The organism is Cognatilysobacter segetis, assembly GCF_004359965.1.
GTDB lineage: Bacteria > Pseudomonadota > Gammaproteobacteria > Xanthomonadales > Xanthomonadaceae > Cognatilysobacter > Cognatilysobacter segetis.
The window spans coordinates 1-46,387 of sequence record NZ_SMRQ01000013.1 but is presented as its reverse complement, the minus strand read 5'-3'; the positions used below and the strand labels follow the sequence as shown (position 1 = coordinate 46,387).

Sequence of the window (46,387 nt, the reverse complement as noted above, 5' to 3'; positions counted from 1 at the left end):
GCACCCGCGTTTCGAGAAGACGCCGATCATCTTCGTCACCGCGGTCAACGTGTCCGACATGGACCGCCTGCGCGGCTACAAGCTGGGCGCGGTCGACTACGTCATGGTGCCGGTGATCCCGGAGATCATGCGCAGCAAGGTCAGCGTGCTGGTCGAGCTGTACCGCAAGCGGCGCGAGCTGCAGAGCGCGAACGAGCGGCTCGCACGCGCCAACGAGGACCTGCGCGTCGAGAAGGCGCGCGAACTCGAGGTGCTCAACGACTCGCTGCGCGCCGCCAACATCGCACTCGCGCAACGCAACATCGAGCTGCAGGCGCAGATCGCCGAGCGCGAACGCGTGCAGGCGCACCTGCTCGAGCACGATCGTCGCAAGGACCAGTTCCTCGCCACGCTCGCCCACGAGCTGCGCAATCCGCTCGCCTCGCTGGCCAACGCGGTCAACGTCATGAAGCTCGGCGGCGGCGCGGGGCCCGGTCTGCAGGAGGCGATGGACCGGCAGCTCGCGCTGCTGGTGCGGCTGATCGACGACCTGCTCGACGTCGCGCGCATCAGCCAGGACAAGCTGGTGCTGCGCCCGGCGACCACCACGCTCGAAGCGGTGCTGCGATCCGCGGTCGAGAGCATCTCGCCGATGCTGCGCGCCACCGGGCATTCGCTCGAAATGCACGTGCCGCCGGTCGAGGTGCCGCTGGACGCCGACCCCGAGCGCCTGTCGCAGGTGTTCGCGAACCTGATCAGCAACGCCGCGAAGTACTCGGATGCGTCGCAGCCGGTGCGCGTGAGCACCGAGCGCGACGGCGACCACGTGCTGGTGCACGTCGACGACGGCGGCATTGGCCTGGCGCCCGACCAGATCGACGGCATCTTCGAGCCGTTCGCGCAGGTGGACACCTCGATCGAGCGCGCGCGCGGCGGCCTCGGCATCGGCCTGACGCTGGTGCGACGGCTGGTCGAGATGCACGGCGGCAACGTGGCCGCGGCCAGCCCCGGCCTGGGCCAAGGCAGCCGCTTCACGGTGCGGCTGCCGATGCGCACGACGCCCGCGGTGCCCGAGCCGTTGCCCGCGCCAGTGCCGGCCGCGTCGCCGCGTCGCGTGCTGGTGATCGACGACAACTGCGATTCGGCCGATACGCTGGCGATGATGCTGGAGATGCTCGGCCACGAGGCGCAGCGCATCTACGACCCGCACGCCGCCGAGGCGGCGGTGCTCGGCTTCGCGCCGGACGTCGTGTTCCTCGACATCGGCATGCCGGGCATCAGCGGGTACGACGTCGCGCGCCAGCTGCGCGCCTCGCCGCTGGGCCCGACGCTGACGCTGGTCGCGGTGACCGGCTGGGGCCAGCCCGAGGACCGCCGCCGCACCGCGGAAGCGGGCTTCGACCACCACCTGGTGAAGCCGCCGGAAATCGAGGCGATCTGCCGCATCCTCGGCGCGCTGCCGTGCGGCACGGGGGTGGCGTGAGCGAACGTCCCCTGTTCGAGCGGCTGGTGCACGACCTGAAGGGACCGCTGTCGCCGCTGCAGACCGCGGCCTACCTGCTGCGCCGGCCCGAGTTGCCGGAGGAACGCCGGGTCGAGCTGGCCGAGACCATCGAGCGCCAGTCCCGTCGCATGGCCGGCATGATCGAGGAGCTCGGCGACTGGGTGCGCGCGCAGGAAGGCCGCCTCGTGCATCGGCTGCGACCGGTCGAAGTGCAGATGCTGCTCGACCTGGCGGTCGGTGGCGTGCCGGGCTGCGCGACCGAACCGCAGCTCGCCCCCGAGCTCGACGGCGCGCACGTGGAAGGCGACGAGGCGCGGCTCGTCCAGGCGCTCGGCAGCCTGCTCGCGTTCGCGCAGTCGCGCGCCGGCACGGCGGCGCCCGGGCTGCATGCCTGGCGCGACGGCGCGCAGGTGCTGATCGAGGTCAGCGACGGCGGCGAATCGCCCGACAACGCCGCCGCGCTGCTGGTCGATCCGCTGCCCGAACCCTTTGACCTCGGCCTCGGCCTGCGGCTCGTCGTCGCCGGCGCGATCGCGCGCGCCCACGGCGGCATGCTCGACGCGCACGCACTCGCCCCGGGCCTCGCGTTCCGGCTGGCGCTGCCGCTGGCCGCATGAGGCATGCGATCGCGCTGCTCGTCGCGTCGCTCGCCTCGGGCTGCGCCATGACGGCGCCGCGCGACACTACCTCGCCCGAGGCCGTCGTGCAGCGCCAGCTCGACGCCTACACCCGCCACGATCTCGACGCCTTCATGGCGACCTACCGCGAGGACGCGAAGGTCTGGCGCATGCCGGCGACCGCGCCGGCGCTGGACGGCGCCGAGGCGATCTGCGCGTTCTATCGCGATGCGCGCTTCAACGTGCCGGCGCTGCATGCCGAACTCGTCGCGCGTACCGTCGTCGGCGGCAAGGTGGCCGACCACGAGCGCGTGACCGGGCTCAGGCCCACGGCGACCGAGGCGCTCGCCGTCTACGAGGTCGTCGACGGTCGCATCGCCAACGTCTGGCTCTACGCGCCGTAGACCGGCGCGGCGGGAGGTCTGCACTACCATGGTGCAATGACCCCCGCCGGCCCCGACCTCGACCCGCTCGCGACGCCGCTCGCGTGGGCCACCGTCGACGCCCGGATCGCCGGTTGCAACCTCGCGTTCGCGCGCTGGCTGGGTGTCGGCCAGCGCCGCCTGCTGGGCCTGCCGCTGCGTGCGCTGGCGCCCGACGGCGGGTTGGACGCCGCGCTCGACCGCGCCGCCGAGCCCGGCGACGCGCCGCTGCGCCTGCGTCGCCTCGGCCTGCGTTTCGCCGACGGCGCGGACCGCTTCGCCGATGCCTGGCTTACGCGCACCGACGAGGGCTGGCTGCTCGAAGCGCATCCGGTCGACGAATTCCCCGACGACGATCCCTCGCGCCTGCCATCGGCGCTGAGCGCCGCGCTGCGCGGGCTCGCCCACGAGCTGCGCAATCCGCTGGCCGGCATCAAGGGCGCTGCGCAGCTGCTCGGCCGCCGGCTCGATCCGCAGGATGCCGACGGCCACGCGCTCACCGCGCTGATCGACGAGGAAACCGCGCGCCTGACCGCGCTGCTCGACCGCCTGCTCAGTCCCGCGCCCGCCGCGCCGCATGCGCCGCTGAATGTGCACGGCGTGCTCGAGCGCGTGCTGCGGCTGGCCGAGTCGGACGCCGGCTGGGCGGTGCGGCTGGTGCGAGATTACGACCCCAGCCTGCCCGAGGTGGAGGGCGACGCCGACCGCCTCACCCAGGCGGCATGGAACCTCGTGCGCAACGCGATCGAGGCGGGCGCCTCGCAGGTCACGCTGCGCACGCGCGCCGAGCATGCGGCCCGCATCGGTGACGCCGTGCATCCGCTCGCGCTGCGGCTGGAGATCGCCGACGACGGCCGCGGCGTGCCGGCGGATCTCGCCGAACGCCTGTTCCTGCCGCTGGTGAGCGGGCGTGCCGAAGGCACCGGGCTGGGCCTCGCGCTGGCGCAGCAGGTCGCGCGCGAGCACCGCGGCGCGCTGAGCTACCGCTCACGCCCCGGGCATACCGTGTTCACGTTGCTGTTGCCGCTCGCGGAGCCCGTCGATGCCTGAGCCGCTGATCTGGATCGTCGACGACGAAGCCGCGATCCGCTTCGTGCTCTCTACCGCGCTGCGCGACGCCGGCTGGCGGGTGGAGGCCTTCGACGGCGCCGCCGCCGCGCTCGCCGCGTTCGATGCCGCCGCCGCATCGCCCGACCTGCTGTTCACCGACGTGCGCATGCCCGGTGACGACGGCCTCGTGCTGCTCGAGCGCCTGAAGCAGCGCCGCCCCGAGCTGCCGGTCGTGGTGATGAGCGCGTACACCGACGTGGCCAGCACGGCCGGCGCGTTCCGCGCGGGCGCGCACGACTTCCTCTCCAAGCCGTTCGATCTCGACGACGCGGTCGCGCTCGCCGCGCGCGTGCTCGGGCCGTCCGTGCCAGCGGCCGCGCAGCCCGACGAGCTGCCCGCGTCCAACGAAGCGCTCCTGGGCGCGTCGCCCGCCATGCGCGAGCTGTTCCGCGCGATCGGCCGCCTCGCGCAGGCGCCGCTGTCGGTGCTGGTCACCGGCGAGACGGGGACCGGCAAGGAACTCGTGGCGCGCGCGCTGCATCGCGAGTCGCCGCGCGCGGACAGGCCGTTCGTCGCGCTCAACACCGCGGCGATTCCCGCCGAGCTGCTCGAATCGGAACTGTTCGGGCACGAGGCCGGCGCGTTCACCGGTGCGACGCGGCGAAGCATCGGTCGCTTCGAGCAGGCGCACGGCGGCACGCTGTTCCTCGACGAGATCGGCGACATGCCGGCCGCGCTGCAGACGCGATTGCTGCGCGTGCTGGCGCAGGGCGAGTTCTTCCGCGTCGGCGGCCGCGAACTGATCCGCGTCGACGTGCGCGTGATCGCGGCCACGCACCAGGACCTCGAGGCGCGCGTCGCGAGCGGGCAGTTCCGCGCCGACCTCCTGCATCGCCTCGACGTCGTGCGCCTGCGCCTGCCGCCGCTGCGCGAACGGCGCGACGACATCCCGATGCTCGCCGCGCACTTCCTCGGGCAGGCCGGGCAGCGGCTGGACGCGCGCGCCAAGCACCTCGATCGCGATGCGCTGGCGCGGCTGCGTGCGCACGACTGGCCCGGCAACGTGCGCGAACTCGAGAACGTGTGCTGGCGCCTCGCCGCGCTGGCGCCCGCCGAACGCGTGACGCGCGCCGATGTCGACGCCGCGCTCGGCACGCCAGCGCCGTCCGCGCCCGCCGACTGGGAAGCCGCGCTCGCCGACTGGGCGCGCGACGCGCTCGATCGCGGCGACGCGCACCTACATGATGCGGCGCGCGATCGGCTCGATCGCGTGCTGCTCGACGTCGCGCTCGCGCGCACGCACGGTCGCCGTGGCGAGGCCGCCACGCTGCTCGGCCTCGGCCGCAATACCGTCACGCGCAAGCTCGGCCCGGGCCGGGCCACGCGCGACGACGGCTGAGCTTCACCGCCCCCGAATGCCTCCGTTCCAGACTGTCCGATTCCACGCAGGAGCCCCGCCATGAAGACCCTGATCGCCCTGACGTCCACCGCCGTGCTGCTCGCCGGCTGCGCGGCCCCCGCGCCGCGTGCCGACATGCCGGCCGCGTCCACCGTGTCGCCCGGCGTCGCGATGCCCGCCGTCGGCGCGGCGACGATCGCGCTCGCGCCCGCCTCGGGCTCGCTGGTCAGCGGTCGCCTGTCGGCGATGGCGATGGGCGGTGGCGTGCACATCACCGGCGATGTCGGCGGCCTCGCACCCAACAGCACGCACGGCCTGCACGTGCATGAGAAGGGCGACTGCAGCGCGGCCGACGCCGCCAGCGCGGGCCCGCATTTCAATCCGACGGGACGCGCGCACGGCGGCCCGGATTCACCCGCGCACCATGCCGGCGACCTGCCCAACATCACCGCCGGCGGCGATGGCGTCGCGCACGTGAACCTGCACGTCATGGGCCTGACGCTCGGCGGCGCGGCGTCGAGCAACATCCTGGGTCGCGCGCTCGTCGTGCACGCGCAGGGCGACGACTACGCCTCGCAGCCCGCCGGCAACTCCGGTGCGCGCATCGCCTGCGGCGTCGTGCGCGCGGGGCAGTGACGATGACGATGCCGTTGCGCGTGCGCGACGCGCATCCCGCCGACGCGCCGCTGCTCGCGCGCTGGGCGCGCACGATGGCACGCGAGACCGAGCACCTCGAACTCGATGCCGACACGGTGCTCGCGGGCGTCACGCGCGCGATCGGGGATGCGGCCAAGGCGCGCTATTTCGTCGCCGCGCGTGAGGTGCCGCTGGCCGGGGACGAGGTCATCGCCGAGCCGGTCGGCATGCTGATGGTCACGCGCGAATGGAGCGACTGGCGCTGCGGCCACTGGTGGTGGATCCAGAGCGTCTACGTCGCGCCGGCGCATCGCCGCGGCGGCGTGTTCCGCGCGCTGTACGCGCATGTGCACGCGCTCGCCACCGCGCAGGACGACGTGCTCGGCCTGCGCCTGTACGTCGAGCGCGACAACGCCGATGCGATCGCCACCTACGCCTCGCTGGGCATGCGCGACGCGGGCTATCGCATCTTCGAGGCCCCGGTGCGCGACGCGGGCTGACACCCGCGTCGTCCCGGACACGGCTCGTTCCACGCGCGCCTGCCGCTGCGGCGCGCGCTCATTCCGCCCCTGGATCGCGACGCCGAAGAGCCCTGCGCGCCGCGGCTGCGCTGGCTGAATACGGCTTCCCGTGCGGCCCGCACCGCCGCTTTCGCGCAGTGCGCGGCCGCTTGCACGGCGGGGCTGTGGAGGCCGTCACAGCTCGCCCGCGCCTCAACACCCGTTCATGTGAAAGCGGTGTGACGCCCGTAACCTCTACCGGCGACATGCGCGGCCGATAGACGTTTCGGGCCGCGACGAAACGGTCGCATCCAACCCCCTTCCGACGTGCCGGCAGGCGCGCGGACCGATTCGATCAGGAGTTTCGTGTCATGCAAGTCATGGGCGCCACGCTGCGCAAGATCACGCTCAAGGACGGGATGACCGCCCTGCTTTTCAGCCTCGCGCTGACGGCCGGCCTGGCGCTCGCGTTCAAGTCCAGCGGCAAGGACATGTGGCAGGCCACCGACGCGCTGATGCCGGTGTTCATCGGCGGCCTCGCGCAGGCCGCGGGTATCAGCCCGGTGCGCAGCCCCGGCCTGCTCGCGCTCGTCGCCATCGGCGCCGGCGTGGTGATGCTCGTCACCAAGCTCGCGCTCGGCCTGCTCTGAGCCGCGCGTGATCGACGACGGCCGCCCGAGGGCGGCCGTTCGCGTTGCGGCGCACGACGCCGCCACGCCTGCGCGGTGTCATCGCCTCCTCACCGGCCCTTGCCGTCGCGCCCCGCACGGTGGCGCGTCCCCGCAGGAGTGCCGCCGTGGCCCGACGCCCCACCAGTGCCGAACAACTCGCCCAACTGATCGAAGGCATCGACATCGCGATGCTCACCACCGTCGGGCCCGACGGCTGGCTGGTCAGCCGTCCGCTGTCGACGCAGGCCGCCGATTTCGACGGCGAGCGCATCTGGTTCTTCACCGAAGCCGACAGCCCCAAGATCGGCGAGATCCGCCGGCGCAAGAAGGTCAACGTCGCCTACGCGTCGAAGGACGCGAATACGTACGTATCGGTCGCCGGCGAAGCGCGCGTCAACCGCGACCGCGCGAAGATCGAGGCGCTCTGGAACGATGCGCTCAAGGCGTTCTTCCCGAAGGGCGTGGACGATCCGAACCTGGTGCTGCTCGAGGTCGAGGTGCGCAGCGCGGAGTACTGGAGCGGGCCGCGCACCGGCATCGGCAAGCTGCTCGCCTTCGTCGCCGCGCGCGTCACGAAGAAGGAAGAGCTGATGGGCGAGAACCGCATCCTGGACATGAAGCCGGGCGCCAAGAAGACGCTCAGGCCACCGTCCGACAAATCCGGCGGCGGGCGTTCGAAGGCGACCGTGAAGAAGGCCGCGGCCGCGGTGCTCACGCGCAAGCGCGGCGCCGGTCGCGCATCCACCGTGCACTGAAGGCTGCATCCGGACGGCGTCCCCCGCCGTAGCGACTGGGGATGGCCCGGCCGCGTCCGCAGGGCGCGCGTCGCATTCCAGTCGTGTGCGCCGGGCCGTTCCACCCATCCAACCGGAGCGAACGCCATGAAAGCACTGAACCTGATCACGCTGGTCCTCGTCATCGTCGGCGGCCTCAACTGGGGCCTGGTTGGCGCGTTCGACTTCAACCTCGTGGCCGCGCTATTCGGCGAAGGCTCGGCGCTGTCGCGCGTCGTCTACGTGCTGGTCGGCCTGTCGGCGCTGTGGCAGCTGGTGCCGCTGTTCCGCGGCGCGCAGGTGGGCGAAACGCGCGCGCAGGCGATGCGCTGATCGCTTGATCGCACGCGGCCGCGACGTGGCCGTCGCGGCCGCGCTTCAGGCGAGTGCGGCGAGGCAGTCGGCGTCGCGCTCGCAGTGCACGAAGTTCACCATCACGCCGTGCGCCTGCAGCACGGCGGCGAGCTGGCGCTGGCGCGCCTCGAAATGCGCATGCTGGCGATACGCGCGTTCGCGGCTGGCTTCCGAGGCGCAGTCCGTCTCCGGCGCATAGCGCTGCTGCCAGGCCTGCGTGGAGAACAGCGCGATGCGCGCTTCACCGTCGACGTAGCGGATCAGCGGCTCGGGCGGCGCGTCGAGCCAGGCTTCGGCGTCGGGCGCCAGCAGCGCGGTTTCGATCAGCGGCCACAGCGGCGCGAGGCCCGCGTGCTCGTACTGCAGCGAGGTCATCGCGGCGAGGTCGTGCACCGTGAGGTAGCGCGCGTGCTCGACCTTCAGGCCGAACATCGATTGCGCGGCGAGCGCGGTCGCCGCGCCGGCCATGCCACGCTCAAGGAGTTCGTGCTCGAACAGCTCGCCGACCGGCGCGACCTTCGACGGATCGCCGCCGAGCACGAACGGGACGAGCCGCAACGGGCCGCCCGCGAAATCCGGCGAGGGCGTGAGGTCGCCCGGCAGCTGTCCGTCGTGCGCGCCGAACGCGATCACCCGCGCGCGGCCCGCGCCCGGCGCGCGTGCGGCCAGCGCGTCGAGCTCGCGATGCAGCGGCCACCCCGAACGCAGCAGTTCGACCGGGTCGTAATGCGCCCCCACCGTCACCAGCTCGAGGTCCGCCGCGCCCGGCGCGAAGGTGGCGAGATCGCTCGCGATCAGCGTCGCGAGTTCGCCGGCCTGCGCCTGCGTCAGGCGATCGTCGCGCGCGGGCGCATCGCCGGCGAGTTCGAGCGCGAGCGCGCCCAGCACGTGGATCGCGGCGGCGGTGTCATGGGATTCGGTCATCAGTACGCTGGCGTTTGGTGGCGCTACACTCGCCGCATCATACCCACGGCGCCTGCGCGGGCCGTGTCGTCGAACCTTTGCGAGGTCGTCCATGCGCCAGTTCCGTCCCGTCGCCGTGCTCGGTGGCGTCCGCATCCCGTTCTGCCGCCAGAACACCGCCTACAGCGATGTCGGCAACCTCGGCCTGTCGGTGCGCACGCTGGGCGCGCTGGTCGAGAAGTACGGCCTGCAGGGCCGGCAGCTCGGCGAAGTCGCGATGGGCGCGGTGATCAAGCACTCGTCGGACTGGAACCTCGGGCGCGAGGCCGCGCTGTCGTCGGGCCTGTCGCCGCGCACGCCGGGCATCACGCTGCAGCGCGCCTGCGGTACGTCGCTCGATACCGTGGTGCACATCGCCAACAAGATCGCGCTGGGGCAGATCGACGCCGGCATCGGCGGCGGCTCGGACACCACCTCCGACGTGCCGATCGTCTACGGCAGCAAGCTGCGCCGGCGCCTGCTCAAGGCCAATGCGGCGAAGACCACCGGCGACAAGCTGCGCGCGTTCGCCGGCTTCTCGCCGGCCGAACTCAAGCCCGACTTCCCGGGCGTCGCCGAGCCGCGCACGGGCAAGTCGATGGGCCAGCACTGCGAGGACATGGCGAAGGAATGGGGCATTCCGCGCGAGGCGCAGGACGCGCTCGCCGTCGCCTCGCACCACAAGCTCGCGGCCGCCTACGAACGCGGCTTCTTCGACGATCTCGTGGTGCCGTTCCGCGGCGTGTCGCGGGACAACATCCTGCGGCCCGACACCTCGATCGCGAAGCTCGCCACGCTCAAGCCCGCCTTCGACCGCAGCAGCGGGCGCGGCACGCTCACCGCCGGCAATTCGACGCCGCTGACCGATGGCGCGGCGGCCTGCCTGCTCGCGTCGAACGACTGGGCGCAGGCCAGCGGCATCGAGCCGCTGTGCTGGATCCGCGACGCGCAGGTCGCGGCGGTGGATTTCGTCGCCGGCGAAGGCCTGCTCATGGCGCCGACGGTGGCGGTGGCCGAGATGCTCGCGCGCAACAACCTCGCGCTGCAGGACTTCGACTTCTACGAGATCCACGAGGCCTTCGCCGCGCAGGTGCTGTGCACGTTGCGCGCGTGGGAGAGCGAGGCCTACTGCCGCGAGCGGCTCGGCCTGCAGCAGGCGATGGGGTCGATCGATCCGGCGAAGATGAATCCGAATGGCAGCTCGCTCGCGACCGGCCATCCGTTCGCGGCGACCGGCGCGCGCATCGTCGCCACCGCGGCGAAGGAACTCGCGCTGCGCGGCGGTGGCCGTTGCCTGATCTCGATCTGCACCGCCGGCGGCATGGGCGTGGTGGCGATCCTCGAGCGCTGAGCGGGCGCGCTTGAACGAACGCCCGCGCCGTCCGAAGACGGCGCGGGCGCCCTCCCTCTACGCGAATTACTGCAGGCGGGTCGGCGCGCGCGGGTCCGGTGCGGGGCCGCGGGGGGCGAAGCGCGCACCGGACGGCAGTTCCACGAGGCCGTCGCCGCGCTCGCTGCGCAGCGCATTGGCATAGGCGATGCGCGCGCGTGCCTCGTCGCCCTGCGCGGCATAGCCCTGGCCGAGCAGCTCCCAGGCCTCGGCGCCCGCGCCGCGATCGATTGCCTCGTGCAGCGAGGCTTCCGCACCCATCCAGTCGCCGTGCGCGTACTGCAGGCGCGCGCGGCTGGCGAGCAGGCCGGGGCTGCGCGGATGCAGCGTCAGCCAGCGCTCGACGCGCGAGGCACGCTCGTCGAGGCGACCGATCGAAAGCCGGCCGTAGAGCCCGGCGAGCGAATCGTCCCACTGCGTGTCGAGCGACTGCTCGATCGCCTTCGCGGCCGCGTCGTCCCAGTGCAGGTCGGCGGCGCGTTCCGCGTAGGCGGCGACGATCGCGGGCTCATGGCGCAGCGCCGCGGGCAGTGCGTCCCACTGCGCGGCCAGCGCATTGCCGTCGGCCGCGTTGAGCAGCGCGCCGCGCGCCCAGCGCGATTCCAGGCGCGGCAGTTCCGACGCGGGGACCGCGTCGGCCTTGCGCAGCGCGCCGAGCATCCCGTAGGCCTCGTCGTGGCGACCGGCCTCGGCCAGCGCCTGCGCACGCAGCGCGAGACCGCGCGGCGGCAGCGGCTGCGCGTTCGGCGCATCGAGCGCGGCCAGTGCGTCGCCCGCGCGGCCGTGGGCCAGCGCGAGCTCGGCCAGCCCGATCGCGCGCAGCGTCGGGTGCGTGCCGGCCAGCCCATCCAGATGCTGCTGCGCCACCGCGGGCTCGCCGCGCGCGGCCGCCGCACGCGCGGCGTGGATGCGCGCGATCGCCAGCGTGTCGGGATCGTCGGTCGCGGCCAGGACGCGCTCGGCGCGGTCGAAGCGCCCGATGTGCATGTCCTCCAGCGCCGAGGCCAGCCGCGCGCGTTCGGCGCGGTCGCGGCGTCGCCGCAGTGCATGCGCGGGCGCGGTGACGAGGCGCGTGAGCAACCACAGGCCGGCGAAGATCGCGAGGCCCGCCGCGATCGCGCGCGGGATGGTGGTGGTGGTGTCGGTGCCGCCGTAACGCACCAGCACGAGGCCGGGTTCGGGCAGCAGCACCTGCGCGGCCAGCGCGACGGCCAGCACCACGACGGTCCAGAGCAGCAGACTGCGGATCAGGGACATGGGAGCCTCGCGGCAAGCGGCGATGGACCGAGTGTCCGCAGCCGACCGTGAGACGCCGTGAAAAGCCGCTTCAGCCCACCGGGCGGTTCAGCGCCGCGACAAGTTGCGCCGGCCGCGGCCCGTCGGCCCGCACGACGTCGGAGAAGCCGAGCCGGCGCGCGTGATCGGCCAGGCGCTCGCTCGCGGCGAGCACCCGCGCGCCGCGCAGTCGCGCGAGATCGGCGGGCTCGAGTTGCGACACGGCGAGGTCGAGCGCCTCGCCGCTGGAGAGCGCGATCGCGAGCCGGCCGGCGCCGCCGCGCAGCGCCCGCAGGCCGGCGCGCGGCAGCCCGCAGGGCTCGCGTGCGTACACGTCGGCCCGCAGCACGCGCGCCCCGCGCGACTGCAGCGCCGGCGCGAGGCGATCGCGACCGCCGGGTGCGGTGACGAGGCCGATGCGCTTTCCGTCGATCGAATCGAACACCGGCAGCGCGAGCGCGCCCTCGCTGTCCATGCGCGCGGGGCGCAGGACGCCGTCGACGCCCGCGCGCTTGAGCGCACGCGCGGTGCCGTCGCCGATCGCCACCGTGGTGCCGCGCGGGGCGAGCGGCATCGATGCGTTCGCCGCGGCCACCGCATTCGGGCTGGTGAACACCACGATGTCCGCATCGAGCGCATCGCGCAGCGCGTCGCGCGTGTCGGCGTCGTCGCGGTGCACGATTCGAAGCGGCGACAGTGCGATGACGCCGTGACCGGCACGCCGCGCGACGTCGCGCAGCCGCTGGTGCTGGCCGCGCGGCCGCAGCGAGATCACGTACCATCGCGGGCCGTTCGACAGGAGGTCGTGCATGGCGCGCAGCTTCGCATACCGGCCGGTGCATCCATGACGCACGACGACGCACTCGCGCACCTCGATGCGCACTACCCGAGCATGCCGCCGGTGCGCGCGCTGCAGCTGGCCATCGAATCGTTCGACGGCGAACGTCTGCGGCTGTCCGCGCCACTCGCCGCCAACGTCAACGACAAGGGCTGCGCGTTCGGCGGCTCGCTCGCCTCGCTGATGACGCTGGCCTGCTGGGGCCGCGTCTGGCTCGAGCTCGATGCCGCGGGTCTCGACTGCGACATCTACGTCGCCGACAGCCGCATCCGTTATCTCGCGCCGCTGTACGACGACCTGCACGCGCAAGCCGCGCCGGCGCCGGACGCGCGCTGGGACGAGTTCGTCGCGGCGATCCGCGCCAAGGGCCGCGGGCGCATCGAGATGGCCGCGCGCATCGACCTGCCCGACGGCCGCCCGGCGACCACGTTCGACGCCCGCTTCGCCGCGATCCTCCGGCCGGCCGGCTGAACGGCCGGCCCGCCGCCGCGCGGATCGGGACGCCGTCCGCTCGATCGCGGCCCCGGCTGGCCCTACGATCGGCCCACCTAGGGGAGATCGCCATGCGCCGCCTGCTGCTCAGCCTGTTGCTGCTGCTGTCCACGTCCGTCGCCTTCGCCGGCGCCCCGCAGCGTGCGCTGCCCGTCGCGCAGGACACCTGGGCCGCGGCGATCCGCTGGGGCGACTTCGAGGGCGCGGTGAACCTGCTCGACCCCGCGCTGCGCGCCAAGCAGGCGCCGACGTCGATCGAGGCGGCGCGCTACCAGCAGGTGCAGATCTCGTCCTACCGCGACCGCGGCGAGAGCGTGGACTTCAAGGCCGGCCAGGCCGTGCGCGACGTCGAGATCGGCGTGATCAACCGCAACACGCTCGCCGAGCGCACCGTGCGCTACCGCGAGACCTGGCGCTGGGACGCCCGGGCGCGGACCTGGTGGATCACCAGCGGCCTGCCGGACCTCTGGCCCAAGGACTGAGCCGCGCCGTCGATTCGCCGCGTGCGACAATCCGCGCCCCGTTCCATCGGCCGTCGTCCGTGACCTTCCAGGAAGTGATCGATTTCGCGGGCCGCCACGCGATGCTCGCCCTCGCGTTCGCCGGCCTGACCCTCGCGCTGATCTACACCGAGATCGCGCGGCTGTTCCGCCCGTACACCGCGCTCTCGCCCGCGCAGCTGACCGCGCTGGTGAACCGCGAGGACGCGGTGGTCGTCGACCTGTCGGCCAGCGGCGACTTCGAGAAGGGCCACATCGCCGGCAGCCGCAACGTGCAGGCCAGCGCGCTCGGCCCGGAGCACAAGCTGCTCGCCGTGGCGAAGGAGCGCCCGGTGGTGGTCGTCTGCCGCAGCGGGCAGGCCTCGGCCGACGCCGCCGCCAAGCTGAAGAAGGCCGGCTTCACCCGCGTGCACTGGCTCGACGGCGGCATCGCCGCCTGGCAGCAGGCCGGGTTGCCGCTGGTGAAGGGTCGCGGCTGAGCCCGCGGCCCGGCCGACCGCGCCGGGCCGGCGTGCCATAATTCCGCCCCTTTCGCATCGACACACGCGCCGGAGCGCCCCCATGACCGAAGAGATCCAGAACGACGCCGCGTTCGGCGCCACCGACGAGTCCGCGACCGGTCCGTCCTTCACCGTCGAGAAGATCTACGTCAAGGACGTCTCCTTCGAGGTCCCGAACGCGCCGGCCGTGTTCAACGAGCAGACGCAGCCGCAGCTGCAGATGAACCTCAGCCAGCAGGTCACGCGCCTCAACGACGCGGCCTTCGAGGTCGTGCTCGGCGTCACCCTGACCTGCACCGCCGACGACAAGCCGCTCTACCTGGCCGAAGTGAAGCAGGCCGGCGTGTTCGGCCTGGCCGGCTTCGACGCGCAGACGCTCGACGCCATGCTCGGCACGCACTGCCCGAACGTGCTGTACCCGTACGCGCGCCAGCTGATCTCCGACCTGATCCAGGCCGGCGGCTTCCCGCCGTTCCTGCTGCAGCCGCTGAGCTTCGAGGCGCTGTATGCCGAAGGCCTGCGCCAGCGCATGACACAGGGCCAGCCGGGCCTGGAGTCGTCCGAGGCGGCCGGCAACGCCTGATCCGCGATGGCGGAGACGGTTGAAATCCCGCGCGCGCCCCGGCGCGTCGCGGTCCTCGGCGCGGGCTCGTGGGGCACCGCGCTCGCCGCACTGATCGTCCGCAACGGCGACGACGCGGTGCTCTGGGGCCGCGATGCCGCGGTGGCCGCGGCGATCGACTCGACGCACGAGAACCCGCGCTACCTGCCCGGCGTCGCGCTGCCCGAAGGGCTGCGCGCGACCACCGACCTCGCGACCGCGATGGCCGGCGCCGACCTGGTGCTCGTGGTGGTGCCCTCGCATGCCTTCGCCGAAACGCTGCGGGCGCTCGCGCCGTTGCGCCCGGCGTCGGCGGGCGTGGCCTGGGCGACGAAGGGCTTCGAGCCCGGCAGCGGGCGCTTCCTGCACGAGGTCGCGGCCGAGGTGCTGGGCCCGGCGGTGCCGCTCGCGGTGGTCACCGGCCCGTCGTTCGCCAAGGAGGTCGCGCAGGGCCTGCCGACCGCGCTGACCGTGCATTCGGAGGACGCCGCGTTCGCGCAGGCGGTCGCCGAGGCGTTGCACGGCCCTGCCTTCCGCGCCTACACCGGCGACGACATGCTCGGCGCGGAGCTGGGCGGCGCGATGAAGAACGTGCTCGCGGTGGCCACCGGCGTCGCGGACGGCATGCAGCTCGGGCTCAACGCGCGCGCGGGGCTGATCACGCGCGGGCTCAACGAGATGCTGCGCCTCAACCAGGCGCTCGGCGGCAAGGCCGAGACGCTGATGGGGCTGGCCGGCCTCGGCGACCTGGTGCTGACCTGCACCGGCGACCTGTCCCGCAACCGGCGGCTGGGCCTCGCGCTCGGGCGCGGGCAGAGCATCGAAGCCGCGGTGCGCGAGATCGGGCAGGTGGTCGAGTCGGTGCAGACCGCCGACGAGGTCATGCGCCAGGCCGAGCGCGCCGGAATCGAGCTGCCGATCTCGAGCGCGGTGCGATCGGTGCTGCACGGCCAGCTCACCCCGGCGGACGGCCTGCGCCAGCTCCTCGCGCGCGAGCAGAAGCCCGAGTACCCGACGGGCCTGTTCGAGTAGCGGCGGATGCATGCCGCCGTCCCGACGCGGCGATGCCACGAAAAAAAGCCCGGCTCAGGCCGGGCTTTTCCGTATCGGTCACGTGCCGCAAAAAACAGGGCCCGACCGAAGCCGGGCCCCGCACTCACGATCCCAGGGGAGGGAGATCGATCGTGATCAGAACGAGATGCGCGGGCCGACGAACACCTGCGTGTCGCCGTCGGCGAACTTCACTTCGCCGTTGATGCCCCAGGTCGGGTTGAACTTCACCTGCGCGCCGACCTTGCCGTAGAAGTCGCCGTCGAAGTCCTGGTAGTCCTCGTAGCCCGCCAGCGCGTAGCCCTCGAGCATCGGGGTCATCGCGCCGCGCACGCCGGCCTCGACGCTGTAGCCGTTGCCGTCCACGCCCTGGCCGGCGTCGAACTTCTCGTAGGCCACGCGGGTGACCAGGTCGACCTTCGGGGTCAGCTCGCGGTTGTAGCCCACGCCCAGGCGCCACTGGTCGAGGCTCAGGTCCGTGTCGGTGATGTCGACCTTCGAGTAGCCGCCGAACACGTGGAAGTTCGGCGCGATCGCGCCCGAACCGTTGAGCGCCCAGCCGTCGGCATCGTTGTTGGTGCCGGTGTGGCCGGCGTCGACGCGCGTGTAGCCGCCTTCGACGTAGTTGTACGACACGCCCTCGGCCGCGGAGGCGGCGAACGGCAGGGCGGCGAGCAGGGTGAGGGCGAGCAGGGTGCGCTTCATGACGTGCCTCTAGTTATTGGAATGTTCGGTATCTGCGCCGGCCGCTCGGCGGCCGGAGGGCGAAGTATCCGGAACCGGGCCGAACGGTTCCTTAATCCTGAACCGTTGGGTTTAGGAACTTTCGTCCTCGATGTGCATCTTCGCCCGGCTGCACGGTCGGCTCACGCGCGAAGGGATTGGATCGTCGGTTCCCATCCGGAGATCGTCATGGCCCGTGTCCTCGTCCTGTACTACTCGTCCTACGGCCACATCGAGCGCATGGCCGAAGCCGTCGGCGACGGCGCGCGCGAGGCCGGCGCCCAGGTCGACATCCGGCGCGTGCCTGAGCTGGTACCCGAGGAAGTCGCGGGCAAGTCGCACTACAAGCTCGACCAGCCGGCGCCGATCGCCCAGGTGGACGAGTTGCCACAGTACGACGCGATCATCGTCGGCTGCGGCACGCGCTTCGGCCGCATGGCCTCGCAGATGGCCAATTTCCTCGACCAGTGCGGCGGACTGTGGGCGCGCGACGCGCTCAACGGCAAGGTCGGCGGCGCGTTCACCTCCACCGCCACGCAGCACGGCGGGCAGGAGACGACGCTGTTCTCGATGCTGACCAACCTGCTGCACTTCGGCATGGTCTGCGTGGGCCTGCCCTACAGCTTTGCGGGCCAGACTACGCTGGACGAGATCACCGGCGGATCGCCCTACGGCGCCACCACCATCGCCGGCGGCGACGGCTCGCGGCAGCCGTCGCAGAACGAACTCGACGGCGCGCGCTTCCAGGGCCGCGAGATCGCGCAGCTGGCGGCGAAGATCTTCGGCTGAGGCCGAGGCCGGCGCGACGCTCAGTCGCGCCGGTCGAGCGCGTGCAGCGCGAGCAGCGCCGCGAGGATCGGCAGGTTCTTCAGCACCGGCCCGAACGGATGCAGCCACAGCGGTGCGAGCGCGATGCTGATGATCGCGGTGTAGCCGACGATCAGCACGATCGCCGCGGCATACGCGGCGCGGCGCACGCGCGGCAGCAGCATCGCGAGGCCCAGCGCGAGGTCGAGCGTCGCACCCGTGTACAACGCGGCGTCCGCCGCCCGGCCGTACAGCCCGACCGCGGCGAGCAGGACGCGGCTGTCCGACACCGGATACAGCCCGAAGGACACCAGCGCGGTGACGACGAACACCAGCGCGAGGGACGCACGCAGCAGCGGCAGCGCCCAGCGCAGCTGCGCATCGCGACGCGCCATCGCGCGCAGCGGCGGCGGCACGAAGTCGCGCGCGGCGCGCGGCGTCCGGCCGAGCACGCGGGTGAGGCCATCGGCGGGCGCGCAGTTGCCGCGTTCGAGCATCGCGATGGTCTCGGGTTCGACCAGCGAGCCCGGCACGTGCTGCATCGCGCGCGCCGACAACCGCACCAGCGGCATCGGCACCGGGATCACGCGCAGCGGCCCGAGGCCGAGCGATCGGCGCAGCGTGTCCAGGTACGCGCGAAGCGTCATGCACTCGGGGCCGACCGCCTCGATCAGCCGCGGTGGCGACGCCGACTCGAGCGCCTGCACGATCGCGCCGATGACGTCGTCCAGATGCACCGGTGCGACGCGCTGCACGCCGCCGCCCGGCAGCGCGGCCACCGGCAACGTCGCGAGCATCAGGAACATGCCCGCGCTCGCGCCCTGCGGCGCGAACACCACCGACGGCTGCACGACGGTGGCCCGCAGCGGCAACGCGAGCAGGTGCCGGTCCGCCGCGCGCTTGGACAGGTGGTAGCGGCTCGCCGCGGCCTCGTCGGCGCCCAGTGCCGAGACCTGCACGACGCGCGGCACGCCGGCCTCGACGCAGGCATCGAACAGCGCGCGCGGTGTCGCGTCGTGCAGCGCGTCGAACGGCTGCGCGCGGCTTTCGCGCAGGATGCCGACGGCGTTCACGACCGCATCGACGCCAGCCAACCGCGATCGCCACGCGGCCGCATCGGTATCGCGCGCGAAATCCACCGCGACCGGCTCGAGCCCCGGCCATCGACGCTTCGCCGCGGCCACGTCACGCACGGCCGGCACCGGCACGTGGCCGCGCGCGAGCAGCGCGTCGACCACCGCGCCGCCGATGAAGCCCGTCGCCCCCGTCACCAGAATCCGCATGGCCCGCCTCCTGCCGGTGGTTACGTCGCGCCGTCGGGCGCGGATGCGCTCAGGCGCCGCCGGCGTAGCCCTGCTGGCGCCAGGCCTCGAACACCGTCACCGCGACCGCGTTCGACAGGTTGAGCGAGCGTACGCCCGGCCGCATCGGCAGGCGCAGCCGCTGCGCCTCGGGAAGCGCATCGAGCACGTCCGCCGGCAGCCCGCGCGTCTCCGGCCCGAACAGGAACGCATCGCCCTCGCGGTAGCGCGGCGTGTCGAAACGCGCCGTGCCGCGCGTGCTGAAGGCGAACACGCGCAGCGCATCGCCGTGCACGCCGCACAGGTGCGACAGCGCGGCGTCGAGATCCGCATGCACCTTCACGGTCGCGTACTCGTGGTAGTCCAGGCCGGCGCGTTTGAGCTGCCTGTCGTCCATGTCGAAGCCCAGCGGCTCGACCAGGTGCAGCCGCGCGCCGGTGTTGGCGCACAGGCGGATGGCGTTGCCGGTGTTGGGCGGGATCTCGGGCTGGTAGAGGACGACGTCGAACATGCGGCGATTATCGCCGCAGTGCGCGTGTCACCACGGCAGCGGCTTGCCCTGCCAGTCGAAGAAGCTGCCGGACCGCGCGAGGTCGAGGCCGTCGATCACGCGCAGCAGGCCGGCGACCGAATCGGCCGGCGCGACCGGCGCCTGCGCGCCGCCCATCTCGGTCTGCACCCAGCCCGGATGCAGCGAGACCACGGCGATGCGGCGATCTGCCAGCGCCGCGGCGAGCAGCCGCGTGACCATGTTCAGCGCGGCCTTGCTGATGCAGTAGGTCGGCGTGCCGAAGCGCGTGGTGTTGGCGATCGAGCCGAGCTGCGAGGTCATGTTGGCGATCTTCGCGCCGTCGGCCAGCAGCGGCGCCACGGCCTGCGCGAGCAGGAATGGCCCCATCGCATTGGTGCGGAAGCTGTCTTCAAGGTTCGCGGCGGGCACGTGGCCGAAGCGCTCGCCCGAATGCAGGATGCCGGCGTTGTTGACCAGCAGGTGCAGGCGTTCGTCGCCCAGCACCAGCGGCAGCTCGCGCGCGATCTCCACTTCGGCCTTCGGGTCCATCACGTCCAGCGGGAAGACGTGCAGCCGGCCGGGGTGTTCGGCCACGAGGCGGTTGAGGTCGTGGGCCTGCGCGGGGTGGCGCGCGGTCGCGACCACGTGGTCGCCGCGCGCCAGCAGCTGGCGGACGTACTCCAGGCCGATGCCGCGGTTGGCGCCGGTGACGAGGACATTGCGACGGGGCATGGGCGGTCTCCGCTGCGTGAAGCCTTCAGTCTAGGCCCCGCCCCCGGGCCGCCGCGCGAAGGCGCGCGGGACTTGTGGCCTAGAGGCGCGCCGGCCGCGCTCGGCTAGGATCGGCCGTTGGCCGGCAGGGAGCCGGCCCTTACCCAGGGGAGCCACCGCATGCATCCGAACCACGCCATCCGACGCCCGCGCGTCGCCGTTCTCGCCCTCGCGCTGGCTGCCGCCGCCGGCTTTGCCGTGCCCGCGCTCGCCGCGCCTGCGGCCCGGCCCGCCGCGGTCGACATCGCCTACGAGCAGTTCACCCTGCCCAACGGCCTGCGCGTGCTGGTGCACACCGACCGCAAGGCGCCGATCGTCGCGGTGAACCTCTGGTACCACGTCGGCAGCAAGAACGAGCCCGCGGGTCGCAGCGGCTTCGCGCACCTGTTCGAGCACCTCATGTTCCAGGCCAGCGAGAACCACTCCGGCGAGTATTTCGCGCCCTTCAAGCAGGTTGGCGTGACCGGCCAGAACGGCACGACCAATACCGACCGCACCAACTATTTCGAGAACGTCCCGACCAGCGCGCTCGACACCGCGCTGTGGATGGAATCGGACCGCATGGGCCACCTGCTCGGCGCGGTCACGCAGGCGGCGCTCGACGAGCAGCGCGGCGTCGTCCAGAACGAGAAGCGCCAGGGCGAGAACCAGCCCTACGGGCAGGTGTGGGACGTGCTCGGCAAGACCATGTACCCCGAGGGCCACCCGTACCACGCGGGCGTGATCGGTTCGATGAACGATCTCAACGCGGCCTCGCTCGACGACGTCAAGACCTGGTTCCGCACCTGGTACGGCCCGAACAACGCGGTGCTCGTGCTCGCCGGCGACATCGACCTCGCCACGGCGAAGGAGAAGGCCGCGAAGTACTTCGGCCACATCCCGGCCACGCCGACGATGGCGCAGCCGAAGGTCGACGTCGCGCGCCACACGGCCGACACGCGCTCGACCATGACCGACAAGGTCCCGCAGGCGCGCGTGCACCGCGTGTGGAACGTGCCGGCCTACGGCAGCGCCGAACTCGACCAGCTCAAGCTGCTCGCCGGCGTGCTCGGCGGCAGCGGCTCCTCGCGCCTGGATGCGCGCCTGCTCCATCGCGACAAGCTGGTCGACAGCGTCAGCGCCTTCGTGTCCGAGGCCGAGCTCGGCTCGAACTTCGGCGTGTTCGCCACGGTCAAGCAGGGCGTGGACCCGGCGAAGGTCGAGGCGATCATCGAGGAGGAACTCACGCGCCTGATCGCCGAAGGCCCGACGCAGGCCGAGCTCGACCGCGCCAAGACCGTGCAGCGCGCCGCGTTCGTGCGCGGCATCGAGCGCATCGGCGGCTTCGGCGGCAAGGCCGACGCGCTCGCGGAGTGCACCGTGTTCACCGGCAAGCCGGCCTGCTTCCGCGACACGCTCGCGAACTTCGCATCCGCCACCGTGCCGCAGCTCAAGGCCACGGCGCGCAAGTGGCTCGACACCGGCAGCCACACGCTGGTGGTGGAGCCCGGCGCGCGCGTCGCGTTGCCGGAGGCGCCGGCGGCGACGCCGAAGCCCTTCGCCCTGCCCAAGCCCGATGCACGCTTCACCACGCTCGCGCCGGGGGTCGACCGCGCCGTCGGCGTGCCGATGCCGCAGACCTTCCCCGACCTGGTGTTCCCGGCGCTGCAGCGCGCGACGCTGTCCAACGGCACCACCGTCGTGCTCGCCGAGCGCCACGAAGTGCCGGTGGTGCAGATGAGCTACCAGTTCAACGGCGGCTACGCGACCGACGTCGGCGGCAAGCCGGGCACCGCCGCGTTCGCGATGTCGATGCTCGACGAGGGCGCCGGCGCGCGCGACTCGCTCGCCTTCGCCGACGCGGCCGAACGCCTGGGCGCCAACATCGGCGTGGGCGCGTCGCTCGACGGCAGCAGCGCCTACCTCTCGGCGCTGACCGAGAACCTCGACGCGTCGCTCGCGCTCTACGCCGACATGCTGCGCCGTCCGCGCTTCGACGCCGCCGAGATCGATCGCGTGCGCGCCACGCGCATCGCCGGCATCAAGCAGGAGAAGGCGAACCCGAATTCGGTCGCGATGCGCGTGCTGCCGGCGCTGCTGTACACGGCCGACCATCCGTACGCCGCGCCGATGACCGGCACCGGCACCGAGGCGTCGCTGGCGACGATCTCGCGCGAGGACCTGCTGCGCTACCAGCGCGACTGGGTGCGTCCGGAAGGCGCGACGCTGGTCGTCGTCGGCGACACCACGCTGGCGCAGATCGTGCCGCTGCTCGAGCGCCACCTGGGCGACTGGAAGGGCGAGGGCGCCGCGCCGAAGCCGGTGGTGCCGGCGGTCGTCGCGCGGCCGAAGGCCACGCGCGTCTACCTGATCGACCAGCCGGGCGCGGTGCAGGCCAACGTGTTCGTCGGCCAGCTGATGCCCGCCACCACCGACCCCGATGCGACCAAGCTGGAATTCGCGAATGGCGTGTTCGGCGGCGACTTCACCTCGCGCCTGAACATGAACCTGCGCGAGGACAAGCACTGGTCGTACGGTGCGCGCAGCCAGGTGGTCAACGCGCTCGGCCCGCGTCCGTGGCTGGCGGTGGCGCCGGTGCAGATCGACAAGACCGCCGAGGCGATGGCCGAGATGCAGCGCGAGCTGGTGGCCTACGCGAGCGGCGCGCGTGCGCCGGACGCCGCCGAGGTCGACCGTATCCGCAAGCTCTCCACCCTGAGCCTGCCGGGCGCGTACGAGACCGCGTCGTCGGTGATGGGCACCGTCGCGGACATCGTGCGCTACGGCCGTCCGGACGATTACGTCGTGCGCCGCAAGGCCGAGATCGAGTCGCTGACGCCGGAGCAGGTCAAGGCCGCCGCCACCGCGCTCGATCCGAATGCGATGACGTGGGTGGTCGTCGGCGACCTCAAGCAGACCGAGGCGAAGGTGCGCGCGCTCAACCTCGGCGAAGTGATCGTGATCGACGCCGACGGCAAGCCGGTCGGCGGCGCGACCGCCGCGCGCTGACGTCCCGCCGCGCGTCGCCCCCGGGCGGCGCGCGGCATTTTCTTTTGCGGGCCCTGCCCGCTGCACCACCGGAGTGATGCCATGAGTTTCCGCCCCCGCAACGCGACCCTCGCCGTCGCGCTCGCCATCGCCCTCGCGGGCGTCGCCGCGCCCGTCGCGGCCGCCCCGAACGCCGCGACCGGCGTCGAGATCCCGTACCAGGAGTTCACGCTGCCCAACGGCCTACGGGTGATCGTGCACACCGACCGCAAGGCACCAGTCGTCGCGGTGAACCTCTGGTACCACGTCGGCAGCAAGAACGAGCAGCCCGGGCGCACCGGCTTCGCGCATCTCTTCGAACACCTGATGTTCAACGGCTCGGAGAACCACCGCGACGAGTTCTTCGGGCCGTTCGAGCTGGTCGGCGCCACCGACCAGAACGGCACCACCAATTCCGACCGCACCAACTACTTCGAGAACGTGCCCACCACCGCGCTGGACACCGCGCTGTGGATGGAGTCCGACCGCATGGGCCACCTGCTCGGCGCGATCGACCAGAAGACGCTCGACGAGCAGCGCGGCGTCGTGCAGAACGAGAAGCGCCAGGGCGAGAACCAGCCTTACGGCCGCCGCATCATCAGCAAGCTGATGGAAGCGATCTATCCGGAAGGCCATCCGTACAGCTGGTCGACGATCGGCTCGATGGCCGACCTCAACGCGGCCACGCTCGACGACGTCAAGACCTGGTTCAAGAGCTGGTACGGCCCGAACAACGCCGTGCTGGTGCTCGCCGGCGACATCGACCTCGCCACCGCGAAGCAGAAGGTGACGCAGTACTTCGGCGACATCCCGGCGACGGCGACGCTGCCGGACATGAAGACCAACATCCCCAGGCGCGCGAAGGACACGCGCGAGACGATCCCGGACCGCGTGCCGCAGGTGCGCATCTACCGCGCCTGGCCCGTGGCCGAGGCCGGCACGCGCGACTCGACGCTGCTGCAGATGTTCAGCCAGATCCTCGGCGGCAGCGCGACCTCGCGCCTGGACACGCGGCTGGTGTACGGCGACAAGCTCGTCGACAACACCGGCACCGCGCTGTGGAGCCAGGAGATCGCCGGCACGTTCATGGTGACGGCGGACGTCAAGAAGCGCGTCGAGCCGGCCAAGGTCGAGGCGGTGATCGACGAGGAACTCAAGCGCCTGCTGAAGGACGGCCCCACCGTGGCCGAACTCGAGCAGGCCAAGACCGCGGTGCGTGCGGACTTCGTGCGCGGCGTGGAGCGCGTGGGCGGCTTCGGCGGCAAGTCGGACGTGCTGGCCGAATGCGCGGTGTTCACCGGCAAGCCCGATTGCTACAAGCAGGACCTCGCCGTGCTGATGGCGGCGACGCCCGCGCAGATCCGCGACATCGGCCGCAAGTGGCTGGGCGCGGGCTCGCACACGCTGCTGGTCGAGCCGAGCGAGACGCCGGCCTCGTCGATCCCCGAACGCGTCGTCGCCGCGCCGGCGAAGGCGCCCGCGCCGCTGCCGAAGCCGGATCCGCGCTTCAGGACGGTGAAGACGGACGTCGACCGCGGCACCGGCGTGCCGATGCCCAAGGCGTTCCCGGAGCTCAAGTTCCCGACGCCGCAGATGGCCAGGCTGTCGAACGGCATGACCGTCGCGCTGGTGGAGCGCCACGAGATCCCGGTCGTGCAGATGTCGATGGAATTCCCGGGCGGCTACACGGCCGACGTCGGCAAGAAGCTCGGCACCGCCAGCTTCACCATGGGCATGCTCGACGAGGGCGCGGGCGACCTCGGTGCGCTGCAGCTCAAGGCGCGCGAGGAAGCGCTGGGCGCGGAGATCGGCGCGGGCGCGGGCCTCGACCAGGCCACGATCGGCCTGTCGGCGCTGAAGGACAAGCTGCCCGCGTCGCTCGACCTGTTCGCCGATGTCGTTCGGCGCCCGCGCTTCGACGCCGCCGAGATGGAGCGCGTGCGTGCACAGTGGCTCGCCAGCATCGCGCAGGAGAAGGCGCGTCCGCAGACCGCCGCGCTGCGCGTGCTGCCGCCGCTGCTGTACGGCGACGGGCATCCGTACGCGATCCCGTTCACGGGCTCGGGCACCGAGGCGTCGATCAAGTCGCTCACGCGCGAGGATCTCGTCGACTTCCATCGCAACTGGCTGCAGCCGTCGAGCGCGCGCATCGTGATCGTCGGCGACACCACGCTGGCGCAGATCCTGCCGCAGCTCGAGCAGCGCTTCGGCGACTGGGCCACGCCGGCCGACGCGCCGAAGCTGCCGTCGGTGCCGACCGTCGCGCGCCCGAAGGCGGGCCGCGTGTACCTGGTGAACCAGCCGGGCGCGATCCAGAGCAACGTCTACGTCGCCGAGCTCGTCCCGCCGACGTCGGACGCCGGCACGATCGACTTCGACTTCGCCAACGGCGTGCTCGGAGGCGAGTTCTCCTCGCGCCTGAACATGAACCTGCGCGAGGACAAGCACTGGGCCTACGGCTCGTACAGCGGCGCCAGCAATACGCTGGGCCAGCGCCCGTGGATCGCTTCGGCCGCGGTGCAGAGCGACAAGACGGTCGAGTCGATCAAGGAGCTCGAGCGCGAGATCGCCGACTTCGCCAGCGGCACGAAGCCGGCGACGCAGAAGGAGGTCGACAAGATCCGCGCGACCAACACGCTCAGCCTGCCGGGTGCGTACGAGACCGGGTCGGCGGTGCTGTCGCAGGTCGCGTCGAACCTGCGCTACGGCCGCCCGATGGATTACATCGTGCGTTTCGCGGAGCGCAACCAGGCGATGACGCCGGCGATCGTGAGGACCGCCGCGGGCCGCATCGATCCCGACGCGCTGACGTGGGTGGTGGTCGGCGACCTGTCGAAGATCGAGCAGGGCGTGCGCGACCTGAAGCTCGGCGACGTGCAGGTGGTCGACGCGGACGGCGAGCCCGCCGGCAAGTAAGCCGGCCGGTTTGTGCGGTTCAGACGCGCGGGGCGACAATCCCGCGCGTCTTCGTTTGTGGAGTGCCTGCGATGCCCCGGATGATCCGCGCTGCCGTTGTCGTGTCGATGCTCGCGCTCGGTGCCTGCACCTGGGTGCCGATGGAAACCGGGGCCGCGGGCGTGCGCGTGCTCGCGATGGGCGCGTCGACCGCGGGCTGCACCAAGCTCGGCGAGATCGAGGGCAACGTGACCGACCGCGTGGCGGTCTACCAGCGCAATCCGCTGCGCGTGCAGGAGGAGCTCGAGACCATGGCGCGCAACGAGGCGGTCGGGCTGGGGGCCAATACGGTCGTGCCGACCGAGGCCGCGCACGACGGGCGCCAGCGCTTCGTCGCGTGGCGATGCCCGCGCTGAAAGCGCCCCGGCCGGGCTGAACGGGGAGTCCGAATGCGGCCTGCGTCACCGTACGGCGGTGTGCGCTCTAGTGCCGCGCGCGTTAAGCTAGCGTGTTCCCGTCCGTTTCGAGTCGCGCCCATGCTGTTCCAACACGTCGCCATCGCCGGCCTCGCGCATATCGATGCGCCGCGCCGCCTCACGACGGACGAAATCAACGCACGGCTGCGACCCACGCTCGATCGCCTCGGCATCAAGACCGACGTGATCAAGGACATCGCGGGCGTCGAGGCGCGCCGCCTGTGGGACGGCCCGATGCTCGCGTCCGACGCCGCCACGCTCGCCGCGGTGAAGGCGCTGGCCGACGCCGGCGTCGAGCCCGAGCGCATGGGCCTGCTGGTGAACACGTCGGTGAGCCGCGACTACCTCGAGCCGTCCACCGCCTCGATCGTCTCCGGCAACCTCGGCCTGCCCGACACCTGCCAGAACTTCGACGTCGCCAACGCCTGCCTCGCCTTCATCAACGGCATGGACATCGCGGCGCGCATGATCGAGCGTGGCGAGATCGAGTACGCGCTGGTCGTCGACGGCGAAACCGCCGACCTCGCCTACGAGAAGACGATCGAGCGCATGACCCGCGCCGACGTCACCGAGGAAGACTTCAAGAACGAGCTCGCCACGCTCACGCTCGGCTCGGGCGCCGCGGCGATGGTGATGGCGCGCGCCGAGCTGGCGCCGGGCGCGCCGCGCTACCGCGGCGGCGTCACGCGCGCGGCGACCGAGTGGAACAAGCTCTGCCGCGGCAACCTCGACGGCATGGTCACCGACACGCGCCAGCTGCTGATCGAAGGCGTGAAGCTCGCGCAGAAGACCTTCCAGGTCGCGCGGCAGAAGCTGGGCTGGGTCGCGGAGGAACTCGACGAGTTCGTCGTGCACCAGGTCAGCAAGGTGCACACCGCGGCCTTCACCAAGGCGATGGGCATCGACCCGCGCAAGGTGCTGACCATCTTCGGCGAGCACGGCAACATCGGCCCGGCGTCGGTGCCGATCGTGCTGAGCAAGCTGCGCGAGCTGGGCCGGCTGAAGAAGGGCACGCGCGTGGCGCTGCTCGGCATCGGCTCGGGCCTGAACTGCTCGATGGCGGAAGTCGTCTGGTAAGCGGTACTTCTCCGCGATACGTGATCCCACCGGCCGCCTCGTGCGGCCGCGTGCTTTGAAGGCCCCGACGATGCGCGCGATCGATCCCGCCACGCTGCCCGATTATCCCTTCGCCCCCCAGCGCTTCGAGGTGCGGCCGGGCATCGCGATGAGCTACCTCGACGAGGGCCCGCGCGACGGCGAAGTGGTGGTGATGGTCCACGGCAATCCGTCGTGGAGCTACTACTGGCGCCATCTCGTGCTCGGGCTGCGCGACCGCTACCGCTGCATCGTGCCGGACCACGTCGGCATGGGCCTGTCCGACAAGCCGGACGACGGCGGTGGCGTGCGCCCGCCGCGCACGCCGTCGGCGCATGCGCGGCACTACGACTACACGCTGCAGTCGCGCGTCGACGACCTCACGGCGCTGCTCGCGCACCTCGGCATCACCGGCCCGGTCACGCTGGCCGTGCACGACTGGGGCGGGATGATCGGCTTCGGCTGGGCGCTCTCGCATGTGCCGCAGGTGCAGCGGCTGGTGATCCTCAACACCGCCGCGTTCCCGCTGCCGGCCGCGAAGGCGATGCCCTGGCGGTTGTCGCTGGGCCGCGATTCGCGCGTCGGCGCGTACCTGATCCGCCGTTTCAATCTGTTCGCCCGCGGCGCGGCGCGCTTCGGCACGACACGCCCGCTGGCGCGCGAGGTGCGCGACGCGTACGCCTCGCCTTACGACGGCTGGGACGACGCGATCAGCACGATCCGCTTCATGCAGGACATCCCGCTGGCGCCCGGCGACCGCGCCTGGCCGCTGCTCGAGCGGGTCCGCGCCGGACTGCCGTCGTTCGCTGATCGCCCGGCCTTCCTCGGCTGGGGCCTGCGCGACTTCGTGTTCGACCGCCATTTCCTCGAGGGCTTCCGTCGAGCGCTGCCGCAGGCGCAAGTGCAGGCCTTCGACGATGCCGGCCACTACGTGCTGGAAGATCGCCACGAGGTGCTGGTGTCCGCGATCCGGCGCTTTCTCGACGCGCATCCGTTACCGCAGCACTGAGCGTCGGCAGGACGCGGACGCGTCAGGCCGGCGCGTCGTCCTCGACGACCCGGGCCGTGGGCCAGTCCGCGGGCGTGAGCGGCGCCAGCCCGTGCATGCGCCGCGCGCGGTCGCACTGCGGATCGGCCGCGCCGTTCTCCCAGCTCGGCATCACCTCGCGACAGGTGCTCGGCCGACGCTCGTGGATCGTGCAGCGGCTGTAGCGCCCGACCTCGGCGTCGAGCGCGATGCAGCGCGGTACGCGTGCCCACGTGCCGCGCATCACCGCGCGGTGCGCGTCGAAGGTCTCGGTGAGCTCGCGCGGTACCGTGCCACCGAGCGCAGGCTCGGCCTCGGACCAGTGGAACGAGACTCGGAAGGCGGCGCAGCAGGCCCCGCAGGCCAGGCACGGATGCGACATGACGAGGGCAACGGAGGGCTCGACGCGCATTCTGCGAATCCGCGCGGCGGGCGCAAGCGGCCCGGAAGCGCCGGTTAAGCTGTGCGGCCCGTACGCCCCTGCTTCCAGATGGACGCCGCCTGCAACATCGCCGCCGCCCTGCCACGCCTGGCCGCCGAACGCGGCGCGCAGGTGGCGATGCGCTGCCCCGGCACGCGCGGTGCGGACGGGCTGGCGACGTACGACATCGCGCTGACCTATGCCGACCTCGACGCGCGCAGCGACGCGATCGCCGCCGGCCTCGCACGCCGCGGCATCGTGCGCGGCACGCGGACCGTGGTGATGGTGCGGCCGTCGCCCGAGTTCTTCCTGCTGATGTTCGCGCTGTTCAAGGCCGGCGCGGTGCCGGTGCTGGTCGATCCGGGCATCGACCGCCGCGCGCTGAAGCAATGCCTCGACGAGGCCGCGCCGGAGGCCTTCATCGGCATCCCGCTCGCGCACCTCGCGCGGCGCCTGCTCGGCTGGGCGAAACGCGCACGCGTCCGCATCAGCACGGGCACGCGCGCGTGGCTCGCCGACGACACGCTTGCGCGCGTCGAGGCCGACGGCCGCGGCGCGGGCCCGCAGCTGGCCGACACGCAGCCTGATGACATCGCCGCGATCCTGTTCACCAGCGGCTCCACCGGCGTGCCCAAGGGCGTGGTCTACCGGCACCGGCATTTCGTCGCGCAGGCGGCGATGCTGCGCGACGTGCTCGGCATCCGCGAAGGCGAGGTCGACTTCCCGACATTCCCGCCGTTCGCGCTGTTCGGCCCGGCGCTCGGGCTGACCTCGATCATTCCCGACATGGACGCCACGCGCCCGGCCAAGGCCGACCCGCGCAGGCTGCACGCGGCGATCGAACGCTTCGGCGTGCAGCAGCTGTTCGGTTCACCGGCGCTGATGCGCGTGCTCGCCGATTACGGCAAGCTGCTGCCGACGCTGCGTCGCGTCACCTCCGCCGGCGCCCCCGTGCCCGCCGACGTGGTCGCGCGCATGCGCATGCTGCTGCCCGACGAGGCCGGCTTCTACACGCCCTACGGCGCGACCGAATGCCTGCCGGTCGCGGTCATCGAAAGCCGCGAGCTGCAGTGCACGCGCGAGGCCACCGAAGCCGGCGCCGGTACCTGCGTGGGACGCGCCGTGCCGCCGAACGAGGTGCGCATCATCCGCATCGACGATGCTGCGATCGCCGAATGGTCCGACGACCTCGTGCTGCCCGTGGGCGCGGTGGGCGAGATCACCGTTGCCGGACCGACCGCCACGGACGCGTACTTCAATCGCGACGCGGCGACCGCGCTCGCGAAGATCCGCGAAACCTGCGCCGACGGCACGACCCGCACCGTGCATCGCATGGGCGACGTCGGCTATCTGGATGCGGAGGGCCGGCTGTGGTTCTGCGGCCGAAAGACGCATCGCGTGCGCACGCGTGATGGCGAGCTCTACACCGAGCAGGTCGAGCCGGTGTTCAACCCGCATCCCGACGTGTTGCGCACGGCGCTGGTCGGCATCGGTGCGCCGGGCGCGCAGGTGCCGGTGCTCTGCGTCGAGCTGCGGCTGGGCGTGGACGCCGCGCAGTGGCCGCGCATCGAGCATGAGCTGCGCGCGCTCGGGCGCGGGCATGTGCACACCGCCGGCATCGACCGCTTCCTGCGCCACCCGGCCTTCCCGGTCGACATCCGGCACAACGCGAAGATCGGCCGCGAGGCGTTGGCCGTGTGGGCGGCAACGAAGGTGGGCGCATGAGAATCCTGGTGACGGGTGGTGGCGGTTTCCTCGGCCAGGCGCTGTGCCGTGGCCTGCGCGCGCGCGGCCACGCGGTCGTGAGCTTCAACCGCGGGCATTACGCGGAGCTGGACGCCCTGCACGTCGAGCAGCGGCGCGGCGACCTCGCCGATCGCGACGCGGTGCTCGCCGCCGCGCGGGGCTGCGACGCGATCTTCCACACCGCGGCGAAGGCCGGTGCCTGGGCCCGCGATCCCCGCACGTTCTTCGATGCCAACGTCGCCGGCACGCAGCACGTCCTGGACGCCTGCCGGGCGCACGGCATCGGCCGGCTCGTCTACACCTCGACGCCGAGCGTCACGCACCGCGCCACGTGTCCCGTCGCCGGTCTCGACGCCTCGCAGGTGCCCTACGGCGAGCACCTCAAGTCGCCGTATGCCGAGACCAAGAAGATTGCCGAGCAGCGCGTATTGGCCGCCAACGATGCGTCGCTCGCGGTGGTCGCGCTGCGGCCGCGGCTGATCTGGGGACCCGGCGACAACCAGCTGCTGCCGCGCATCGTCGAGCGCGCGCGTGCCGGACGCCTGAAGCTCGTCGGCGACGGCCGCAACCTCGTCGATACCACCTACATCGACAACGCCGCCGAGGCCCATTTCGCCGCGTTCGAACACCTCGCCCCGGGCAGCGCCTGCGCGGGCAAGGCCTACTTCGTCAGCAACGGCGACCCGCGCCCGATGCGCGAAACGCTGACCGCGCTGCTGGCCGCTGCGGGCGCGCCGCCGCCGAACGGCACGATTCCGTTCCGCGTCGCCTACGCGATCGGCGCGGCCTGCGAAGCCGCCTGGAACGTGCTGCCGGTGCAGGGCGAGCCGCCGATGACGCGCTTCCTCGCCGAGCAGCTCGTGACCACGCACTGGTACTCGATGGCGCCAGCGCAGCGCGACTTCGGCTGGACGCCGCGGGTGTCGTTCGAGGACGGCCTGCGCGCGCTGCGCGAGGCCTGGCAGCGCACGCCCGCCTGACGGACGCGTGCCACGGCAGCCTTACGGCCCCCGCCCTACACTGCCGCGATGGACCCCCGCCGCTCCCCGCTGGACACGTTGAAGCCGCTCGCCGGCCGCGCGCTCGAGGCCGCGCTCAATCGCGCGCTAGCGCTCGATCCGGACACCCGCGACGGCCTGCACGCGCTCGACGGCCGCCGCCTGGTGCTGCGGCTCGCGACGCCGCCGGTCGCGCTGCAGGTCAGCGTCGACGGCGAGCGCCTGCGCGTGGGCCCGGTCGAGGGCGAGGCCGAGCCGGATCTCTCCGTGCGCGCCACGCTCGGCGGCCTGATCGCGCAGTTGCCCTTCATGCGGCGCGACGACGCGCCCGCGGTCGGCTCGCTGCGCATCGAGGGCGATGCCGACCTCGCGCGCCGCCTGCAGCGCCTGGCCGAGCGCTTCGATCCGGACTGGCAGCGCCCCTTCGTCGCCGCCTTCGGCGACATCGCCGGCGTGCAGCTGGCGCAGCTGTTCGCGAGCGCGCTGGGCGGCGCGAAGAGCGCCGTCGGCGTGATGGCGACCAACGCCGCCGATTACGTGCAGCACGAGTCGCGCGGCGTGGTCGGCCGCGACGAACTCGGTGCGTTCTACGACGACATCGACACCCTGCGCGACGACGTCGAGCGCCTCGCGGCGCGCATCGACCGCCTGCACGCAAGGCGCCGCGCGTGACGCCGTTGCTGCGGGCCTGGCGCATCGGCCGCGTGCTGCTGCGCTACCGGCTGGACTCGCTGCTCGACGGCACGCCGGCCGAACGCTGGCTGCGGCTCGCGCGCCCGTTCGTGCCGCGCGCGTCCGCCGAAATCGCGGCGCTGCCGCGCGGCGCGCGCCTGCGCATGGCGCTGCAGGCACTCGGCCCGATCTTCGTGAAGTTCGGGCAGATCCTCTCCACGCGCCGCGACCTCGTCCCGCCCGACATCGCCGACGAGCTCGCGCTGCTGCAGGGCCGCGTGCAGCCCTTCGACGGCGAACTCGCGCGCACGATGGTCGAGCAGGCGCTTGGCCGTCCGGTCGCCGAGGCCTTCGCGAGCTTCGACACCGTGCCGCTCGCGTCCGCGTCGATCGCGCAGGTGCATGCCGCCACGCTGCCCGTCAGCGGGCGCGAGGTGGTGGTCAAGGTGCTGCGCCCGGGCATCCGCCGCCAGATCACCGAAGACATCGCGCTGCTGCGCGCACTCGCCGGGGTCGTCGAGCGCACCCATCCGAAGGCCGAGAAGATCCGCCCGCACGCCGTGGTCGACGAGATCGAGCACACGCTCGACGCCGAACTCGACCTGCAGCGCGAGGGCGGCAATGCGAGCGTGCTGCGCCGCTTCTGGGAAGGCAGCGACGATCTCTACGTGCCGGAGGTGATCTGGTCGCACAGCGGCGACCGCGTGCTCACGCTCGAGCGCGTGCACGGCATTCCGTCGGACGACATCGCCGCGCTCGACGCGGCCGGCATCGACCGCCGCGCGCTGGCCGCCAAGGGCGTGCGCGTGTTCTACACGCAGGTGTTCCGCGACAACTTCTTCCACGCGGACGCGCACGCCGGCAACATCTGGGTCGACGTCGATCCCGCGCGCCGCGCGAATCCGCGCTTCATCGCGCTGGACTTCGGGATCATGGGCCAGCTCTCGGACGAGGACCAGTACTGGCTCGCCGAGAACTTCATGGCGATCTTCAACCGCGACTACCGGCGCATCGCCGAGCTGCACGTCGATGCGGGCTGGATGCCCGCGACCACGCGCATCGACGAGCTCGAAGCCGCGGCACGCGCGGTCTGCGAGCCGTACTTCACCCGCCCGCTGTCGGAAGTGCCGCTCGCCGAAGTGATGGTGAAGCTGTTCCGCACTGCGCAGAAGTACGAGCTGACGCTGCAGCCGCAGCTGATCCTGCTGCAGAAGACGCTGCTCAACATCGAGGGCGTGGGGCGGTTGCTCGATCCGCAGATCGACATCTGGGGCGTGGCCAAGCCGGTGCTGGAGAAGATCCTGCGCCAGCGCTACAGCCCGAAGCGGCTCGCGAAGGAATTCCGCGCGCGCCTGCCCGAGCTGGTCACGAACGCGCCCGAGATGCCGCGCCTGCTGCACGCCTGGCTGAAGCAGCAGGTGGAGGGCCGGCACGAACTGCGCATGCGCTCGGACGACCTCGCGCAGCTCGTCGGCGAGGTGCGCCGCATGCAGCGGCGCACCGTGGCCGCGATCCTCGGCACCGGGCTCATGATCGTCGCGGCCCTGCTGTACGCGCTGGATGCCGGCGGGCCGAAGCTGTGGTCGGTGCCGGCCGCGGCATGGATCGCCGGCGTGGCCGGGCTATGGGCGCTGCGCGCGGGATGGCCGCGGCGCTGAAACGAAAACGCCGGCAGGGCGCCGGCGTCTTCGTCATCGCGGTGGAGGCAACGGGCGAGCGACCCGTCGCGATGCCGCCTTACTTCGCCGTTGCGGCGGCCGATGACGCCTTCGCGAAATCGCCCGCGAGGTAAACGCTCAGCTTCGCCGGATCGATGTGCTGCTTCAGCGCCGCATTCACGTCCGCCACGGTGAGCGCCGCGAGGCGCGCGTCGAACTGCGCCTGGAAATCCATCGTGCGGCCGAGGTAGAGGTTGCGCGCGAGCGTGCCCGCCACCGTGCCGTCGGAGGCACGCGACTGCCGACGCTGCGTGAGCAGGCCGGAAACCGCGTCGCGCAGCTCGGTCACGGTGACGCCGTCGCGCACGAGCCGCGCGAGTTCCTCGCGCACCGCGGTCTCCACCTTCGCCGCGTTCTGCGGCGCGGCGATGGCCTGGATCGTCAGCGAGCCCGCGTCGTCGCGCCCGGTGGGGCTGGAGTCTGCGGAAAGCCCGCTGCTCACGCCGTAGCTCAGGCCTTCCTTGCCGCGGATGCGATCGCCCAGCCGCGAGCCCATCGCGCCGCCGCCGAGGATGTAGTTGGCGACCGCCAGCGCCGGGTAATCCGCGTCCGCCTCGTTGAGCGAGGTGTTGAGGCGCGCGATCACCACCGCGCTCGACTTGTCCGGCGTCTCGATCTGGCGGCGCTCCGGCGCGACGTCGGTGACGTGCGTGCCGATCGCCTCGTAGGCCGACGGCGACTTCCAGTTGGCGAACAGCGATTCGATCTGCGCGCGCATGGCTTTGGCGTCGAAATCGCCGACGACGGTGATCTCGCCCACGGACGTGCCGTAGAACTTCTCGTGGAACGCGCGGACGTCGTCGAGCCTGAGCGCCTTGATCTGCGCGAGCGAGGCCTCGAGCGAGTCGTGGTGCAGCGGATGGCCGACCGGCCACGGGTCGAAGTGCGTGGCGAGCGCGTCGCCGGCAAGCGGACCGGGCTCCTTCGCATTCGCTTCCATGCCGGTGATCGCCTGCAGGCGCAGCTGCTCGAACTCGGCCTCGTTGAAGGCGGGCTCGCGCAGCAGGCTCGCGGCGAGCGCCAGCGCCTCCGCCACGGTGTCGCGCTTGGAGTCGAGCGCGATGTTCGCGCCCTGCAGGCTGCCGCCGACGCCGCCGCGCGTGTTCAGCGCCTCGAAGCGCTGCGCGATCTGCTCGCGCGTGAGCGCCTTGCTGCCGCGCATCAGCATCGCGCCCGCGATCGACGCGGCCGGGTCCGGGCTCTTCTTCAGCGCTTCGACGTCGCCGAAGCGGAACGTCGCGTTCACGACCACCGTGTCGCCGCGCGTGTCCTTCGGTAGCAGCGCGACCTTCAGCCCGTCGCCGACGGTGAAGGTCTCGGTGCGCGCCTGGATGTTCCGCGGCGTGGGATCGAACGCTTCGCCGGCGGCCACCAGCGCGCGGCCGGTGAAGTCCTTGAGCACGCTGGCCGCGGAAGGCGCGACCGGAACGTCCACGCGGTCGGGCGCGTCCGTGGGCACGAAGCGGCCCAGCGTGCGGTTGCTCGGCTTGAAGTAGGTGCGCGCGACGCGGTTGACGTCGTCGACGCCGACGTTCGCGATGCGATCGCGGTCGAGGAAGAACAGGCGCCAGTCGCCGTCCGCCACCGCGCCGGTCAGGCCCATCGCGACGGCATTGACGTCGGACAGGCGCTTTTCGAACGCATTGGCGAAGCGCTGCTTGGCGCGGGCGACCTCGTCGGCGGTGAGCGGATGCTTCGCGAGGTCCTGCTCGACCAGGCGCAGCAGCTCGGCCTCGATCTTCGCGGCGTCGGCGTCCCTGGGTGCGGCGACGTAGAACGTGGCGAGGCCCGCGTCGCGCAGGCCGTCGGTACCCGCGCCGGCGCCGGCCGCCAGCTTCGTTTCCACCAGCGCCTTGTGCAGCCGGCCGCTGGGCGTGTCGCCGAGCACGTCGAGCAGCACGTCGAGCGCGGCGCTGTCGGCCGCGGTGGCGCCGGGCACGTGGTAGGCCAGCATCGCGAGGCGGATGTCGCCGCGACGGCGCACGGTGACCTCGTGTTCGCCGTCCTGCACCGGCTCGACGGTGTAGAACGCCGGCAGCGCCATCGCAGGCTTCGCGACCGGACCGAACGCCTTCGCGACCTGCGCGAGCGCCTTCGCCGGCTCGATGTTGCCGGCCACCACCAGCGTGGCGTTGTCAGGCCGGTACCAGGTGCGATAGAAGCCCTGCAGGCGCTCGATCGGCACGTTTTCGACGTCGCTGCGCGCCCCGATCGTGGTGTGGCCGTAGTTGTGCCACTGGTAGGCCGCCGCGCGCAGGCGCTCGCTCAACGCGCTGCCGGGGCTGTTGTCGTTGCGCTCCATCTCGTTGCGCACGACCGTCATCTCCGAATCGAGATCCTTCTTCGCGATGTTCGAATGCACCATGCGGTCGGCTTCCAGGCCGAGCATCCACGCGAGCGTGTCGTCATTGGCCGGGAACGAGCCGAAATAGTTGGTGCGGTCGAGCGAGGTGGTGGCGTTGTACGACACGCCGCGCTTCTTCATCTCGACGGGGATGTCGGTGTGCGTCGGCGTGCCCTTGAACATCAGGTGCTCGAGCAGGTGCGCCATGCCGGTCTCGCCGTAGTTCTCGTGCGCCGAGCCCACGCCGTAGGTGATGTTGACGGTCACCGTCGGCCGGCTCGGGTCCGGGAACAGCAGCACGCGCAAGCCGTTGGCCAGGCGGTATTCGCAGATGCCCTCGACGCAGGGGCCGGCGGTCGCGCCCTTGGGCAGCGCAGGCGCGGCCGCAGGCGCGGCGATGGCGGGCGAGAGGGCGAACGCGCAGGCGAGCGCGAGGGTGCGGATGCGATTCCGTGTCATGACAGTCCTGGATTGGGGCCGGCCTCCCCGGGCGCGGCTGCGCCATTCTGCCGGCGTGCGCCGCCGCATGCGACGCGGCCGGCTGAACAGGTGGACTAGTCGCCGAGCGCGGTGCCGCAGGCGTGCGCGGCGGCCCAGGCCCACTGGAAGTTGTAGCCGCCCAGCCAGCCGGTGACGTCGACCACTTCTCCGATGAAATACAGTCCCGGCATGCGCTTGGACTCCATCGTCGTCGACGAGAGCTCGCGCGTGTCGACACCCCCCAGCGTGACTTCCGCCGTGCGGTAGCCCTCGGTGCCGCTGGCGGTGATGGGAAAGCGCTGCAGCAGCGCGGCCATGTCGCGCAGTTCCTTGGGGTTGAACTGCTTCATCGGCCGGTCGGGCAGCCAGGCCTCGCACAGGCGCTGCGCGAAGCGCCGCGGCAGCACCTCGGCCAGCACGTTGTGCAACATCGCGGCGGGGTGCGCCGCGCGCTGCGATTCCAGGAAGGCGTGCGCATCGCGACCGGGCAGCAAGTCCAGCACGAGCTCGTCGCCGGGCTGCCAGTATGAGGAGACCTGCAGGATCGATGGCCCGCTCAGGCCGCGATGCGTGATCAGCAGCTGGTTGCTGAAGCTCGCGCCATTCGCTTCCGCGATCACCGGGAACGCGACGCCGCTGAGGTCGGCGAAGCGCTGCTGGTGCGTGCCGCTCAGTGTGAGCGGTACCAGGCCGGCGCGCGTCGGCAGCACCGTGTGACCGAACCGGCGCGCCAGTTCGTAGCCGAAGCCGCTCGCGCCCATGCTCGGGATCGACAGGCCGCCCGTGGCGACCACGAGTGCACGCGCCTTGAAGCCGCCCGCGGTCGTGTGCACGCGGAAGTCCCGCTCGCCCTCGGCCTCGATGCGGTCGACGCTGCAGGACGTCAGCACGCGCGCGCCCGCCGCCTCGCATTCGTCCAGCAGCATCTTCACGATCAGCTTGGACGACTCGTCGCAGAACAGCTGGCCGAGTTCCTTCTCGTGGTACGCGATGCGATGGCGTTCGACCGTCTCGATGAAGTGCCAGGGCGTATAGCGCGCCAGCGCCGATTTGCAGAAATGCGGGTTCGCCGAGAGGTAGTTCGCCGGCGTGGTGCCCGTGTTGGTGAAATTGCAGCGCCCACCGCCCGACATCAGGATCTTCTTGCCGACGCGGTTCGCGTGCTCGACCACGAGCGTGCGCTGCCCGCGGCGCGCGGCGGTGGCCGCGCACATCAGGCCGGCGGCACCGCCACCGATGATCAGGACATCGAGGTCTTGCATGGATTCGGCGCGGGCGCGGCGGATGAGCGGGCGCGCAGTATCGCCAGACCGCCCTGAATGCGCGACGGCGCGGTAGGGCCCCGTGCGCCCGGCCCGATCGCACCGGGCGACCGTCGCCGGTCAGAACGCGGCGCGCAGTTGCAGGCGCAGCTCGACGTCGCGCTGCCCATCGATCCCGGCGCGTGCGTCGGCCTGCAGATCGAAAGCGGGGGCGAACGCATAGCGCAGCCGCAGCAGCGCATGCGAGGCCGAATCGTCGCTACGCATGCCGGGCGCGGAGGCGTCGAACAGGCCCACCACCTGTGCGCTCACGCCGTCGCCTGTGTCGATGCGCCGGCGCGCGGTCTCCAGGCCGAGCCCGATCGAGGCCACCGGCGACAGCTGCAGGTCGGCCATCACCCCGGCGGCGAGCTCGCGCGACCGCACCGACGAAGCGCCGTAGGCGACCGGGAAGCCGCCGCCGGTCTCGGTGTGCGCCTCGATGTCGGTCCGGGACCATGCATAGGCGAGGTAGGGCGAGAGGCCCAGGCGCCCACGCCGGACGACGTCGGTCCAGTCGAAGCGGACGACCGCGGCGTCGAAGTCGCCCTCGGGCCGCGCGACGGAGACATCGGTGGCCGCGCCGTTGGCATAGCGGCGCTCCACCGTGCCGTCGAAGCGGCCGCGGTAGGCGGTGAGGCTGGCCTCGAGCCGGTCGAGCGGCACCGCCACGCCGAGCAGCGCGTAATGCCCGTCCAGATCGCCGCGGCCCGTCGGCGTGGTGCGCGTGGTGTCCATGCGCCCGACGCCGGCGGCGAGGCGCACAGGGCCGGTATCGAAGCAACCGCCGAGCTCCTGCGCGTCGACGTCGGGGCCGTCGTTGCGATAGCGCGTGCGGGACGCGGACACCCAGCCGCAGCCGCGGCGGCCGTCGAACCGTGCGGCGTTCCAGCCGCCGGGGCGGCGCGCCGTCGCGAGTGCGCCGGTCGACAGCAGCGCGGCGGAGTCGAGGGTCAGAAGCCCGGTCGCCGCGACGCCGGCGCGGAAGGTGTCGAGATCGGCGATGAAACCGCTGCCGGCGTCGCCTACGCGCGCGAGATAGGCATACCCGTTCGGCACGGAGCCGACGGGTGCGTCGGTGCGGCGGTAGGTCCCGATCACCACGTTGCCGTTGTAGTTGGTGTCCGTCGCGTTCGAGAGCACGACTTCCGGCGGCAGTCCCACGCCGCCCCCGGCGAGCCAGGCGGCCACCGACTGCATGCCACCCGCAGCCGTCCAGCGGAACGGCAGGCTGGCCACGAAACCGATCGGCGTGGAACTGGTATCGCCCACGACGACGTTGCCGTCGCCCGACACCGCCGTGGCCATCGAGCCCGTCTGTCCCGGCAGCGTGCCGAGCCCAACGATGCCGCCGCTCCGCGTCCAGCGGAACGCGACCGGGATCCCGTCCGCGAAGCCATGGCCGACCGCGACGTTTCCATCGAAGGAGATATCCGCCGCCGAGCTCATGGGCTCGTTGCCGACACTGCCCAAGTCGACCGCCACGCCCTCCGCGTCCCACAGCGTCGCGCGGAATACTCGTCCCCACCGCGGAGACGACGTCATGTAGCCGGATTCGCCCACGATCCAGCGTCCGTCGAAGGACGCGGCCGAAGCGCTCGCCGGCCCGTCGTCGAGCCCGACGAGCCTGCGCGTGCCACCGTCCACGGTCCAGGCGAAGGCGTCCTCGCCCGACGATCCGACGACGGTGGCGCCGTCGCCCGAAACGCCGAGCGCGCGGGTAGACCCGGGGGGATCGAGCCCCGGAATCTCCCGCAGCCCCTGCGCCGCAGTCCAGACGAAGGCCTGCGACGCCACTGGACCGCAGAAGACCAGGCAGCCGGTGTGGCCGTAGCCGACGACGACCCGTCCGTCCGCGCTTATTCCCGTCGCGATGCTCTCGCGGATGCCTATCCCACACCCTGGCTGACCGCAGTGTGTTTCGGACAGCTCGCCCGTGGCGTTCGATGGATAGCCGAGGCCGGTCGTAACGCCGTCCGACCACACGAACGCCTGCGCACCGCCGCCCGAATCCTGGAATTCGTGGCAGACGAGCTGGCATCCGCGAAAGGTGCGGAACGTCTGCTCGAGGTATCGCGCGGTGCCTGCGACCGAGGACCCGTCGGCCGACAGCGCGGTCGCGATCACGCTGTTGCTGCCGCGGCGCTCGCCCTCGACCCGCGGCGCGGTGTTCGGCAGCGACGTGCCGTAACCGGGAATGCCCGGGAGCGTCGTGAAGTCGGAAGGAGGGGCGACCTGCGCTCGCGCCCGCAACGGCGCGAGCAGCAGGACCATCGCGGCAGCAGTGCCTGCTGCCGTAACACCGGTTGAGAGACGCGACATCGTCCTGTCCTCGCGCGCCGTTTCGCGCGAGTCTAGGACGCCCTTAAAGGGGTGGCGTCAACGCCCTGTCAGCGCGGATGCGCAGCGCCGCCTACTTTCCGAGCGCCTCCCCGAACAGCTCGCGGATGCGCCGGTATTCGTCGTACCACGCGTCCGGATGCGTGAAGCCGTGGCGCTCGAGCGGGTAGGGCGCGAGCGACCACTTGTCCTTGCGCAGCTCGATCAGCTTCTGCGTGAGCATCACCGAATCGCGGAAGAACACGTTGTCGTCGATCATGCCGTGCGCGATCAGCAGGTGGTCCTGCAGGCCGGCGGCGTATTCGATCGGCGAGCTCGCCTTGTACGCGTCCGGATCGAGTTCCGGCGTGTTGAGGATGTTCGACGTGTACTCGTGGTTGTACTGCGACCAGTCGGTGACCGGGCGCAACGCGGCGCCGGCCTTGAACACGCCGGGCTCGCGGAACAGCGCCATCAGCGTCATGAAGCCGCCGTAGCTGCCGCCGTAGATGCCGGCATGCGCGCGGTCGGCCTGCTTGTTCGCGACCGCCCAGTCGAGGCCGTCCAGGTAATCCTCGAGCTCGGGATGGCCCATGTTGCGGTAGATCGCGGTGCGCCAGTCGCGCCCGTAGCCTTCGGAGCCGCGGTAGTCGAGGTCGAGCACGACGTAGCCCGCGTCGACCAGCAGGTTGTGGAACATTTGCTCGCGGAAGTACGTCGGATAGCGAGCGTGCACGTTCTGCAGGTAGCCGGCGCCGTGCACGAACATCACGATCGGATAGGTCTTGCCGGCGTCGAAGTTCTTCGGCCCGTAAAACTTGCCCCAGACGGTGCCGGCGCCGTGCTTGCTCGGCACCTTGACGATTTCCGGCTGGATGAAGTCGATCGCGCGGAACTTCGCGCTGCGCGTGTCGGTGAGCTCGCGCGCGGCGCCGCCGGACGCATCGACCACCGCGAGCTGCGGCGGCATGTAAGCCGACGAATGCCGCACCAGCAGCTTCGTCTCGTCCGGCGAGAGGCGGAAATCCTCGACGCCGTCGAGCGAGGTGACCTCGCGCACGTCGCCGCCGTTGGCATCGACGACGCAGACCTCGTAGTCGCCCGGCCAGTTGCGGTTGCAGTCGAAGAAGAAGCGGCGGCCGTCGCGCGTCGGCACGGGCGCGGACACTTCCCACTTGCCCGAGGTGAGTGCACGCGACTGGCCCGGCGCGTCGCTCACGTACAGGTGCGAGTAGCCGCTCTTCTCCGACAGGAACCACAGGCGGTTGCGGCCGTTCGCGCCCGGCAGCCAGCCGAAGTCGTTGAAGTTCCAGTTGATCCACGCGGTGTCGGTCAGCCGGTCGCGCGCCACGAGCTTCTTCGTGGCGAGGTCGACCTGCGCGATCCAGCGGTCCTTGTTGTCGACCGCGCGCACGAGCACCGCCGCGTCGCGGCCGTCGTCGCTCCAGTGGATCGCCGGGCCGGTGCCGTCGCCATCGGTCTCGATGCGCACGTCGCGCGCGCCGTCGAGTGGCTTCTTGCCGGCCTTCTTCCGTAGCGCGGCGAGCGGATCGGCCTTGATGCCCGGCAGGTCGTCGAACTTGAGCGGCGTCACTGCGCCCGTCGCCACCTCGACCAGCCACAGCGAATGCGCGGCGGGCGCGTTGCGGCCCACGCGCGTGCGGACTTCCTCGGTCTCCTCGTAGCCCGATTCGGTGACGTAGCGCGGCAGCTTGCCGGCCTGGCCGAGGTTGGCGTCCTTCGGATACGTCACCGCGAGCAGCCAGCGACCGTCGGGCGAGAGCGCGCTGTCGACCAGCTCGACGTCCTTGCCCAGGTACGCGGCCGGCGGTGCGGCGGTGGGATCGGCGCGACGCCACGCCTCGGCCTGCGCCTTGGCGGCCTCGCGCTTCTCGCGGTCGGTGCGCAGCGTGTCGATCAGGCGCAGCTGGCGCGCGCGCAGGTCGTCGTCCTTCTTCGCCTTGTCGGGATCGTCCTCGGTCTTGAGCGTGGTCGCCTGCGCGACGCCGCTGCCCGCGCGCCAGGCGAACCAGTCGTTGCCGGCGCGGAACACGAGCTGGCCCTGCGGGCCCCACTGCGGGCGCGATTCCTCCTCGGCGGTGCGCGTGACCTGCGTCAGCGCGCCGCTCTTCAGGTCGCGCACGAAGATGTCGCCACCGCGCGCGAACGCCATGCGCGTGCCGCTGGCGTCGACCACCGCGTCGTCGCCGTCGATCCCGGCGCGCGCGCCGCCATCGAGCTTCGCCGCCGCGCCGCCGGTGATCGGCTGGCGGAAGATGTCGCGGATCGTCTCTCCCTCGCGTTTCTGCGTGAAGTACGCGGACTGGCCATCCCACGACCACCAGGCCTGTTCGACGGCGTTGCCGATCCAGTCCGGATCGGCCATGGCCTGCTCGAGCGTGATGCGCGGCGCGGTCTGGGCGGAGGCGAGCGGGGCGAGGCCCGCGAGGAGCAGGGCGGTCAGGAGGCGCTGGCGACGCATCGAAAAGTCCGGAAATCGAAGTCGCCGGAGGGTAGCAGCCGCCGGCGCACGGCGGCTGTGGCGTCGGTCATTGCCCGGAACGGTCAGCGGCCCGTCGCGCGGCGGCGGCGTACGAACCCGTGCGCGTCGGGTCGTCGTAACGCTGGCACGGGTCGCGGGCGCACCGGCACGCGGCAGTGTCGGTGTGACGGGATGGCCACGCCGGCGGCCGCAGTGTACGGGCCCGGCGCAGGCGATGGCGGGCGCCCCGCCACAGGCGCACAATACGCAGGCGAATTGACGACGACAGATCGACGGGAGAGCCCTCGATGGATGCGCTGCTGCTGTCACGGATCCAGTTCGGATTCGTGATCTCGTTCCACATCATGTTTCCCGCCTTCACGATCGGCCTCGCCCACTGGCTGGCCTTCTGCGAATGGCGCTGGCTGAGGACGCGCGACAGCGTCTGGCGCGACATCTACTTCTTCTGGCTGCGCATCTTCGCCATCAGCTTCGGCATGGGCGTGGTGAGCGGCATCGTGATGAGCTTCCAGTTCGGCACCAACTGGGCCGTGCTCAGCGAACGCGCCGGCAACATCCTCGGGCCGCTGATGACGTACGAGGTGCTCACCGCGTTCTTCCTGGAGGCCACGTTCCTCGGCGTGATGCTGTTCGGCGCACGCAAGGTGCCGGAGAAACTGCATTTCTTCGCGACCTGCATGGTCGCGCTCGGCACGCTGATCTCCACCTTCTGGATCATCTCGGCCAACAGCTGGATGCACACGCCGGCCGGCTACACGCTCACCGCCGCCGGCGTGTTCGAGCCTGCCGACTGGTCGCAGATCGTCTTCAATCCGTCCTTCCCCTATCGCCTCGCGCACATGGTGCTCGCGGCGTTCATCACCACCTGCTTCGTGATCGGCGGCGTGAGCGCGGGTTACCTGTGGCGCCGCGAGCACGTCGCGCCCGCGCGCCGCATGCTCACGATGGCGGTGCTGTTCGCCTCGCTCGCGGTGCCGGCGCAGATCTTCGTCGGCGACCTGCACGGCTTGGAGGTGGGCAAGTACCAGCCGACCAAGCTCGCCGCGATCGAATCGCACTGGGACGCGGGCGAGCCCGGCGCCGGCGTGCCGCTGGTGCTGTTCGCATGGCCGGATCCGCAGGCCGAGCGCAACGATTACGAGGTCGCCCTGCCGCGCGTGGGCTCGCTGATCCTCACGCACAGCTGGGCCGGCGAGATCCGGCCGCTCACCGCGGTGCCGCGCGAGGAGCGCCCGCCGGTCGCGCCGGTGTTCTTCTCGTTCCGCGTGATGGTCGGCCTCGGGCTGGCGATGCTCGCGCTCGCCTGGGCCTCGACCTTGCAGCTGCGCCGCGGGCGCCTGGTCGAATCGCGCTGGCTGGTCAACGGCTGGCGCTGGATGACCTTCGCCGGCTTCGTCGCGCTGCTGACGGGCTGGTACGTCGCCGAGATCGGTCGCCAGCCGTGGGTGGTCTACAGCCTGCTGCGCACGGCGGACGCGGTGAGCCCCACCCTGTCGACGGCGAGCGTGGTCACGTCGATGGTCGCGTTCGTCGCCGCCTACGCCGTGATCTTCGGCGCCGGCATCTGGTACATCCGCAAGCTCGTGCGCCAGGGCCCGCTGCCGCACGATCCGGGCCCGGAAAGCGACGAGGGCGAACGACGGCCCAAGCGCCCGCTGTCCGTCGATTCGCCGTTCGAGGGCGAAGCGATCCGCGAGGCGCGCTCATGAGCGCGGCCACCGTCCTGCCCGTGGCCTGGTTCGGCGTGATCGGCTTCGGCGTCCTGATGTACGTGCTGCTCGACGGCTTCGTGCTGGGCCTCGGCGTCCTGGCGCCGTTCGCGCGCAGCGAGGACGAACTCGACCACATGATGAACACCGCCGCCCCGATCTGGGACGGCAACGAGACCTGGCTGGTGCTGGGCGGCGCCGGCCTGCTCGCGGCGTTCCCTAAGGCGTATGCGGTGATGCTGTCGGCGCTGTACCTGCCCGTGCTGCTGATGCTGATCGCGCTGATCTTCCGCGGCGTCGCCTTCGAGTTCCGTTTCAAGGCGACGCGCGCCAAGCGCTTCTGGGGCGCCGCGTTCGGCGCCGGCTCCACGTTCGCGGCGTTCGCGCAGGGCGTGATCCTCGGCTCGATCGTCGAGGGCATGCCGCTGCAGGCGGGCAAGTACGTCGGCGGCGCGTTCGGCTGGTTCAGCCCGTTCTCGATGCTGACGGGCGTCGCCGTGGTGTTCGGTTACGCGCTGCTGGGCAGCGCCTGGCTAATCCTCAAGACCGAGGGTCGCCTGCAGCGCCTCGCGCGGCACATGGCGCGCCCGCTGGTGATGGCGGTGGTCGCGTTCATGGGGCTGGTCAGCGCATGGCTGCCGTTCCTGAACTCGCGGATCATGGCGCGCTGGTTCGAGAGCGGGAATTTCTGGTGGCTGCTGCCGGTGCCGCTGCTCGCGCTCGTCAATGCCTACCTGCTGTGGCGCAGCGCGATGCGCGAAGGCCGCGACGCCACGCCGTTCGTCCTCACGCTGATGTTCTTCGTGCTGGGCTTCGCCGGGCTGGTCGTCGGCGTGTGGCCGCACATCATCCCGCCTTCGCTGACGATCTGGAACGCGGCGTCGCCGCCGTCCTCGCAGGGCTTCGTGATGGTCGGCATGGCCGTGCTGCTGCCGGCGATCCTCGGCTACACGTGGTGGTCGTACCGCGTGTTCGCGGGCAAGGTGGCGGCCGACAGCGGCTACCACTGACGCAGCGGCATTACGGAAGCGTCAAAACCGGCCGCGGGCGTCGTCTATGCTTGCGCGACGGACGCCGCTGTCCGCACTCTTCCGGCCGCCATGCACGCCTTCGTCTACAAGAGCCTTCGAAAGGCCGACACGTTCGTCTACCTCGCGGCGCGCGACGCGTTCGAACCGCTGCCCGAGGCCACGCGCGCGCAGCTCGGCGGCCTGGAATTCGTGCTCGAGGTCGAGCTGACGCCCGAGCGCCGCCTCGCGCGCGTGGACGCCGCGAAGGTGCGCGACGCGCTGGCCGAGCGCGGGTTCTTCATCCAGGTGCCGCCGCCGCCCGATGCGCCGGCCTACGACGCCGGCGAGTACTACCGGAGCCGGGATGCCTGAGCGCCCCGTGTCCCGCGCCCGCGCGATCGCAGTGATCGTCGCGGCCATCGCGCTCGCGCTCGCCGCGGGCCTGCCCACGCCGTTGGCCGCGCTCGGCGCGCTGCTCGCGCAGCCCGTGGCCGCGTTGGGCCTGTCGGCCTGGCGCGGGTCCACGCGGGTCGCGCCATGGCGACACGCCGGCCTGCTGCTGGGCCTGTGGACGCTCGCCTGCGCGGGCGTCGCCGTGTTGCTGGCCTGGCCGCTCGGCGCGCTGCTCCGGAGCGGCTCGCTGTCGGCGGCGATCGCGCTCAGCCTCGCGGTCGGCATCGCGCTCCTGCTGCTGTGGCCGGCTTGGCCGCTCCTGTCCGGCGTCGAGCGCGACGGCGAGTGGCGCGCGCACCGCGACGCATTGCACCGCTCCGATCGCGCCGCGTGGCGCGGCCTCGGCATCGCCGCGAGCGTGCTCGCGATCGCGGCGACGGTGCTGCTGCTCGCATGGCCGGGGCTGCTCGACGGCGCCGCACGCTGGGGCGTCGCCGCGGTGTCGGCGCTGGCCGGCCCGGGGCTGCACGCGTTGATGCAGGCGCTGGCGCGCACGCCGGCCGCGCCTGCCACCGCGCCGCGGCAGGAGATCCCGGCGCCCGTCGCGGCGGTCGACGTCGCGCCGCCGGCGCCCGTCGTCGCCGATCCGCAGGCACTCGCACGCGAGC

At 71.9% G+C, this 46,387-nt stretch carries 40 protein-coding genes and 2 pseudogenes; 30 read left to right on the top strand and 12 right to left on the bottom strand.

Annotated elements, in window-relative coordinates; genetic code table 11:
• The 10 genes and pseudogenes from E4F61_RS04545 to E4F61_RS04500 form a co-directional block, all read left to right on the top strand.
• The coding region (locus tag E4F61_RS04545; protein WP_133478481.1) for an ATP-binding protein at window positions 1-1,462 on the top strand (1,462 nt) is incomplete at its 5' end.
• On the top strand, window positions 1,459-2,100 hold the full coding sequence (locus tag E4F61_RS14645) for a sensor histidine kinase (protein ID WP_162301404.1): 642 nt from the start codon (window positions 1,459-1,461) through the stop codon (window positions 2,098-2,100). The genes E4F61_RS04545 and E4F61_RS14645, both read left to right, overlap by 4 nt.
• The gene (locus E4F61_RS04535; RefSeq protein WP_202908941.1) at window positions 2,097-2,504 is read left to right on the top strand and encodes a nuclear transport factor 2 family protein; all 408 of its coding nucleotides are present in this window, start codon (window positions 2,097-2,099) and stop codon (window positions 2,502-2,504) included. Before E4F61_RS14645 ends, E4F61_RS04535 begins: the two co-directional genes overlap by 4 nt.
• Window positions 2,505-2,540: 36 nt before the next feature.
• Complete coding sequence (locus tag E4F61_RS04530; RefSeq protein ID WP_133478480.1) at window positions 2,541-3,572, top strand: two-component system sensor histidine kinase NtrB; 1,032 nt, start codon at window positions 2,541-2,543, stop codon at window positions 3,570-3,572.
• Window positions 3,565-4,971, top strand: a complete 1,407-nt coding sequence (gene ntrC / locus E4F61_RS04525) for a nitrogen regulation protein NR(I) (RefSeq protein ID WP_133478479.1) — start codon at window positions 3,565-3,567, stop codon at window positions 4,969-4,971. The genes E4F61_RS04530 and ntrC overlap by 8 nt, the downstream gene beginning before the upstream one ends.
• Before the next feature lie 39 nt (window positions 4,972-5,010).
• Window positions 5,011-5,607 carry a superoxide dismutase family protein gene (locus E4F61_RS04520; protein WP_202908942.1) on the top strand — a complete coding sequence of 199 codons (597 nt, stop codon included), beginning with the start codon at window positions 5,011-5,013 and terminating at the stop codon, window positions 5,605-5,607.
• A gap of 2 nt (window positions 5,608-5,609) precedes the next feature.
• Window positions 5,610-6,107: a GNAT family N-acetyltransferase gene (locus E4F61_RS04515; RefSeq protein ID WP_133478477.1), complete on the top strand. Its 498-nt coding sequence runs from the start codon at window positions 5,610-5,612 to the stop codon at window positions 6,105-6,107.
• Window positions 6,108-6,478: 371 nt separating this feature from the next.
• On the top strand, window positions 6,479-6,757 hold the full coding sequence (locus E4F61_RS04510; protein WP_133478476.1) for a hypothetical protein: 279 nt from the start codon (window positions 6,479-6,481) through the stop codon (window positions 6,755-6,757).
• Between the two features lie 146 nt (window positions 6,758-6,903).
• A pseudogene (locus E4F61_RS04505) lies at window positions 6,904-7,398 on the top strand (pyridoxamine 5'-phosphate oxidase family protein); the annotation flags it as partial.
• A gap of 261 nt (window positions 7,399-7,659) precedes the next feature.
• Window positions 7,660-7,884 carry a DUF378 domain-containing protein gene (locus tag E4F61_RS04500; RefSeq protein WP_133478475.1) on the top strand — a complete coding sequence of 75 codons (225 nt, stop codon included), beginning with the start codon at window positions 7,660-7,662 and terminating at the stop codon, window positions 7,882-7,884.
• Window positions 7,885-7,929: 45 nt separating this feature from the next.
• On the opposite strand, the gene E4F61_RS04495 is transcribed toward E4F61_RS04500, so the two are convergent.
• A complete protein-coding gene (locus E4F61_RS04495) occupies window positions 7,930-8,829 on the bottom strand; it encodes a hypothetical protein (protein ID WP_133478474.1) in 900 nt (299 codons plus the stop codon).
• Window positions 8,830-8,920: 91 nt separating this feature from the next.
• Between E4F61_RS04495 and E4F61_RS04490 the strand changes: the two genes are divergently transcribed.
• A complete protein-coding gene (locus E4F61_RS04490; RefSeq protein ID WP_133478473.1) occupies window positions 8,921-10,198 on the top strand; it encodes an acetyl-CoA C-acetyltransferase in 1,278 nt (425 codons plus the stop codon).
• Between the two features lie 66 nt (window positions 10,199-10,264).
• Here E4F61_RS04490 and E4F61_RS04485 read toward each other — a convergent pair whose 3' ends face one another.
• Both E4F61_RS04485 and E4F61_RS04480 read right to left on the bottom strand, forming a co-directional pair.
• The gene (locus E4F61_RS04485; protein WP_133478472.1) at window positions 10,265-11,494 is read right to left on the bottom strand and encodes a heme biosynthesis protein HemY; all 1,230 of its coding nucleotides are present in this window, start codon (window positions 11,492-11,494) and stop codon (window positions 10,265-10,267) included.
• A 70-nt stretch (window positions 11,495-11,564) separates the two neighbouring features.
• Window positions 11,565-12,323, bottom strand: coding sequence for a uroporphyrinogen-III synthase (locus E4F61_RS04480; protein WP_133478471.1), 759 nt, complete (start codon window positions 12,321-12,323; stop codon window positions 11,565-11,567).
• A 33-nt stretch (window positions 12,324-12,356) separates the two neighbouring features.
• On the opposite strand from E4F61_RS04480, the gene E4F61_RS04475 reads away from it, so the two are divergent.
• The 5 genes from E4F61_RS04475 (at window position 12,357) to E4F61_RS04455 (ending at window position 15,475) form a co-directional block, all read left to right on the top strand.
• A complete protein-coding gene (locus E4F61_RS04475; RefSeq protein WP_133478470.1) occupies window positions 12,357-12,821 on the top strand; it encodes a YiiD C-terminal domain-containing protein in 465 nt (154 codons plus the stop codon).
• A 92-nt stretch (window positions 12,822-12,913) separates the two neighbouring features.
• Window positions 12,914-13,324, top strand: a complete 411-nt coding sequence (locus E4F61_RS04470) for a hypothetical protein (protein ID WP_133478469.1) — start codon at window positions 12,914-12,916, stop codon at window positions 13,322-13,324.
• Window positions 13,325-13,425: 101 nt separating this feature from the next.
• Window positions 13,426-13,821, top strand: a complete 396-nt coding sequence (locus tag E4F61_RS04465; protein WP_425480108.1) for a rhodanese-like domain-containing protein — start codon at window positions 13,426-13,428, stop codon at window positions 13,819-13,821.
• An 82-nt stretch (window positions 13,822-13,903) separates the two neighbouring features.
• Window positions 13,904-14,425, top strand: a complete 522-nt coding sequence (gene secB, locus E4F61_RS04460; protein ID WP_133478467.1) for a protein-export chaperone SecB — start codon at window positions 13,904-13,906, stop codon at window positions 14,423-14,425.
• Window positions 14,426-14,431: 6 nt separating this feature from the next.
• Entirely contained in the window at window positions 14,432-15,475 is a 1,044-nt protein-coding gene (locus E4F61_RS04455) for an NAD(P)H-dependent glycerol-3-phosphate dehydrogenase (protein ID WP_133478466.1), read from the top strand.
• A 156-nt stretch (window positions 15,476-15,631) separates the two neighbouring features.
• On the opposite strand, the gene E4F61_RS04450 is transcribed toward E4F61_RS04455, so the two are convergent.
• The gene (locus E4F61_RS04450; RefSeq protein WP_133478465.1) at window positions 15,632-16,198 is read right to left on the bottom strand and encodes an outer membrane beta-barrel protein; all 567 of its coding nucleotides are present in this window, start codon (window positions 16,196-16,198) and stop codon (window positions 15,632-15,634) included.
• Between the two features lie 207 nt (window positions 16,199-16,405).
• On the opposite strand from E4F61_RS04450, the gene wrbA reads away from it, so the two are divergent.
• Complete coding sequence (gene wrbA / locus E4F61_RS04445; RefSeq protein WP_133478464.1) at window positions 16,406-17,005, top strand: NAD(P)H:quinone oxidoreductase; 600 nt, start codon at window positions 16,406-16,408, stop codon at window positions 17,003-17,005.
• 20 nt (window positions 17,006-17,025) lie between these two features.
• Here wrbA and E4F61_RS04440 read toward each other — a convergent pair whose 3' ends face one another.
• The 3 genes from E4F61_RS04440 to E4F61_RS04430 are packed head-to-tail and all read right to left on the bottom strand — an operon-like array spanning window position 17,026 to window position 19,567.
• On the bottom strand, window positions 17,026-18,306 hold the full coding sequence (locus tag E4F61_RS04440; RefSeq protein ID WP_133478463.1) for an SDR family oxidoreductase: 1,281 nt from the start codon (window positions 18,304-18,306) through the stop codon (window positions 17,026-17,028).
• A 49-nt stretch (window positions 18,307-18,355) separates the two neighbouring features.
• Complete coding sequence (locus E4F61_RS04435) at window positions 18,356-18,835, bottom strand: tRNA (cytidine(34)-2'-O)-methyltransferase (RefSeq protein WP_133478462.1); 480 nt, start codon at window positions 18,833-18,835, stop codon at window positions 18,356-18,358.
• Window positions 18,836-18,862: 27 nt separating this feature from the next.
• The gene (locus tag E4F61_RS04430) at window positions 18,863-19,567 is read right to left on the bottom strand and encodes an SDR family oxidoreductase (RefSeq protein ID WP_133478461.1); all 705 of its coding nucleotides are present in this window, start codon (window positions 19,565-19,567) and stop codon (window positions 18,863-18,865) included.
• Window positions 19,568-19,726: 159 nt separating this feature from the next.
• Here E4F61_RS04430 and E4F61_RS04425 point away from each other — a divergent pair, with 159 nt between their 5' ends.
• The 5 genes from E4F61_RS04425 to E4F61_RS04405 all read left to right on the top strand — a co-directional run bounded on the left by E4F61_RS04425 (window position 19,727) and on the right by E4F61_RS04405 (window position 28,087).
• Window positions 19,727-22,594, top strand: a complete 2,868-nt coding sequence (locus E4F61_RS04425; RefSeq protein WP_133478460.1) for a M16 family metallopeptidase — start codon at window positions 19,727-19,729, stop codon at window positions 22,592-22,594.
• An 81-nt stretch (window positions 22,595-22,675) separates the two neighbouring features.
• Window positions 22,676-25,528, top strand: coding sequence for a M16 family metallopeptidase (locus E4F61_RS04420; protein ID WP_133478459.1), 2,853 nt, complete (start codon window positions 22,676-22,678; stop codon window positions 25,526-25,528).
• A gap of 71 nt (window positions 25,529-25,599) precedes the next feature.
• A complete protein-coding gene (locus E4F61_RS04415; RefSeq protein ID WP_238382798.1) occupies window positions 25,600-25,923 on the top strand; it encodes a DUF4156 domain-containing protein in 324 nt (107 codons plus the stop codon).
• A gap of 120 nt (window positions 25,924-26,043) precedes the next feature.
• Complete coding sequence (locus E4F61_RS04410; RefSeq protein ID WP_133478458.1) at window positions 26,044-27,060, top strand: 3-oxoacyl-ACP synthase III; 1,017 nt, start codon at window positions 26,044-26,046, stop codon at window positions 27,058-27,060.
• A 70-nt stretch (window positions 27,061-27,130) separates the two neighbouring features.
• Entirely contained in the window at window positions 27,131-28,087 is a 957-nt protein-coding gene (locus tag E4F61_RS04405) for an alpha/beta fold hydrolase (protein ID WP_133478457.1), read from the top strand.
• A gap of 22 nt (window positions 28,088-28,109) precedes the next feature.
• Here E4F61_RS04405 and E4F61_RS04400 read toward each other — a convergent pair whose 3' ends face one another.
• Complete coding sequence (locus E4F61_RS04400; protein WP_133478482.1) at window positions 28,110-28,487, bottom strand: YkgJ family cysteine cluster protein; 378 nt, start codon at window positions 28,485-28,487, stop codon at window positions 28,110-28,112.
• Between the two features lie 108 nt (window positions 28,488-28,595).
• Here E4F61_RS04400 and oleC point away from each other — a divergent pair, with 108 nt between their 5' ends.
• The 4 genes from oleC to ubiB are packed head-to-tail and all read left to right on the top strand — an operon-like array spanning window position 28,596 to window position 33,600.
• Window positions 28,596-30,251 carry an olefin beta-lactone synthetase gene (gene oleC / locus E4F61_RS04395; protein ID WP_133478456.1) on the top strand — a complete coding sequence of 552 codons (1,656 nt, stop codon included), beginning with the start codon at window positions 28,596-28,598 and terminating at the stop codon, window positions 30,249-30,251.
• Window positions 30,248-31,252 carry a 2-alkyl-3-oxoalkanoate reductase gene (gene oleD, locus E4F61_RS04390; RefSeq protein WP_133478455.1) on the top strand — a complete coding sequence of 335 codons (1,005 nt, stop codon included), beginning with the start codon at window positions 30,248-30,250 and terminating at the stop codon, window positions 31,250-31,252. Before oleC ends, oleD begins: the two co-directional genes overlap by 4 nt.
• A gap of 48 nt (window positions 31,253-31,300) precedes the next feature.
• Entirely contained in the window at window positions 31,301-31,942 is a 642-nt protein-coding gene (locus E4F61_RS04385; protein WP_133478454.1) for a ubiquinone biosynthesis accessory factor UbiJ, read from the top strand.
• Window positions 31,939-33,600 (top strand): ubiquinone biosynthesis regulatory protein kinase UbiB, encoded by a 1,662-nt coding sequence (ubiB, locus tag E4F61_RS04380; RefSeq protein WP_133478453.1) that lies wholly within the window; start codon window positions 31,939-31,941, stop codon window positions 33,598-33,600. Before E4F61_RS04385 ends, ubiB begins: the two co-directional genes overlap by 4 nt.
• 79 nt (window positions 33,601-33,679) lie before the next feature.
• On the opposite strand, the gene E4F61_RS04375 is transcribed toward ubiB, so the two are convergent.
• From E4F61_RS04375 to E4F61_RS04360, 4 genes are all read right to left on the bottom strand, one after another.
• The gene (locus E4F61_RS04375; protein ID WP_133478452.1) at window positions 33,680-36,463 is read right to left on the bottom strand and encodes a M16 family metallopeptidase; all 2,784 of its coding nucleotides are present in this window, start codon (window positions 36,461-36,463) and stop codon (window positions 33,680-33,682) included.
• A 95-nt stretch (window positions 36,464-36,558) separates the two neighbouring features.
• The gene (locus E4F61_RS04370; protein WP_133478451.1) at window positions 36,559-37,746 is read right to left on the bottom strand and encodes a BaiN/RdsA family NAD(P)/FAD-dependent oxidoreductase; all 1,188 of its coding nucleotides are present in this window, start codon (window positions 37,744-37,746) and stop codon (window positions 36,559-36,561) included.
• A gap of 120 nt (window positions 37,747-37,866) precedes the next feature.
• Entirely contained in the window at window positions 37,867-40,059 is a 2,193-nt protein-coding gene (locus E4F61_RS04365; protein WP_162301403.1) for an autotransporter domain-containing protein, read from the bottom strand.
• Between the two features lie 139 nt (window positions 40,060-40,198).
• Window positions 40,199-42,586, bottom strand: a complete 2,388-nt coding sequence (locus E4F61_RS04360) for a S9 family peptidase (protein WP_133478449.1) — start codon at window positions 42,584-42,586, stop codon at window positions 40,199-40,201.
• A gap of 308 nt (window positions 42,587-42,894) precedes the next feature.
• On the opposite strand from E4F61_RS04360, the gene E4F61_RS04355 reads away from it, so the two are divergent.
• The 4 genes and pseudogenes from E4F61_RS04355 to E4F61_RS04340 form a co-directional block, all read left to right on the top strand.
• On the top strand, window positions 42,895-44,316 hold the full coding sequence (locus E4F61_RS04355; protein WP_133478448.1) for a cytochrome ubiquinol oxidase subunit I: 1,422 nt from the start codon (window positions 42,895-42,897) through the stop codon (window positions 44,314-44,316).
• Entirely contained in the window at window positions 44,313-45,326 is a 1,014-nt protein-coding gene (gene cydB, locus E4F61_RS04350; protein ID WP_133478447.1) for a cytochrome d ubiquinol oxidase subunit II, read from the top strand. Before E4F61_RS04355 ends, cydB begins: the two co-directional genes overlap by 4 nt.
• 90 nt (window positions 45,327-45,416) lie before the next feature.
• Complete coding sequence (locus tag E4F61_RS04345; protein ID WP_133478446.1) at window positions 45,417-45,698, top strand: YcgL domain-containing protein; 282 nt, start codon at window positions 45,417-45,419, stop codon at window positions 45,696-45,698.
• Window positions 45,691-46,387, top strand: a pseudogene (locus E4F61_RS04340) (ankyrin repeat domain-containing protein); the annotation flags it as partial. The gene E4F61_RS04345 and the pseudogene E4F61_RS04340, both read left to right, overlap by 8 nt.

Bases quoted from the DNA above. Each gene is read 5' to 3' on its own strand.
- E4F61_RS04435 (WP_133478462.1), bottom strand. From the start codon at position 18,835: ATGTTCGACGTCGTCCTCTACCAGCCCGAGATCCCGCCCAACACCGGC.
- E4F61_RS04535 (WP_202908941.1), top strand. From the start codon at position 2,097: ATGAGGCATGCGATCGCGCTGCTCGTCGCGTCGCTCGCCTCGGGCTGC.
- ntrC (WP_133478479.1), top strand. From the start codon at position 3,565: ATGCCTGAGCCGCTGATCTGGATCGTCGACGACGAAGCCGCGATCCGC.
- E4F61_RS04370 (WP_133478451.1), bottom strand. From the start codon at position 37,746: ATGCAAGACCTCGATGTCCTGATCATCGGTGGCGGTGCCGCCGGCCTG.
- E4F61_RS04475 (WP_133478470.1), top strand. From the start codon at position 12,357: ATGACGCACGACGACGCACTCGCGCACCTCGATGCGCACTACCCGAGC.
- E4F61_RS04450 (WP_133478465.1), bottom strand. From the start codon at position 16,198: ATGAAGCGCACCCTGCTCGCCCTCACCCTGCTCGCCGCCCTGCCGTTC.
- E4F61_RS04410 (WP_133478458.1), top strand. From the start codon at position 26,044: ATGCTGTTCCAACACGTCGCCATCGCCGGCCTCGCGCATATCGATGCG.
- E4F61_RS04480 (WP_133478471.1), bottom strand. From the start codon at position 12,323: ATGCACGACCTCCTGTCGAACGGCCCGCGATGGTACGTGATCTCGCTG.
- secB (WP_133478467.1), top strand. From the start codon at position 13,904: ATGACCGAAGAGATCCAGAACGACGCCGCGTTCGGCGCCACCGACGAG.
- E4F61_RS04515 (WP_133478477.1), top strand. From the start codon at position 5,610: ATGACGATGCCGTTGCGCGTGCGCGACGCGCATCCCGCCGACGCGCCG.
- E4F61_RS04485 (WP_133478472.1), bottom strand. From the start codon at position 11,494: ATGTCCCTGATCCGCAGTCTGCTGCTCTGGACCGTCGTGGTGCTGGCC.
- oleC (WP_133478456.1), top strand. From the start codon at position 28,596: ATGGACGCCGCCTGCAACATCGCCGCCGCCCTGCCACGCCTGGCCGCC.
- E4F61_RS04470 (WP_133478469.1), top strand. From the start codon at position 12,914: ATGCGCCGCCTGCTGCTCAGCCTGTTGCTGCTGCTGTCCACGTCCGTC.
- E4F61_RS04345 (WP_133478446.1), top strand. From the start codon at position 45,417: ATGCACGCCTTCGTCTACAAGAGCCTTCGAAAGGCCGACACGTTCGTC.
- E4F61_RS04510 (WP_133478476.1), top strand. From the start codon at position 6,479: ATGCAAGTCATGGGCGCCACGCTGCGCAAGATCACGCTCAAGGACGGG.
- E4F61_RS04465 (WP_425480108.1), top strand. From the start codon at position 13,426: ATGCTCGCCCTCGCGTTCGCCGGCCTGACCCTCGCGCTGATCTACACC.
- wrbA (WP_133478464.1), top strand. From the start codon at position 16,406: ATGGCCCGTGTCCTCGTCCTGTACTACTCGTCCTACGGCCACATCGAG.
- E4F61_RS04405 (WP_133478457.1), top strand. From the start codon at position 27,131: ATGCGCGCGATCGATCCCGCCACGCTGCCCGATTATCCCTTCGCCCCC.
- E4F61_RS04375 (WP_133478452.1), bottom strand. From the start codon at position 36,463: ATGACACGGAATCGCATCCGCACCCTCGCGCTCGCCTGCGCGTTCGCC.
- E4F61_RS04360 (WP_133478449.1), bottom strand. From the start codon at position 42,586: ATGCGTCGCCAGCGCCTCCTGACCGCCCTGCTCCTCGCGGGCCTCGCC.
- cydB (WP_133478447.1), top strand. From the start codon at position 44,313: ATGAGCGCGGCCACCGTCCTGCCCGTGGCCTGGTTCGGCGTGATCGGC.
- E4F61_RS04420 (WP_133478459.1), top strand. From the start codon at position 22,676: ATGAGTTTCCGCCCCCGCAACGCGACCCTCGCCGTCGCGCTCGCCATC.
- E4F61_RS04495 (WP_133478474.1), bottom strand. From the start codon at position 8,829: ATGACCGAATCCCATGACACCGCCGCCGCGATCCACGTGCTGGGCGCG.
- E4F61_RS04415 (WP_238382798.1), top strand. From the start codon at position 25,600: ATGCCCCGGATGATCCGCGCTGCCGTTGTCGTGTCGATGCTCGCGCTC.
- E4F61_RS04455 (WP_133478466.1), top strand. From the start codon at position 14,432: ATGGCGGAGACGGTTGAAATCCCGCGCGCGCCCCGGCGCGTCGCGGTC.
- E4F61_RS04425 (WP_133478460.1), top strand. From the start codon at position 19,727: ATGCATCCGAACCACGCCATCCGACGCCCGCGCGTCGCCGTTCTCGCC.
- E4F61_RS04530 (WP_133478480.1), top strand. From the start codon at position 2,541: ATGACCCCCGCCGGCCCCGACCTCGACCCGCTCGCGACGCCGCTCGCG.
- E4F61_RS04365 (WP_162301403.1), bottom strand. From the start codon at position 40,059: ATGGTCCTGCTGCTCGCGCCGTTGCGGGCGCGAGCGCAGGTCGCCCCT.
- E4F61_RS04430 (WP_133478461.1), bottom strand. From the start codon at position 19,567: ATGCCCCGTCGCAATGTCCTCGTCACCGGCGCCAACCGCGGCATCGGC.
- E4F61_RS04440 (WP_133478463.1), bottom strand. From the start codon at position 18,306: ATGCGGATTCTGGTGACGGGGGCGACGGGCTTCATCGGCGGCGCGGTG.
- E4F61_RS04500 (WP_133478475.1), top strand. From the start codon at position 7,660: ATGAAAGCACTGAACCTGATCACGCTGGTCCTCGTCATCGTCGGCGGC.
- E4F61_RS04355 (WP_133478448.1), top strand. From the start codon at position 42,895: ATGGATGCGCTGCTGCTGTCACGGATCCAGTTCGGATTCGTGATCTCG.
- E4F61_RS04400 (WP_133478482.1), bottom strand. From the start codon at position 28,487: ATGTCGCATCCGTGCCTGGCCTGCGGGGCCTGCTGCGCCGCCTTCCGA.
- E4F61_RS04385 (WP_133478454.1), top strand. From the start codon at position 31,301: ATGGACCCCCGCCGCTCCCCGCTGGACACGTTGAAGCCGCTCGCCGGC.
- E4F61_RS04490 (WP_133478473.1), top strand. From the start codon at position 8,921: ATGCGCCAGTTCCGTCCCGTCGCCGTGCTCGGTGGCGTCCGCATCCCG.
- oleD (WP_133478455.1), top strand. From the start codon at position 30,248: ATGAGAATCCTGGTGACGGGTGGTGGCGGTTTCCTCGGCCAGGCGCTG.